Below are 56,592 nucleotides of genomic sequence, written 5' to 3' on the forward strand. Positions count from 1 at the left end.
GATGTGGAAACGACCAACATAACAAAAATATCAGAAGCTATGTACGCCAACGCAATGATCACTGCAGGTGTGGAAGATGCAGAAGTGTATGTAACAGCACCTATGGATGTATCGGGAACCGGAGCCCTTACTGGTATTTTAAAAGCATACGAAGTACAGAATGATGTAACCATTCCGGAAGAGCAAAAGCAGGTAGCCAATGAAGAAGTAGTTAAAACAGCGGAGCTTGGTGAAAGCATCGGCACTGAAGAAGCAACGGAGTTAATCACGAGAGTTAAACAGGAGATCAGCGAACAGAATATCGAAAGCTCTGAAGATATCCGTGTTCTGATTCAAAATATTGCGGTGGACATGAATATCGAATTAACCCAGGAGCAGACAGATGGTCTGGTATCTCTATTCGACCGGATGAAAGACTTGAATGTTGACTGGAATCAGGTACAGGATGAAATCAGTAAAGTTCAGGATAATATCGGCGGATTTGTAAATAGTGAAGAAACGCAGTCTTTCTTTGCAGGTTTTCTGGAATTTATTAATGGCATTATTGATTCCCTGTTTGGTGGTTCCGAGGAACCGGAATCCAACAGCTGAATAAACTAAATATAGTAGTAAACATGTGGGAGAGTCTTTTAAGAGACTCTCTCTTTTCAATGAAAAGAGCAGTCTATTTTAAAAATATTTCCAATATAAAAAAGAGATAAATTGAATCTGAAACCTAACAACGGTAAAATCGTAGTATATAGACAACCAGATGAAAACGAAGGAGCTGAATGGAATGGAATGGCTCGATCAGGCAAGCGTCGGTTTTATCGTCGTCTTTCTCGCGACATTGTTTCTTATAGGTGAACTGCTCGTAAAAAAAAGGGTTTATTCGGTATTTTGGGACTGGCCTTTATTACATTATATTTTGCTCATCATATTGAAGGGGCAGCCAGCATATGGATTTTAGCTTTGTATGCCGGCGGGTTGATGCTCATTATTTTCGATGGCAAAGTGACAGGGGATGGCACGTTCGGAGTAATTGGCATCATTCTGATGAGTTTGAGTGTAGCAGTTCCTACTCCGGGTATTTTGTACGGAGTGCTGGCGGTATTCGGATTTCTGCTCGGTATTGTCGGGGCGCTTGTGTTTTTAAAAGTCTTTCCAAGAAGAGGACTTTGGGACAAGCTTACGCTTAAGGATAAGCTCAGCAGCGATTCGGGTTACAACTCCATGAACGAGTCCTACAAGGAACTGATCGGTAAAAAAGGAAAGGCCCTTACTGCTTTCAGGCCGACAGGGACAATTGAAGTAGAAGGAGAGCGTTACAGTGCCACCAGCGGCGGCCAGTGGATAGAAGCCGGAGTCGACATCGAAGTGGTGTCTGCCGACGGTACAAGAATTTTAATTAAAAAGATGGAGCAGGCTTCACAGACTTCTTCTTAAAAAAAAGCAGCAGAACGGCATCTAAGCCGGACTGCTGCTTTTTTTCGGGCGGGGGAGAGAGCGGAAGGCGCGGTAAAGCATAAAAAATGCTATAACCCAGTAAATCGTGAACACTGCCGGTATTTGAAATGGAAACAGATCCAAGAGCGCAATAATCATAGTCGGCAGCGTGACCGCAAAAGCACTCATGGTCCAGATAAATCGATAACTTAACGGAATAGGTGAAGTTTTTCGAATCATCAGCCCAAACACGGAAAGCGCAAATATACCAATAAATTTAAGTGTTGTATTTAATAAGTATAATCCAACAACAGCCACAGGGATCAAAATATAAAATACATCCTGCAGGGAGGCGGCCAAATTAGACAGCTCCTGCTTTGTAAAAGAAATACTGCCTGCCTGGCTGTAGGAATAGACCTGGCTGTTATCGCCCGAACCAATTACTACTTCTTCCTGAAGAAGCGCCGACTGGCCGGACGAAGCTATTTCTTCAGCTGTGACTTCGCCGCTAGGGTCAAATATCAGCTCCCGGCCGCCTTCGCCGATAGTCTGCGGACCTTCTGCTTCGCTTATAAGCTCTCCATTTTCAATACTGAAATCGGGAACATCTTCCTGCAGAAGGGTATCAAGTTCATCCGATACATGTGAAAGTGACTGGGACAAAGCGATACCAGCTGGTATACTGGCAAGGGCCATCAGGAAGAAAATATAAAGAATTGTCTTGGTTATTTTTTGAAAACGAAATCGTGCAATGTGAAGGGGGGAATATAAACTTTTAATAAATAGTTGAATCATGGACATCTGCCGCCTCCTTTGTAGTCTGCGAGGCTTATTCTAAAGCAAATGGAAACAAGCCACAATATGGCCTGGATAAACGGCAGAAATAAATGAAAAAATAAAATGTAATATAATCTTTACAAAAGCTCAATCTTTACTCAATATTAAACAAGTACGCTGATTAAGGTTTGCCTTAGGGGAATTTTTAAAACGAAGGGATGAGGGTGTTGGATCTTCAAACGATTTTATTTACTTTTTTCGGGGGATTAGGTGTTTTCCTATTTGGTATTAAATATTTAGGGGACGGCCTGCAGAAAATCGCAGGGGATAAATTAAGGGATATTCTCGATAAATTTACGAGTAACCCGGTGATGGGGGTTTTAGCCGGAATAGTTGTTACCATACTTATACAGACGAGTACCGGAACAACAGTTTTGACGATCGGATTAGTAAACGCCGGTTTCATGACGCTTTCCCAGGCCATTGGTGTTATTATGGGTGCCAACATTGGTACGACCGTTACAGCCTTTATTATCGGTATCAAAATTGAAGACTATGCACTGCCTATTATATTTATAGGAACTGTATTAATTTTCTTCTTTAAAAATAAAAAAATAAACAACATCGGCCAGGCTATTTTCGGCTTCGGGGCATTATTTTTTGGTCTTTCTCTTATGGGAGACGGCGTCGAGCCGCTTGAAGGTCTGCCGGCTTTCCGTGACTTGACTATCAGCGTAAGTGAAAACCCAATTTTGGGTGTGTTAATTGGAACCGTATTTACCGTATTAGTACAAAGCTCGTCTGCCTCCATTGGACTGCTTCAGGAGCTTTACGATCAGGGAGCTATAGAGCTTGCGGCAGCACTGCCTGTGCTGTTTGGTGATAATATCGGAACAACCATTACCGCAGTATTGGCTTCCCTGGGTGCATCCCTTGCAGCAAAGCGTGCAGCACTGACGCACGTTATATTTAACGTAATCGGGGCAACGATTGTTATTATATTAATTGTGCCTTATACAGCAATGATAGGAAGCATTCAGGAAGCTCTGAACTTAAATGCACCGATGACGATTGCTTTTGCACACGGTATTTTTAACGTGTCGAATACGATCATTCAGCTTCCTTTTGTTGCCGTACTTGCAATTATCGTAACAAAGCTGATTCCGGGACAAGACACAGAAATTGAATACAAAGCACAGCATTTGGATCCTTCCTTTATTCAGCGTTCGCCCGGTGTAGCACTGGGTCAGGCAAAAGCAGAAACGCTACGGATGGCGGAATTTGCCGAAAAGGGATTAATTGAATCCCATAAGTATTTAAAAACAAATCATAAGCGTCATGCAGAGCTTACCGTGCAGTTTGAAGAAGCAATTAACAATTTGGACCGCAAAATTACGGATTATCTGATTTTGATTTCCCAGCGGTCGCTTTCCGATGAAAATTCCAAACTCCACTCCATGCTTATGGATACGGTAAGGGATATTGAACGGGTCGGAGATCACATGGAAAACGTAATGGAACTTGTGGATTATCAAATGACGAACAAAGTATCCATGTCAGAGGATGCCTATACTGATATGGAAGAAATGTTTGATTTAACTATTAAAACATTGCACAATGCGGTCAGCGCATTGGAAAATGATAACCAGGAAGAAGCTCAGGAAGCTGCCAGAGAGGTAGTTAAGCAGGAAGAGCAAATCGATAAAATGGAGCGTAAACTCCGTAAAAAGCATATTTTACGTGTGAACGAAGGACGCTGCTCCGGCTCAGCTGGTATTGTCTTTGTAGATATTATCAGCAATCTGGAACGAATCGGTGATCACAGCGTGAATATTGCAGAAGCTGTTTTACAGGAACGCGAGTAATACGTATAATTTAAATAGCTGACTTCGTCCACTGCCTTTTTATTAACAAAAAGGGCAGTGGACGTTTTTAAAAGGAGGAAAAAATGGATTATATCTTTTATACACTGGCATTTATTGCCTACGCGCTTGCTTTGGCAGCTTTAATTTACCCGATTGTGCCGGGAGGCATATTCTATATTGCAGCTATTATATTAATTGCTGCGGCGCAGGGGTTTGGCACCTTATCAGCCTGGTTCTGGATAAGCCAGATTATTATTGCCGCGCTGTTGTTTATCATTGATTATGCCGTACAGTATTATGGAATAGAACGAACAGGAGGATCCAAAGCGGCAACATGGGGAAGCGTTATCGGCTTAATTGTCGGTCCTTTTATTATTCCGATTATCGGTGTTTTAATCGGGGCTATTGCCGGAGCAATTATTGGTGAAATGATATCCGGCGAAAAGTCATGGCAGAAGCTGGGACGGGTAGGAGCCGGTTCTCTGGCGGGGTTTCTCGTAAGTGTTGTACTAAAAGGCGTGCTTCTTGCAGGAAATGGCATTTACCTTTTATACCTTATTTTTTCCTGATCGTTTGATTGAAAATAAGCATTGACGTTCCAATATTATCGTGATATTATGATAAATGTCGCTGTTAGAAGACATTCTTACATAATAACAGGATATTCCACAGTAGCTCAGTGGTAGAGCAATCGGCTGTTAACCGATGGGTCGCAGGTTCGAATCCTGCCTGTGGAGCCATATGGCGGTGTAGCTCAGCTGGCTAGAGCGTACGGTTCATACCCGTGAGGTCGGGGGTTCGATTCCCTCCGCCGCTACCATATTTAAAAAAAGAATACTTACATGGCGGTTGTGGCGAAGTGGTTAACGCACCGGATTGTGGTTCCGGCATTCGTGGGTTCGATTCCCATCAGCCGCCCCATGTGAAGGACCCTTAGCTCAGTTGGTTAGAGCAGACGGCTCATAACCGTCCGGTCGTAGGTTCGAGTCCTACAGGGTCCACCATTATGAATGTTCAAAAGCACACAGCCGTGTGCTTTTTTTGTGTTTTCTTTAGTTTAAAAATTTTTGGTGCTGGGTATAGTAGTTAATGTGTACAATAGAAATAAATGGCAGCAGATCATTATGATTGTAATATTGTGACTGATTTGTTACATTTATTTATGTTATATATAGCTTAACGGCTATATCATTCTAGTTTCATGACACGTTTACATTCCAAGGAGGAGATTTAATTGGCAAATTATGAACTACCAAAATTACCTTACGCAGAAAACGCACTAGAGCCTCATGTAGACGCAACAACGATGCAGATTCACCACGATAAGCACCACAACACGTACGTTACTAAGCTTAATGCAGCATTGGAAGGTCACGACGATCTTGCAGGTAAAGATGTAGAAGACCTTATTAGAGACCTTAATGCTATTCCTGAAGATATCCGCACAGCAGTTAGAAATAACGGCGGCGGCCACGCTAACCACACGTTCTTCTGGCAGATCCTCAGCCCGGACGGCGGCGGAAAGCCAAGCGGAGAGCTTGCGAGCGCGATTGAAAGTAAGTTCGGAAGCTTCGAGAAATTCCAGGAAGAATTTGCAGCAGCTGCAACCGGTCGATTCGGATCCGGCTGGGCATGGCTTGTAGTATCCGGCGGAGAGCTTGAAATCATGAGCACTGCTAACCAGGATTCACCAATCATGGAAGGCAAAACTCCAATCCTGGGACTGGATGTATGGGAGCATGCATACTATCTTAAATACCAGAACCGTCGTCCTGAATATATTGACGCATTCTGGAACATTATTAATTGGAACGAAGTAGAAAAGCGTTATTCTGAAGCAAAATAAGTAATAATGTACACCAGGCTGAAGTAATAAAGCTTTGCTGAATAAAAAGGGTACCGGCTATCGAACCAAGATAACCGGTATCTTTTTTTGTTTTTCAGTCTCCATTATAGAAAGATGAACCGCCTGCTTTCTTTTTATCGTACATAGAGTATGGTAAAATCAGGGTACGTGCCAGGACGGCAGTAAGTCTGAATAACAGCAGCTTGTATGAAAGAAAGAGGGATTGCAGTGGCGTCAAGAAAAAACAGAAAAAGTCATCTTCCTAAAAGACTAAATGTGCTCTTTTTTGCAGTGTTTATACTTTTTTCCGCACTAATACTAAGATTGGGGTTTATACAAATTGTCCAGGGGGATACGTATGAGCGTGACCTCGAAGAGGCGAGCGAGCCGGTAACGAGAATCGATGCTCCGCGAGGCGTTATGTACGATAGAAATGGTGAAATTGCCGTAGATAATCAGCTTATTCTTTCTCTTACATATACCAATTCCTCAAGCGTTTCCGATGAAGAAAGACTGGATATTGCTGAAAAGCTGAGCGGATATCTGGAAATGGACACAGAAGGAATTACGGATAGAGATTTAAAAGACTACTGGCTTCTTACAAGAGAAGAAGAAGCAGAGTCTCTTCTTTCTGAAGAAGAAATGGCGTCAGCATCAGAAGACGGTGTAGATCCATATGATCTGCAGCTTGAAAAGATTACCGATGAACAGCTGAGCGATATTCAGGGCACGGAGCTTGAAGTCGTAGCCGTTTGGCGGGAAATGATCTCAGGCTATAATGATTCACCGCAGCGGGTGAAAGAGAATTTAACAGAGAAAGAAGCGCATGAAATAAGCGTACGTCTTGAGGAACTGCCGGGAGTTGATTTACTAAGAGATTCAAACAGACAGTATGTGTTTGATGAATCTTTCCCGGGCTTCTTTGGTTCTGTAGGCTCTATTCCACGCGAAACAATCGATGAATACCTGGCGCTTGGCTATGACCGCTCTGATTTAGTAGGTACGAGCTTTCTAGAAGAGGAATACGAGAGTGCACTCCGCGGTGTCAAAGGAGAATTGCTTGATTCAGAAGAAGCGGCTGGTAATGGGGCGGAAACGACCGGAAGCCGTGGGAACGATCTGGTTCTTTCAGTAGATATGGCCCTGCAGCAGGATCTGGAAACCATTGTAGATGAACAGGTGGGCGGCCAGTCCGGCAACTTTGTAAATGATGAAGATGCCTATGCGGTTATGATTGAACCGAGCACAGGGGAAATTCTTGCGGCATCCGGCTATCAGAACCAGGTGGGTACAGTCAGCAGCTCATTTGAAATGGGTTCAACTGTTAAAATGGCAACCGTGATGGCGGGTCTGCAGGAAGGTGTCGTAACGGCAGATACGTACATTAACGATACGCCGATCAGTCTTCCGGGGAGTTCTGATATCAGTTCAGCTTCCGACAGCATTGGGAGTGTTAACTACCTAGGTGCCCTGGAAAGATCCTCCAATATTTATATGTCGGAAATTGCGATGCGGCTGGCCGATTATGAGCGCGGAGGTACATTTGATACAGGAGAAGTGCAGGAAGCCTACGATACTTTGCGTTATTACTACAATCAATTCGGCCTTGGCACAGAAACAGGCATTGACCTTCCGTCGGAATCAGCCGGAATTTCGGGTGGATACGGAAATCCGGGAAATCTTCTTTACTTGAGCTTCGGCCAGTTTGATACGTATACGCCGATGCAGCTGGCGCAGTATGTAGCAACGATTGCTAATGACGGGTATCGGATTGAGCCTCATTTTGTTAAAGAAGTGCGCCAATCCAACCCCGACAAAAGCAATATGGGCTCGATTTCCCAGCAGATCCAGCCTTCCATTATGAACAAATTAAGCGTTGATGATGAATATATAGATATGGCTCAGGAAGGAATGCTTGAAGTTGTGGAAGGTTCAAATGGAACGGCACGAAGCTACTTCGGTGACGCTCCTTATGATCCAGCCGGAAAAACGGGGACAGCCCAGGTAACGGTTAGAAGCGAAAGCTCAGGCGAACTGGTAACCAATGCCGTAAATCAGGCATTTGTCGGGTATGCTCCTTATGATAATCCTGAGGTTGCTATAGCGGTTATCGTGCCCTATACCTATCTCGAAGAAAACGGCGGCCGGAACGGGGTAGCGAATACGATCGCACGCCAGGCTATGGATGCTTACTTTGAACTTAAGGAAGAACGGCCGGAAGTTGATGCAGAAAATGAAGAAGTAATTGAACAGCAGGAAGAAGAAACAGGAGAAGAAACAGAAGAATAAAGTCTCTGTTTTTCTCCAGCTTCCCTGACTGAAAAGCTGAAAAGAAAAAACACTTGATAGACGAGAAGGTATTTGCTATCATTGTTAAGTATGATTGAAGATAAAGAAAGGGGAGGGATATTGTTATGAGAGTACAAGTTACCCTGGCCTGCACGGAAACAGGAGATCGTAATTACATGACTTCTAAAAACAAGCGCACAAACCCAGAGCGTATTGAAATGAAAAAATACAGCCCGCGTTTAAGAAAGCATACGATCCACCGCGAAACAAAATAAGCAGAAGGAGATTATCTCCTCTGCTTATTTTTTTTGGAAAAAATAAGCAATTTTTGGATGGATTAGCGATATAATAATAGTTTAAGCAGTTACGTCAAGGAGGGCACAATGAGCGATAAAAGAAAACTCAGAGAGCAGATCTATCAGCGTTCTAAATCATTAACACCGGTACTGCACGAAACAATGCAGAGCGACGTATATGAGCATTTATTTGCTTCCGATATGTGGAAGAAGGCGGAGCGGGTGGCGGTTACGTTATCAACAGGCAGGGAAATTGATACGATGCCTCTGATTGAAAAAGCATGGGATGAGCAGAAGCAGATTGCGGTGCCGAAGGTTGATCCTATGCAGCGCTCGCTTCATTTTTATAGTATTGATTCGCTGCATGAATTAGAAGAAGGATTTGCAGGAATTATGGAACCGCAGACACATAACAAGCAGGAATGGGATAAAAACAAATTTGATATGGTTATCGTGCCGGGAATGGTATTTGATAGAGAGGGTTATCGAATTGGATTCGGAGGCGGTTATTATGATCGTTTTCTGGAAGACTGTCGCGCCTGCACCTGTTCTCTTGCATTCAGCTATCAGCTTATTGAACGCGCGTTCCGAGAGAGGCGCATGATATACCTGTACAGGCTGTCGTTACTGAAGAGGGAGTTATTTATATATGATCCCGGTTTACATTTTAATTTTCGGGGCAGCTGCAGCTGCCTATAAAGCCGCCGCCTTAACATTGGGAGGCGCTCTTGCAGCGGCTTTACTAGGCAGTGTTATCTGGTTTGGCTTAGGCTGGCAGGGATTTTCCCTGCTGCTGCTTTTTTTGTGACTTCTTCGATGTTTTCGCTTCTTCCGGATAATAAGAAAGCGGAAGAAATTAATGCGGGCGGAGGAGCAAGAAGGGCTTCACAGGTTTTGGCAAATGGAGGGGCAGCGGCTGTTAGTGCCCTGTTCTATTCCGTTACCGGGAGCGAGTTTTGGATTGCAGCCTTTGCTGGAGCACTTGCAGCAGCAGCTTCAGATACCTGGGCCTCTGAATGGGGCAGCCGTGCAAAGAGCCGCGCATATCTTCTTCCCCGAGGGCGAAGGGTACCTGCTGGAACTTCAGGCGCTGTTACAGTGGCGGGGACAGGAGCCTCATTTTTAGGAGCCGCTTTAATAGGAGGGGGCAGCGGCGTTTTTATTTTCATCCTATCTCCCTTCTATTTTTACCGCGGCTTTAATTATTACAGCGGCAGGATTTGCCGGCAATGTAATGGACACCGCAGCAGGAGCTTTTTTTCAGGTAACTTATCGCTGCCGGCGGTGTGGACTGATAACCGAAAAGCAATCACACTGCGGTGCTGACACTATACAGGCAGGAGGCTGGAAATGGGCGGACAATGAAGCGGTTAATATGATCTGCACATTAACCGGGGGAGGAATTTGTCTTGCTGTCATGTGGCTTGTACGCTGAATGACAAAAGTCGAAAATAGGGGAAACCCCTGCTATAATAAAGAAGCAAAGAGGGGGAAACTATGAGGTGGCAAAGCATTTTTTTCGATTTGGATAACACGTTATACAGCCATGAGCTGGCTTTTGAAAAATCAATTATTTACACGTTTCAACAAAGATACCGCACGGATAAAAAACTGCAGCATATAGATGAAAAAGAATGGTTTTCTACGTTTAAACATTACTGCGATGAACTATGGAAAGAGATGGAGAAGGATATATTAACGTATTCACAGTATCGTATGAAAAGATTTATCGAAACGATGAATCACTATAATGTTGAAATGAATGAAAAAGAAAGCGGAGCTTTTTCACGATCAGTACGAAAGAGAAGTATCTAAATTCGTAGAACCTTATACCGGTATGAAAGAGCTGTTTGAAGAACTACATCAAACTGGGATTTATCTGGGGATTATTACGAATGGAAAATAAAACAACACAGCTGGATAAATGGAAAGCGCTTCACGTGGAAAAGTATATACCGAAAGAGCGGGTGTATATTTCAGAAGAAATGGGCGTGGAAAAACCGGACCGGGAAATATTCACCACTGTACTAGTAAAACAGGAAGCATTCCCTCCCGCACCCTTTATGTCGGAGATTCCTGGGCGCTCGATGTTCAGGCATCATGGATGCCGGTATATGGAAAGTATTTACTTGAACACAAGAAAAGAACCGAGGCAGGAAGGGAGATCCCCGCTTGCTGAATATGAGCATTTTGAGGATGCGGCCCGTTTGATTAGTAACCGGATAAAACCAGGAGGATAACTATCATGAATATTGCCCTGCAAACCCACCTATACTGGAAATTTATTCATCGGTTAGTCGTCCATGAACGCTTCAGGGTTTTTGAAAGAAGTAAAGATAAAAAACAAATATGGCTGGAGAAAGAAACAGAAAAAGGAACGGTAATGCTTCGCATTGCCCGGGTTGAGTATGACTGGTTCAACCTGCTGGAAAAAGACCAGCTGGAAGCGGAAAAAGCAGCACCGGCAATAAAAAAAGCACTGGGAACAAGAAAGGTCCATTTTTATAACGTATATATAACTTCCTATCCCCCCGTGGATATGGATGCTCCATTCAAAGCAGTACTGCAGTCCAAAGTTTTCGAACAGTCCTTTCTGTTGTCAAACGACGGTCAGAGAGGAATAGCAGATTCGCCTGAGGGCGTGCTGGAAGCTGTATTAAATAAAAAAGCGGACTGGATTGAAGAACCGTCTCCCTGGAATGACGGGGAACCGGAAGAAGAGCTTAAAGCCCGGACACGTATATATAGAGAAGAAGTGGAAAAGCAGCAGGAGGAAATTGATAACAAAGAGCGGAGCCTTTTCTTTTATGGAAAGCCGCTGCTGACTTATGCGCTGCTTGCTTCTGTTTTTGTTATGTTTTTTCTGCTGGAGCAGGCCGGCGGGAGTATGAATATGGCCGTATTAATTGATTACGGGGCAAAATATAATCCAGCTATTATGGACGGAGAATGGTGGAGACTTCTGACAGCTGCTTTTCTTCATATTGGTTTTTTTCATCTTTTTATGAACTCGCTGGCGTTATTTTATCTCGGAGGAGCCGTAGAAAGAATTTTTGGAACGACCCGTTTTTTGTTTATATACGCTGCAGCAGCTGTAGTAGGTTCATTGGCCAGCTTTTCTTTTAACGAACAGGTGTCAGCCGGTGCGTCAGGTGCTATTTTCGGATGTTTTGGGGCACTGCTGTATTTCGGCTGGATGCACAAGAAATTGTTTTTTCGGACGATGGGATTTAATGTGCTTGTTATCCTGGCTATTAACCTTGTTTTTGGATTTGTGGTGCCGGCTATTGATAACGGAGCCCATATTGGCGGGCTGGTCGGCGGATTTCTGGCAGCCGGGGCAGTCCACCTTCCAAAAAGCGGACGCAGAAAAACACAGCTTCCCCTGTTAATAGGAACAATAGCTTTAACGTGCGGTCTCTACTGGTTTGGAATGAATAACGAAAACAAAGCAGGTTCGGCTGCGATGGATCAGCAGATGGCAAGAGACCTCGCTGAAGAGGGGGAATATGAAGAAGCAAGAAATCTTCTCCTGAATACTTTAGAAAACAGCGAAACAGAAGATGCGCAGACTTTATTTTTGCTTGGATATACAGAATCGTATTTAGAAAATTACGAAGAAGCGGGCAGGTACTTTGAGCAGACTATCGAAATGGAACCTGAATTTGCGGAAGCGTATTATAATCTTGCATTAACTTATATAGAGCTTGCCATGCCGGACGAAGCGGAAGAGGCTCTTAGTGAAGCAAAGAGAACTGCCGGGGACCGCCCATCGGGAGAGGAACTGGATTTTGGCCTGGTTGAAGAAAGGCTGGAGGAGATTTCCTGAGAAAGAAGGGATCAAGCTTGTTCAACGAGAATATGAAAACAATAGCAGATGTACGAAAATGGCTCGTTCACAGAGGAACTGTCATTTATACTAGAGACCGTATGATAGATCTTGATATGATGGACCAGGAGTTTACCGAATTTTATCAGCAGGGCATGATTGATAAATTACTTTACCTGCAGGCAAAACGAATTATTTCGGGCGAAAAACAAATAGAACAGCAGAAAAGGGGCACAAAGGAATGAAAGAAACATATCTGATAGGCATCGATGTTGGCGGAACGACCGTAAAAATGGCTGTATTTACAATCGAAGGACAGATGGTGGACAAATGGTCCATTCCGACAAATAAAGCGGAGGCAGGCAGTCATATTGTACAGGATATAGCCGTATCGGCAGACGAGCATCTGAAAAAAGCAGGGATCGATAAAAAAGACTGTATAGCAGCGGGTATCGGAGTGCCCGGTTTTATTGATATGGAGCATGGAATTATTGATTTAGCCGTAAATGTCGGCTGGAAAAAATATCCTATCGCAGACAAACTATCGGAAGCATTAGGCGTTCCGGCCGTAGTAGACAATGATGCCAATCTGGCAGCAGCTGGAGAATACTGGCAGGGAGCTGGCAGCGGAGCAGATGATGTCATTTTTCTAACGCTTGGAACAGGTGTAGGCGGAGGCATCATTATTAATGGTGAAATTATACATGGAACCAAGGGAATGGCTGGGGAAATAGGCCATGTAACCGTTATTTCCGAAGGCGGGGCACCGTGCAACTGCGGCAAGACCGGCTGTCTTGAGACGATTTCTTCTGCTACAGGAATGGTGCGCCTGGCAAAAAATGCTGCCGGAAAAAATCCTGATTCTGCTCTTACAGCATATCTGGATCAAGGGAAAGAACTTACAACGAAAGAGCTGTTTGAGTTTGCGGCCGCCGGCGACGCCACCGCCCAGGCTTCTATTCATGAATCGCTGCATTATCTTGGACTTGCTGCTGCAAATATCGGAAATGTACTAAATCCTGAAAAATTCATTATAGGCGGCGGTGTTTCCGCAGCTGGAGACAGCCTGCTGCAGGCGCTGCGTTCTCACTTTGATACGTATGCCCTTGAGAGAGTCAGGGACAGCGTGGAGTTTTCGACGGCTTCACTTGGAAATGATGCAGGAGTGATTGGAGCAGCCTGGCTGGCGAAAAAAACGTTCAGTGGCAGGTGAAGGCATTATTTCAAAAAGAGATGAGGGAATACATATGAAGCAGCAGATTACCATGCTCGGTGTTCCAATGGATTTGGGACAGAGCCGTCGGGGCGTGGATATGGGGCCGAGCGCTATACGATATGCTGGAATTGTCGAAAGGCTTAGAAAAAGCGGGTACGAGATCGAAGATGCTGGTAATATAGAAGTATCTAAAAGTACCGGGGTAAAAACGCCGGAAGAAGAAAATCTTACCAATTTTACTGAAGTACGGGATACGAGCGAAAAATTAGCCGGACGTGTCTCCGATATATTATCAAATGCACACTTTCCATTAATTTTAGGGGGCGATCACAGTATTGCCATCGGCAGTATAGCAGGCGCTTCTGCTCATTTCGAAAAAATGGGGGTCATTTGGTACGATGCCCATGGAGATTTGAACACTGCAGAAACTTCCCCTTCCGGAAATATTCACGGCATGCCGCTTGCGGTGTCTCTTGGCAGGGGCCATGAAAGTCTGGTGAATACGTATAAGGCCGGCGCAAAAATACAGCCGGATCAGGTTGTTATTATCGGGGCAAGGGATCTGGACGCCGGTGAAAAAAGTTATATTTCTGAAACTGGAATGCTTGTCTTTACGATGCATGAAGTGGATCGTCTGGGACTGGCAGAGGTGATGAATAGAACGATTCAGCACTTAAAGCACTGTGACGGGTGCACCTCAGCCTGGATCTGGACGGCCTTGATCCGCATGATGCCCCGGGAGTCGGGACACCGGTTCCAGGGGGTATGAGTTACCGGGAGAGTCATTTAGCGATGGAAATTCTGGCAGAAGCTGATATCATTACAAGTGCAGAGTTTGTTGAGGTAAACCCGATCCTGGACGAAAGAAACAAAACGGCCGAAGCAGCTGTAGCGCTCATGGGATCATTATTTGGAGAAAACTTAAATAAAGGGAGTAAAAAAATGACTGAATTCAGGACGGAAAGAGATTTTTTAGGTGAGAAGCAGGTACCGGCAGAAGCATATTACGGCATCCAAACGATTCTGCTAAAGAAAATTTTCCTATTACCGGCTATCCGCCGCACCCGGAACTAATCAAAGCATTTGGATATGTAAAAAAAGCAGCCGCTCTTGCAAACACCGAAGTCGGTGTCCTGCGTGAGAACATATCTGAAGCAATTGTACAGGCGGCGGACGAAGTAATAGAGGGAAGATTCAATGACCATTTATTGTAGACGCCATTCAGGGCGGAGCCGGCACGTCATTTAACATGAATGCCAATGAAGTTATTGCAAATCGTGCTATCGAAATTCTGGGCGGGGAAAAGGGCAGTACCTTATGGTGAGTCCCAACACGCATGTGAACATGGCCCAGTCTACCAATGATGCTTTTCCTACAGCTATTCACATTGCCTCCCTGCATTTATCCAAAGGCCTGGAGGAATCGTTGGCTGAGTTAATTTCAGCGCTGGAAACGAAAGAAAAAGAATTTGATGACGTAATAAAAATGGGCCGGACACATCTTCAGGATGCTGTTCCTATTAGACTTGGCCAGGAATTTGGCGCCTATAAAAGAGTGCTTGGCCGTGACCTGGGACGGATTAAGCGGGCGGTAGAACACCTGTATGAAATAAATCTGGGAGCTACCGCAGTAGGTACTGGCCTTAATGCAAAACCTGAATATATTGTCAGAGCGGCAAAGCATCTCGTAAACCTTACCGATATGCCGTTCGTGAGTGCAGAAAATCTCGTTGATGCGACTCAGAATACGGATGCTTATACAGAGCTTTCCGCTGCGCTGAAAGTGCATGCGATAAATTTATCCAAAATCGCCAACGACCTTCGATTGATGAGTTCCGGCCCTAGAACCGGTTTTAATGAAATTAACCTGCCGTCGCGGCAGCCGGGTTCTTCCATTATGCCGGGGAAAGTGAATCCGGTCATGTGCGAAGTCATTAATCAGATTTCCTTCCAGGTTATCGTAACGACCACACGATCAGCCTTGCCTCAGAGGCAGGCCAGCTGGAATTGAACGTGATGGAACCTGTGCTTGTTTTTAACCTTCTTCAGTCATTATCGATTCTGCAGAATGGACTGGAAGTATTTAAAGAATATGCTATTGATGGAATTACAGCAAACGTCGAGCACAAAGACCTGGTAGAGAGAAGTGTAGGAATTATTACAGCCATTAATCCTCATGGGGGCTATGAAGCTGCATCAAGAATTGCCAAAGAAGCTATTGAAACCGGTCGGAGTGTCCGCGAAATCTGTCTGGAAAGAGGCTTTCCGCAGAAGAGCTCGATGAAATACTCAATGCCAAAGAAATGACAAATCCGGGCATTGCCGGAGCTAAATTTATGTACCAGGATTAAGAGTGAGGCTCCAGTTTTGGCGGAGCCTTTTCTTATTTCTGCAGGAAGGAGCCGGTTATGTTTAGAAAGCAATAAGCTGGTCGTTATACTCCCGCTTATTCTTACGGTATTTATGTTTGCAAGCGGGATGTATTATCTTAATCAGACAGAAACGATCACCAATGAAGAACTAAGTGAAAGCATCAGCTGGACGCCGCAGCTGACAGAAGAAGACAGCAGCTCTGTACTGGAGGCAGAATGGGCGTGGCAGTCATCGCCGGATGACGGTATTACAGGAACCGATTACATAGGCGTTACTTTTCTGGATCAGAATGGGGAGCCGCTGGCAGAAAACGAATTTAAAGAAGCGGCTGTTTCGCTGCAGCATAACGGGGAAGTAATTTGGGAAGAGCCGGGAGAAATAAAAGAAAGTGGTGTATTGTTTACATTTCCCAATCGGGCAGATGATCATGAAACATACGGGAATGACGGCAGTATCGAGGTTATTTTGACTGGGACAGAAGCTGAGGAAGCTGTTATTACTTATCTGCATACCTGGAAAGAGCACGAAGAAATGACTACGGATGACCTTCGTTTTTTTGATCCTTCATTTAGGGAATCAGATAACATGGACAACTCTTACTGGGTGACGGAACAATTTGTACAAGTGGAGGAAGCATCATAATGAAGGGTCTTTCTTTTCAAAAAGGGGTAATGTTTTTTGGAAAGCACTATATCAGCATCTGTATTTGCCATTCCGATCTTCAGCGCGTTTATGTGCTGGATAATACGAAAATAAATCTGGGTAAAATAACCTGGATCTTACTCCGTTCCCTGCCCGCTGGATATCAAGCGGGTTTATTTTTACTGATGCTGATGCTCGCTGTAAGAGCAGCCGGAGGAATAAGCCTCGGTGCCTGGGAGACAGCTGGTCTTCCTTTTTATACAGTTCTGCTTATCTTTTTTGGCTCTCATTTTATGTTCCCCGGCGAATGGAGAAAATTCCACGGGGCGGAGCATAAGGTTTTTTCGTATAAAGGTTTAAAAACAGTCCAAAACGTTAATAAAATAAAAAAGGCTTATATAACAAATCGTTACTGCTCCACGAATATAGTCGTTCTCTATTTTGCCGGATTTATAATTTTTACGGGACTTCTATGGATTCCGGCAGGACTTTCTTCAGCAGCGGCGGTAAGTGCCTGGCTTAATGCTGTACTGGCTTTCGCAGGCGGAGTCTGGCTGCGGGGTAACAGCAGAAATCCAGCGCGAAGATGGGTTCTTCGAATATCGTACTGGACTCAGAAGCATATCGCATGTGCGGAGCCATCAGAAAAACATCTCACAGCCGCCGTGCAGGCGTATCAATTACTACAGAAAAAAGAGAGGGGATACTATGGCAATTATTGATATTACTATTGTGCCGATTGGAAAAGATACAGGAATGAGCGAAGAAGTGGCGGAGATTGAAAAAGTGTTAAATAAATATACAGATAAAATTGACGTCCAGCTCACCCCGATGAGCACATTAATTGAAGGAGATATCAAAGATCTGCTGTCCGTCATAGAAGAAATTCATGAAGTTCCTTTTACGCGGGGAGCCCAGCGGGTATCTACGAATATCCGAATAGATGACCGTCGTGATAAAGAAGGAAAGCAAATGAAAAGAAAAATAGAATCTGTCCAAAACAAAATGTAAAAAAATAACGGCTGTTCTGCATAATTCTGCAGAGCGGCCGTTATTTTATAAATCAAAATTTTAATAGGTATAAAGAATTATATAAAAGTAAAAAATTTGAATTTATTTCATTCGAAAGCTTTTCAAATTTTAACAGATAGAGTACACTAAGATTATTCTAATGGAAAGCAGGTGACTCATTGATTGCAGGATATTGAAAAACAGAGCAGGCTGCTGATAAACAAAGCACTGGCGCTGCATGCTTCAGATATTCACTTTCACCCGAAACATAAAGAAACGGCAGTTCTTTTCCGGGTAAAAGGCAAGCTGCATTTCAGCCACGCTATATCAACCAATCAGTCTGACAGATTAACCGCTCATTTCAAGTTTAGAGCAGGCATGGACATAGGCGAACAGAGGCGTCCCCAAAACGGCTCGATATTTATCCGCCACACTTCTCCGGCCGTTCATCTACGTTTTTCTACGATTCCTTCCCAGTTTAAAGAAAGCCTTTCTATTCGTATTCTTCCCCAGAATGCCGGTCAAACGATGAAATCTTTATCTTTTGACGCAAGTATTAGACAGCAGTTTACCTCCCTTATGAACAAACCCAACGGTATGATTGTATTAACAGGCTCTACAGGGTCAGGAAAGACGACGACTCTTTACACATTAATGAATGAAGTAAAGAAACAAGTGCGTGTTATCAGCATTGAGGATCCGGTGGAAATCAAAAATGATGCTTACATACAAATGAGCGTCAATACAAAAGCAGGACTGACCTATGCAGAATTATTAAAAGCTTCTCTGCGTCAGGATCCGGATGTTATTATGGTAGGCGAAATCCGCGATGCGGAAACTGCACGTCTCGCTGTTCGGGCGGCTTTGACAGGCCACTTGGTGTTAACGACGATGCATGCTAAATCACCGGTGAGTGCGCTGCAGCGGTTTTACGATTTCGGGTGCACCGATCTCGATTTAAAAGAAACACTCCTTGCGGTCTCCACGCAGAAGCTGGTACTTCGTTACTGCAGCTGGTGCGCTCCATCCCCATGTTCTCCTCATTGTTCCCATCACCAGCATTCTTCCAGATTTCCTATTTATGATATGTTATCCGGCTCCAGCCTGAAAGCGGCTCTTGATCATCCCATTCGAGCATCCCGACAGCGCAGTCCGTCATACCGTCATCAGTTAACGAAAGCTGCGGCTGTTCAACTGCTTCCGTCTCATTACTTCGTAAACGAGGAGGAACGCAGTGAAGGATAAGTGGAAAAAGAAAGAAAAAGCAGTGTTTCTGGAAAAATGCGGAGAACTGCTGACAAACGGTTATACCCTCGATCAGGCTCTTCATCTGCTCACATGGGAGCAGCCTCTTCACATTAAAGAAAATGTCGATTGGATGATAAACGAGTTAAAAAGAGGCAGTTCTTTTCATGACCTTCTGGGTCCACTCCACTTTCCGGCTGATGTCACCGCATTTGTTTATTTTTCAGAACAGTCAGGGACGCTCAGCCGGGGGTTGGAAGACGCCGGCAGGCACTATGCAAGAAGACTTGACGTTTTGCATGAACTAAAGAAAATGTCGATGTATCCTCTGCTTTTAATTTGGATTCTTTTTATGATTGGATTTGTAATGCTTCAGTATTTATTCCCTCAGTTTGAACAGCTTTTCACCTCGCTGCATGTAGAGCTTCCTTTTTTTACAAATGCCGTATTTATAGGTGTGCGCTCCGCTCCTTATTTTCTCATTCCTCCACTTGCAGGAGGCATTCTTCTAATGTTTTGGTGGGCGGTCTTCTACAGGCGTATGTCCCCGACAAAAAAAATGGAGATTCTTCTGCGGATACCCTTTCTTTCCTCTTATATAAAATTATTTCTTACCCAGTATTTTTCATTTCAAATGAGCAGCCTGCTGAAAGGAGGACTGTCTATACATAATGCCTGCCTCGTATTTGAAAAACAGGATCATTTTTTATTTTTTCAGGAACAGGGCCATGCATTAAAAGAACGTTTGAGGGAAGGCCAGCCTTTAGCCGACGCGCTGGAGGCCCTGAAAGTTTTTCAGGAAGAGATGAAATTCGTTATCTCCCACGGCCAGGCTTCCGGAAAGCTGGGAAATCATTTATCGTTTTACAGCGAAAGGCTTCTGCAGATTCTCGAGGAGCGGGTAAAAAAAGCTGTGATGATTTTTCAGCCTGTATTATTTTCGATTGTCGGCTTTATCGTTCTCAGCTTATTTCTTGCTGTGTTTTTACCAATGTTTGAACTAATGAATGCTATTTAAAGGAGAGATCAGTACATGCCGGTTATAACAGAAAAAGTACCCTTTGCAGAAGAAGAATTTATTCAGCTGCAGGAAAAAGTAACAAAGCTCGAGCAGATTCAGGAAGAAAATATTCAGGCCCTGTTGAAAATTATCATTCAAAGGAGAAGTGGAGTATGAAAAAAAGGTATGAGAAAGAAGCTGGCTTTACGATGGTGGAAATGCTGATTGTGCTGCTGATTATTACCGTTCTTTTATTAATTGCTATTCCAAATGTAGTCACAAACAACGGAGTAGCACAAAACAAAGGATGCGATGCTACGATTAAGCTTCTTGAATCCCAGGCAGCGGCGTACGCAGTCGAATTTAATAAAGCACCTGCTTCGCTGAGTGAACTTCAGGAGGCGGAATATGTCGATAGAATCACATGCCCGGATGAATCCACTCTTGTGTTGGAAAACGGGAAGGTACGCAAGGGGTCTTAATGGCAGCCGTTTTAAATGAGAAGGGGCATACGATGGTAGAAATGCTCATTGTTCTAGGTATGCTGGTCATATTTACCGCCTGGCCGATTCATAGTCTTTATACGTTTTATCAAGAAAAAGAAATCCAGCGGTTTTTGTACACCCTTGAAGAAGATTTGTTATTCGCCCAGCAGTATGCATATTCTCATGAAGAGGTGACCCATTTTCTATTTGATTCAAACTCTCAGTCCTATCACATTAAGCCGTTTCATTCCCCGGCGGCCGCATCGAAACAAATGCCTCCCGGTGTGTATATAGAAAGTGCAAGTTTAAAAGAGTCGGACATTGTCTTTACGGCAGCCGGAAATATCCGCCGGCCTGGAACGTTAACGATTGATACGCCGAACAGGCGGTACAAACTCGTTTTTCTCCTCGGCAGCGGGAGGTTTTATATTGAACCAATCTAATAAAGGTTTTACGCTTCTCGAATCTACGGGTGCCCTTGCTTTAATTCTTCTTGCCGGCTTATTTGTCCTTCCTTTATATATTACTGCGGCTGTAGAAATTCGTTCCGTGCAGGAAGAACAAAAAGCACTGGCTGTGCTGGAAGAAGAGGCATGGCTCGTTAATACAGCAGAGGTTACAAAACAGCCCTACCAGACCCAAAGTCCAAAAGGCATATACACATTACGAACTTATGAAGAACAGGGCGGCACGACGGTCTGTGTAGAATGGGAGGCGCAAAATAAACGAAACACGGAAAAATGTCTGCATGTATACGGATAAAGACTCAGGGTTTACCCTTATTGAAACAGTACTTTCCCTCTCCATAACGCTTATTGTTATCGTTTTAATTATTCCACTAATAGGCGTATTCTCAAGTGATGTAGTAAAAGGAAGGCAGGATATACCTGTGTTTTTCCAACAACTTAAAACGGATTTTGACTACGCGCATCAATTAGAAGTAGGAAACGGCAGGCTGGTGATAAAAGAGTCTGTCGATACGCGTCTCTATGAACAACGGGGCGACCGGATTGTAAGGAGGAAAAATAACGAAGGGTTTGAAATTGTTCTTCAGAATGTGGAAAACTTTCACGTAGAACCAAGAGAGTATGGGGCATATATTACCGTAACAGAGAAAAATGGACGCACATGGGAAACAGCAGCAGGATTCCGGCTGTCAATTATAGGGAGGGATGACGGTTGGATCAAAAGGGTGGAATGATGCCGATAGCAGCTGCTGTATGTGCTCTCTGTGCGGGACTGGTGCTGCTCATGGTTGGGAGCTATGCAGTTCACAAAACAAAACGCTGCTCTGCATGAACAAAGCATCCAACTGGAATGGATGCTTCAAAATGCAGAAAAGAAATGGTATCAGGAAGGAAAACAGCCGGGAGAACAAGAGTATGTGTTTCCAACGGGAGAGGCGGTCGTGGTCTCAACCATTACCGGACCCGGGACGTCCCGCGTGATGATTTCAGCAGAGCTCGAGGGCGGAGAACGGAGAAGTCATTCCTTTTCTTATGAATCCGCACAGGAAAGCTTTGAAAGCATTTACAAATAGAAGTTTTCTGCTATATACTATATACAACTACTCTTATTTACAGGGCATACATACTAGCGCTAAAGATAAGAAAAGGGGGTATGTTGAATGGATCGCATGTTTCGGGTGATTTCTTTTTGGACGACTGTATTTGCAGTGCTTTTCTTTGTAGGGGACATGTTTCAAATGGCTCTGCTCTTTTTCGCTCAGACCGCCGTTTTTCTTGGATTAGGTTTTATGAATTTATCTGAAAGAATGTATGTTTATATTTTCGGCATTTACTTAACTGTCTTTTTTGTAGGGTTTACCTATTACACGACTTTTATGATGGAAACTGGTTTTCATTAAAAAGCAGATAAACTCTTTTCAAGCAGAAAGGCTCTCCTTTGGAGAGCCTTTTTGCATGGCGTACATTATTTTTAAGAAAATCCATGAAGAAAAGGATTGGATGTCATTTCATTTCCGATGGTCGTCACATTTCCGTGGCCGCAGGCAACTGCGGTATCTTCAGGAAGAGGCATAAGGAAATCATTAATGCTTTTGATCAGTGTTTCGTAATCTCCTCCGGGCAGATCTGTTCTGCCAATCCCATTTTCAAAGAGCACGTCTCCTGAAAATACCGTTTCGGTCTCTTTATGATAAAAAGAGACGCTGCCGGGGGAATGGCCGGGAGTATGAAATAGGCTGAAGTGAAAAGAACCTGCTTGAAGTTCGGATTCTTTAGTAATAAACACATCGGCAGGCTCCGCTTTTATGGTGGCCCCGCCAAGAAAACGGGAGGATCCATTTTTTTCGGGATCCGTAAGCCAGTCATTTTCTGTTTCGTGCAGATACACCGGGATGTTCCATTTTTGACGAACATCTTCAACCGCACCAATATGGTCAAAGTGGGCGTGGGTTAATAAAACAGCCTGTGGGCGGAGATCGTTTTCAATCAGCCAGGTATTTAAGATATCCCCGTGGCCGCCGGGATCAAAAATAACAGCCTCTTTATTTTCATTAAATAAAACATAACAATTCGTCTGTAGAGGGCCTAACGGTATTTGTTTCCAATCCATAGCAGGAATGGCTCCTTTCGTTTCGCAGTCTATTAGTTATTGTACGCCAAAAAAAATATAGGTGCAAAATAAGAAAACAAACGGTATAATTAAAGCAATATCATAATTATTTGAAAAATGTAAATAGACTACTGTACATATTAAAGGGGGTAGGCTGCATGGCTATAGGTATAACACTTTTAATAGTGGCAATCCTGTGTGCTCTCGCTGTAGTAAGGGAAATAAAGCGCCGTAATTTTTTCGCTGTCGGTTTTGCAGGAGTTGCTTTTCTAGTTTTTGGATGGTTTTCCGTTATGACGATAATAAGCGGAGCACCGAGTATATAAAGTGAATAATGACGGATGACGATAAAGGGAGAGCCCGCATATAAAGAAGCGGCGCCGAAGGAGCAAACTGCAGCAGCGGTGAATCTCTCAGGCAAACAGACTTTTATCCGACGAATCTCTGGAGAGCGCCCGTTCAAACGGGCCACCCACGAAGACAGTCTCACATAGAGATGAAACTTTCTGGTTTTAGGACAGAGAAACCCCATGTCAGGGGTTTCTCTGTCTTTTTGTTTTATAAACGAAGGAGGATGCATATGCCATTACGAACACCGCTTTACCCACTTTATGAAAAGTACGGCGCAAAGATAACGGATTTTGGCGGCTGGGAGCTGCCGGTCCGCTTCAGCAGCATTAAAGAAGAGCATGAAGCTGTAAGAACGAAGGCGGGACTGTTCGATGTGTCTCATATGGGAGAAGCAATCGTAGAGGGGCAGGGAGCAGCAGCTTTTCTACAGAAGATGCTTACAAATAATCCGGAAGCGTTGGAAAATGGCAAAGCGATGTACACTTTTTTATGCAATGAAGACGGAGGTACAGTAGATGATCTTCTGGTTTATCAGCTGAATGAGGAAAAGTATTTTCTTGTCCTAAATGCAGCCAATACATCAAAAGACATAAACTGGCTTACCACCTATGCCGGCCCGGATGTTCAAATCAAAGATATATCATCAGAAACGGCTCTTCTTGCTCTGCAGGGACCAAAGGCAGCAGAAATACTGCAGACTTTAACAAAAGCAGATTTAGATGAAATCAGACCGTTCCGCTTTCTCGAAAAGGCGGATATCGCCGGATACCGGGTGCTCGCCAGCCGTACCGGCTATACCGGAGAAGATGGATTTGAGCTTTACTGCCGGTCCGAAGATGCTGAGGGGCTATGGGAAACGCTGATGAGCGCGGGCAGTACCCACGGCCTTGTGCCGGCTGGTCTCGGTGCCAGAGACACGCTTCGATTTGAAGCAAAGCTTCCCTTGTACGGGCAGGAATTATCTGACACTATTTCTCCGCTGGAAGCGGGAATGGGTTTTGCAGTAAAGCTGAAGGATTCCCGTGAATTCATAGGAAAAACAGCACTGCAAAAGCAGAAAGATAACGGAATTCCGCGAAAACTGGCCGGTATTGAAATGATTGATAAAGGCATTCCCCGTACCGGATACATTGTATTTTCCACTGATAATAAAGAGGTAGGATTTGTGACTTCCGGGACACAGTCGCCGACTCTTGGCAAAAATGTCGGTCTCGTTTTAATGGAAACCGAAGCTGCGGAGATAGGCAGTGAAGTTATTGTAGATGTTAGAGGCAAGAATAAAAAAGCAAAAGTCGTACCGGTCCCGTTTTATAAAAAAGGATAAGAAAGAGGAGGAATAGGAATGGATTTTCGCTATCTGCCTATGACAGAAACCGATAAACAGGAAATGCTCAAAACCATAGGGGTTTCCACTACAGAAGAACTCTTTGCTGATATTCCTGAAAAGATACGCTATAAAGGGGAAATGAAACTGCGTGCCCCATTAAATGAAACGGCATTAATGAAAGAGCTCCAGCAGTTGAGCGATAAAAACGCTGATCTTCAGTCGTACCCTTCCTTTTTAGGAGCGGGGGTTTATGATCACTACATTCCTTCCATTGTTGATCATGTGATCCGGCGTTCAGAATTTTACACAGCCTACACGCCTTACCAGCCGGAAATTTCCCAGGGGGAACTGCAGGCAATTTTTGAATTTCAAACGATGGTATGTGAATTGACAGGGATGGATATTGCCAACTCGTCTATGTATGACGGCCATACCGCGCTGGCCGAAGCGGCACTGGTTGCAGGAAGCCAGCACAAAAGCCCATCGCGGAAAATTTTAGTATCGGAAGGCGTTCATCCGGAATCGCTGCATGTAATAGAAACGTATGCCTCCGGACCTGGGATCGTGGTAGAGACTATTCCGCTTACGGATGGAAAAACAGATATGGATGCACTGGAAAAACAGATTGATGAACATACGGCCGGGGTTATCCTGCAGTATCCTAACTTCTATGGTTCCATTGAAGATCTGCAGGCCGCCGAAAAACTGATCCATCAGTATAAATCACTATTTGTCGTATCCAGTAATCCTCTGGCACTAGGCGTACTGAAATCACCCGGCTCATTTGGTGCAGACATCGTGACCGGCGATGCACAGCCATTTGGGATTCCGACGCAGTTCGGGGGCCCACACTGCGGTTATTTTACAACGACGAAAAAATTAATGAGAAAAGTACCGGGCAGGCTCGTCGGCCAGACGGAGGACGAGGATGGCATCCGTGGATTTGTATTGACGCTTCAGACGAGAGAACAGCATATACGCCGTGATAAAGCGACGTCCAACATCTGTTCCAACCAGGCACTCAATGCCCTGGCTGCATCTGTAGCCATGACGGCGCTCGGCAGGCAGGGAGTCAAAGAGATGGCCGCCCAAAACGTTAAAAAAACACATTATATGAAACAACAGCTGCAGCAGGCAGGAATACAAATAACAGCAGAGCAGCCCGTTTTTAATGAATTTGTTATTCAACTCCCGGACTCGACCGATAAAATAAACCGTGCCCTATTCGAACGCGGCATCATTGGCGGATACGACCTGGAACAGACGAAAGCAGGCAAAAAAGGACAGATGCTGCTTTGTGTAACAGATAAACGCAGCAAAGCAGAGATTGATCTCTTTGTGGAAGAACTGAAGGGGGTGCTGGCATGAATAAAGAACAAAAGCTGATTTTTGAGTACAGCAAAGCTGGTCGTACAGGTTATTCGCTGCCGGAACTGGAAGTACCTGATGTGGATATGGATACCATTCTGCCTGCAGAAATGCAGCGGACAGACAGCCCGGAACTTCCGGAAGTATCAGAGCTGCAGATTATGAGGCACTATACAGCACTATCGACTAGAAATCACGGAGTGGATTCCGGCTTTTATCCGCTTGGTTCATGTACGATGAAATATAACCCTAAAATGAACGAAGACTCCGCCAGGCTGAAAGGATTTGCCCATCTTCATCCGTATCAGCCGGACTATCAGGTGCAGGGCGCGATGCAGCTGATGTATGAGCTGCAGGAAGAGCTCAAAGAGATAGCAGGAATGGATGAAGTGACGCTTCAGCCGGCCGCAGGAGCGCAGGGGGAATGGACCGGCCTGATGATGATTAGAGCGTTCCACGAAGCTAATGGAGACCTTAAACGAACCAAGGTTATTGTTCCGGATTCGGCACACGGCACAAATCCAGCGTCCGCTACGGTAGCCGGGTTTGATTCAGTGACGGTAAAAACCGATGAACGTGGTCTGGTGGATCTTGAGCATTTAAAAGAAGTCGTTGGGGAAGACACGGCAGCTCTAATGCTTACAAACCCAAATACACTTGGCTTGTTTGAAGAGGATATCCAGGAAATGGCGGCGATTATTCATCAGGCTGGAGGCAAGCTGTATTATGATGGGGCGAACTCCAATGCTATATTAGGAATAGCGCGCCCGGGCGATATGGGATTTGATGTGGTTCACCTGAATCTGCATAAAACATTTACCGGCCCGCACGGAGGCGGTGGTCCGGGAAGCGGACCTGTAGGTGTAAAAAAGGATTTAATCGCTTATCTTCCGAAACCGCTGCTTGTAAAAGAAAATGAAGCCTACAAATGGGACTATGACCGTCCGGAATCTATTGGACGTGTAAAACCTTTTTACGGAAACTTTGGCATTAACGTACGTGCGCATACGTATATCCGCACGATGGGGGCTGAAGGTCTGCGTAAAGTGTCTGAATATGCAGTTCTGAATGCAAACTACCTGATGAGGCTTCTCGAGCCTTATTATGATCTGCCGTACAATAAACACTGCAAGCATGAATTTGTTCTTTCCGGAAAAAGACAGAAACAGCTCGGGGTCAGAACGTTGGATATTGCGAAGCGGCTGCTTGATTTCGGCTATCATCCTCCTACCATTTATTTTCCTACCAATGTAGAGGAGTGTATGATGTTTGAACCGACAGAAACCGAGGCAAAAGAAACGCTGGATGAATTTGCAGACGCGATGATAACGATTGCCAAAGAGGCGGAAGAAAATCCGGAAACGGTTCAGGAAGCCCCTCATACAACCGTAATCAAAAGACTCGATGAGACGCTGGCTGCAAGAAAACCCGTGCTACGGCATGAATTTTCTAAAAAAGAAGAAGCTTATCAATCATAGAACAAAAAAGCTGTCTCCGCGGGGAGACAGCTTTTTATTTTCTAATTTTGCCGGTCCATTTTTTGAAGCCGGTTTTTAATTGATAAATGTCCTCATTGCCGGTTTTCTTTTGGATAACACGAGCCGCCTGCTTGCTGCGGGACCCGGACTGACAGTATAAATAGACCGCCTGATCCTTCCGGATTTCCGTAATGCGCTGTTTTAACTGGGAAAGCGGAATGTTTCTGGCGCCGAGTATATGGCCGCCGTCATATTCACGGGGTTCTCTTACGTCAATCAGCTGTGCTTTTCTGTACCCCTGTTTGAATTCTTCTTCTGTCAATTCTGTTAGAAACTTAGGCTTTACAAGCCTTCTGTATAGTAGAAATGACAACAAAACGATGATAATACCCCATAGGATCCAAGCCATATTTGTTCCTCTCCTTTAAAAAAAGCTCACAAGGAATATTATAATAATTTTTGCTTCAAGAAGCAAAACAAATCTATTATACAAAGCAAATTGCCGGGAAAAATCTTAACTTCTTTAGAAATAGAAAAAGCTTTGGTACACTGAAAGATGAAAAGAAAGGTGTGCTGAAATGGAAAAAGAAAAATGGTACTTTATAGACTCAGGGAAACAATCTCCTGCGTATAATATGGCAATGGATGAAATGCTCCTGCGCTGGCACAGCGAAGGAAAAATTCCGCCGGTGGTACGCTTTACGGCTGGAATCCGTCTACTCTCTCAATCGGCTATTTTCAAAAGGTACATAAAGATATCGATTTAGATGCAGTAGATAAACATAAACTCGGTTTTGTCCGCCGGCCGACCGGGGGAAGGGCAGTGCTGCATGATCAGGAATTGACGTACAGCGTCATTGTATCGGAGGAACACCCGCTTATGCCCGCTACTGTAACAGAAGCGTATCGTGTAATATCCGAGGGGCTGCTTCAGGGATTTTTGAATCTGGGACTGGACGCTTATTTTTCAGTACCTAAAAGCAAAGAAGAAGAACAGGGATTGAAAAATCCCCAGTCTGCGGTCTGCTTTGATGCCCCGAGCTGGTATGAGCTGGTAGTGGAAGGACGTAAAATTGCAGGCAGCGCCCAAACGAGGCAGAAGGGCGTCATACTCCAGCACGGATCGATCATTATCGACCTTGATGAAGACATGCTGTTCGATGTATTTACGTACTCCAATGACCGGGTACGGGAAAGAATGCAGCGTGCCTTCCGCAAAAAAGCCGTAGCTATTAATGCATTAAAAACGACACCTGTAACACATGAGCAGGTAGTGCAGGCGTTTCATAAAGGTTTCGCTGACGGACTGAATGTAGACTGGGTGGACTATAAGCTCACCGAGGAACAGGAAAACGAAATACAGGCACTGGCAGCAGAACGTTACGAATCAGATGAATGGAATTACCGCAGGTAAAAAAAACCCGCCTTTCAGCGGGTTTTTTTGTTTATTATTTTAAGTGGGATGATTTCTGGTGTGGTCTGACAGCTTCGGAAAACGCTTCCTGGAGCTGTCTGGTAACCGGACCGATGGAATAGTCTGCTTGAAAAGAGCCCTCAATACGGACCACCGGCGTAATTTCCATTGTTGTACTGGAAATAAACATTTCATCTGCATGGGATGCTTCTTCTACAGAAAAGGTTTTTTCAAGAAAAGGAACATGGTGCTTTTCCGCAAGCTCTTGAATAAACAGCCGGGTAATACCATTTAATATAAGCTCATTGGCAGGATGGGTAATCACAGCACCATCTTTAACAATAAAAATATTGGTCGAAGACCCTTCCGTTACAGTTGTTCCCCGATGCTGAAGGGCTTCATCGCATGCATTGTCTTCAGCTTTGCGTTTAGCCATTACATTTCCCAGCAGATTAATGGTTTTTATATCGCAGCGGAGCCATCTAATATCTTCGAGCGCGTAAAGAGCAATCCCGATTTTCTGCTTTTCAAAAGGAATAGGGGCTTCTTTTGCAAAAGCAGTTACTACAGGGTCGAGCCCGCGTTCATATAAATGATTGCGCTCCTGCTCCCCACGCGTAATTTGAATATAAATGTAGCCGTTGGAAACATTATTTTTCTCTGATAGTGAATTTATCATATCTTCGAATTGAAGCAGGTCGAATGGAATAGGAATATCAATTTCCTCTGTGCTGCGTACGAATCGTTTATAGTGCTCCTCGAGCTGAAGCAGATGCCGTTATAAAGGCGCACTACTTCATATACACCGTCGCCGAAATAATATCCGCGGTCTTCAAACGAAACTTCAGCGTTACTGCGTTCTATAAGATTGCCTTTTCTCCATACATAGTTCATTATATTACCTCCGGCTTTTTTTCTAAGATACCATGAAAAAGAATAAAAACCTACATACAAATTTCGTTCTTCTGTGCAAGAAATGAATTTAATGAAATAACGGGTTTTTTAACGGCGTATGACAGTTTAGGAGCGGATAGCTTCTTATTTTGTCCTTTTATGAAATTGACAAATTTATAAAAGAGGTTTGAAAACTATATATAGTGTCAATATATAAATTATAAATACTATATATTGATTTAACCGAAGATCGTATGGTATCATTCAGAAAGAGCTTTAAATCAGCTGCATGCCAAACTAATCTGGTGTTTATTTCTTGTTCTACAGAAAAAACAGCCTGGTCTGCCGGTTCGATTCCGAAAAATTGAGAAGTGAAACAGGAGGAATTTACATGAGTACAGCAACAAAACAAATGCCTAAAGTAAATACGGTTCAACTAAATGAAGATATATCCCTTTTCCCGCAGGTCCACCCCGTAACAGAAGACATGCAGATGACAAAATCAGGTGTTTCCCGTCTGGTCATGCTTGACCGTTATACGTTTAAAGATACGGAAAAAAAGACACTGAAAGAAAATGATTTTGTTATTTTAACTGTAAAAGAAGATCCAAAATTCCCTGCCAGAGGATTTGGGTTTGTCACCGTTATTGACCGGGAAAATAATACAGCAGAAGTAAGAGTAGATGATGAATTCCTCCCGCTTCTTAACGAAAAGGAAGCTGAAACAGGAACGGTTGTCCGTTCTCTCGATGTGATCGAAAACCTCTGGAAATATATTATGAGCAGATTGCCAAACGCAATGCTACAGGGCTTGCCAGTGTAGAAACAACAGAAGAAAGGCGCCGTCAGTCTTTCGAGGAATTTTACGAAGAATTAGTGAATATGAACTTTATTCCTGCAGGACGCGTGCTGTACGGAGCCGGAGCAGAAACAGATGTTACGTATTTTAACTGTTACGTTATGCCTTATATTGCAGATTCCAGAGAAGGAATCTCCGAGCACCGCAAACAGGTAATGGAAATTATGAGCCGCGGCGGCGGTGTCGAACGAACGGTTCTACTCTGAGACCTAGAAATACGCTTGCAAAAGGAGTAAACGGTAAATCTTCCGGTTCTGTCTCCTGGCTTGACGATATCGCAAAGCTTACCCACCTGGTAGAGCAGGGTGGTTCAAGAAGAGGCGCCCAGATGATTATGCTAGCAGACTGGCACCCCGATATTCTTGAATTTATTGTATCCAAAATGCAGAATCCGCGCATTCTGCGCTTTCTGCTTGAAAATACAGAAGATGATCAGATAAAGAAACTTATCGAGGAAAAACTAAAGTTTACTCCGCTGTCTCCAACCGAAGAAGCTATGTATCAGGGAATTCTTAACTACCAGTCCATCCCGGGCCAAGGTGGATTTGACAGTAAAGTCCTTCAGGAAGCAGAAGATAAACTTAATGCCGGTGGTACGTATACTGTTAATTCACCGGAGTTTTTAACCGGTGCAAACATTTCCGTCTGTATTACAGATGATTTTATGAAAGCTGTAGAAAATGATGCAGACTATTCGCTGCGCTTTCCGGATGTAGAAAAGTACTCCAAGGAAGAAATGGCAGAATACAACAAAGACTGGCAGGAAAGCGGAGATGTCCGGGAGTGGGAACAAAAAGGGCATGCTGTTCGTACGTACCGCACCATCAAAGCACGTGAACTGTGGAAGCTGATCAACGTATGTGCCACTTATTCAGCAGAGCCCGGCATCTTCTTCATAGACAATGCAAACGAGCAGACAAACGCACAGAGCTATGGACAGAAAGTAGTAGCAACCAACCCATGCGGAGAGCAGCCGCTGGCTCCTTACTCCGTTTGTAATCTGGCTGCGGTAAACTTAGCCGAAATGGCTGATAAAGATGAAAAAGTAGTAGATTTTGATAAGCTGCGCAAAACCGTGGCAACCGGTGTAAGAATGCAGGACAACGTTATTGATGCTACTCCATACTTCCTGGAGGATAATACAAAGCAGGCAAAAGGAGAGCGCCGGGTTGGCCTGGGCGTTATGGGAATGCATGACCTGCTTATCTATACGGAAACAACGTATGGCTCAGAAGAGGGCAATGTCCTGATTGATCAAATATTTGAAACGATTGCAACGACTGCGTATCGTACAAGTATTGAAATTGCTAAAGAAAAAGGAAGCTTCCCTTATCTTGAGGCATCTTCGGAAGAAGAAACAAACCGTCTCCGCAGAGCTTTCACGGAAACCGGTTATATGAAGAAAATGCCGCAGGACATTTTAGATGGAGTGAAGGAATATGGTATCCGTAATTCTCATCTTCTTACGGTAGCACCAACCGGCAGTACTGGAACAATGGTAGGTGTCAGTACCGGCCTGGAACCGTACTTCTCATTTAAATACTATCGCAGCGGCCGTCTTGGCAAATTCATTGAAGTGAATGCGGCGATTGTACAGGAATATTTGGACAGAAACCCAGGAGCAGATAAAGATAACCTTCCGGAATTCTTTATTTCTGCAATGGAACTGCTTCCTGAAAACCATGCAGATGTGCAGTGTGTTATCCAAAAATGGGTAGACAGCTCATTATCTAAAACGGTTAATGCTCCTAAAGGCTATACCGTCGAGCAGGTACAGGGTGTATATGAGCGTCTCTATAAAGGCGGTGCCAAAGGCGGGACAGTTTATGTAGATGGAAGCCGCGATGCACAGGTGCTAACTTTAAAAGCAGAAGACAATACCTTTGAAGCAAAAGAAGAATCCGAAGCATCTCCCGAAAAGAAAGTAGTACTGGTAGATACGATTAAAGACGTCCGCTCCACTACTGTTAATTTCGGTAATGAAATTGGAGATACGTGCCCGGTCTGCCGGGAAGGCTCTATTGAAGATATTGGCGGCTGCAACACATGCACAAACTGCAGTGCTCAATTAAAGTGTGGATTATAAAATAAGAAAAAAAGAAGCCGGTGAAGAAACCCGGCTTCTTTTTTTAGTTTACAGTTTGCGGAAGGGAAAAATAATTTCTATTGAGATCAATATAGTGAATTAAATTGTGAACTTTCTTTTATTCATGTACAATAAAGAAGCGCAACAATTTGTCATAAACTATGAAGTATATGGAGGATCCTATATGCCTACTCCTAGCATGGAAGATTATTTAGAGCGGATTTACCAGCTTATAGAATCCAAAGGATATGCCAGAGTATCAGATATTGCAGAAACGCTGGAGGTTCATCCTTCTTCTGTTACAAAAATGGTTCAGAAACTGGATAAGCAGGAATACTTAGTCTATGAAAAATACAGAGGATTGATCTTAACGGCAAAAGGAAAAAAATTGGAAAGCGTCTAGTTTACAGACATGAACTGCTCGAAAACTTTATGCGGATTATTGGTGTGGAGCATGAGCATATTTATACGGACGTAGAAGGAATTGAACATCATCTAAGCTGGGATGCTATAGATCGTATAGGAGATATTGTTCAGTATTTCGAAGAGGACCCGAAAAGAGTAGAAAATCTCCGTGAGGTACAAAGTAAAAACGAGCAGGAAAAGCTGGAAGATTAGCTTTTTCTGCTCGATAGAATGCCGCCTTCTCTTTTAGAGAAGGTCATTTTTATGAAAAGAACCGGGGCAAATAGGGTAATCCAAAGGCCAAGAATTATGCCTGATAAAAAGACAGCGGCCGATGAAACGGCAAGTTCAAATACTAAAAGAAGAAGAACAGCTCCGGCCAGTCCGACCAGAGAGGCCTTTATTTTTGGAAAAAAGGACGACGGATACGCCATTCGGTTCTTAATGGTCTCAATGTCAAAACCTGCACTAAAGCCCAGCAGCAGACCGGCATAAAAGGCTGCCTGCGGTTCCAGTAGAAACAGGCAGATGCCCAGAAGAACAGCAACACCCAGCAGAAGAAAATCAGGAGCCCCGCCTATCCAATCAAGCGACCGATATAATGTAAAAATCAAAAAGAAACCAATCAGGCCGGCGTAAAAAATGTCAGCAATTGTATAAGAAGGATCCAAAAAAGCCAAAAACCCTGCTAAAGCAATAATAACGGCTGCGAATATAGTATAACGGCGGTCTGATATTTCAGGGATTAGAAATCCCCAAAAGACTATGGCGCTTTGAAAGGCGATAGGCATACCGGAAAATTGCTGATCAAGCAGAACCGGTGTACCAAAAGGATAAATAGAAAAATTAGAATATTTACGTAAATGGAAAAAGCCATAATAAACAAAAGTCTGAAACCGAGCTGTTTATGGAAGCACCAATAAATAACGGGTATAATGATGAAATATATAAATGGATGAAAAAAAACATTCAATAAGGATAAGGGCAGGCCGGACAGAAAACTGATCATCAGAATTGGCATCATGCAGGAAATTCCTCCTTCTGTCTTTCAAAAAGAGAAGATCGATAAACAATTATGTATAAAAAGAGCCGGGCTTTAAAAGAGAGAGCCCGGTTCTTTTTGCGGTTTTTTTTGCCTTCAATAACAGTCAAATGTGTATCGCTTCTTTTGCGGGCAATAGCTTTTGTAGAACGTTTCTTTACAGGTTTTGCCTGAGAGCCTGCTGCTTTATAATGACTTTTAGCAGGAGCTGCAGATCCTCCACGACGGGCATTGGCTGCCTTTGATCTCGGAGGAGTATGAGACTGGTATTGTCTTTGGGTCATCTTTTTCATAATAACTTTCGTAAAAAGAAAATACAGGCCTACTGCGATAGCGAGACCGATGGCTAAAGATATCAAAAAAGATATTGGGTTTGTTAGAAGCTGGTTACCAAGACCAAAGGCGGCAAGTCCGAACAACAGCAGCAGGAAAGGCCGGCGAAGCAAGCTCGACATATGATCACCTCCATTAAGAGTAACCTGGAAAGCCAGGTTTTCAAAACACTACTTTGTTATTATTCATTATACAGCATTATGGTCAATTGGCTCGGCTGAGTGCTTTTCTTCGGCAAGAAGTTTTTCAAAAGATAGGATCGCTACTTCCACCTGGTCATTTTTAGGAGGCTTTGTTGTAAGCAGCTGAAGACCTAATCCCGGAAGTCCAAGCCACTTTAGTACAGGAATGTTCCGTACTTTATTCGTTCCCTGTAGGACTTCATAAGATACGCCCAGAACGACTGGTATAAGGGCCAGCCGGTGAACAATACGTTCAGCCAGCGAGTCAAACGGCACCATTAAATAAATAAGCACCCCGACAATAACGGTGAATAAAATAAAACTACTGCCGCAGCGATAATGGAGCCTGGAGTGGCGCTGGACATTTTGAACAGTGAGCGGGACTCCTGCTTCATACGTGTTAATTACTTTATGCTCCGCTCCGTGATACTGGAAAAGCCTTTTAACCATTGGAGTCAAGGAGATAAGATAAATATAGAGGAAAAGCAGAATAAGTTTAAAAAATCCTTCCAGAAGGTTTTGGGCAACGTGGCCGGGAAACATAGGGGTAAATCCTCCTGCTGCAACGGCTGGAAGAACGGTGAAAATAAAATTTCCAAATAAGAACGAAGTGACTCCCACTACTGCAGTTCCCAATATCATTCCCCACTTAGAGGAAGAAGCTTTTTCCACCGGAGGTGTTTCATCATCTTCTGGGTTAACGTCATAGCGGTCAGAAGCGTAATTTAAATGCTTCATCCCTACTGAACTTGCTTCAATTAATCCTGCAATACCGCGGATGATAAATATTTTTTTTAAAGAACGCAGGATAGGAATACTTTTTTTCTTTACTTCGTAATATTCAATTTCCCCGTTATTGCGGCGGATAGCGCTGACAGTCGTTGTTTTGCCGGCAAACATGACGCCTTCTACAACAGCCTGGCCTCCGTATGCCATTTTTTTTGATTCAGTCATAGTATCATCCCATCCATGCCAGAAATATGACATTGGTGTGTTATCTTCAATTTTACACCATTTTACGGGCATTCACTACAATAATATCAATTCTATACGTAATCGAAGTCATACAGTTATCTTCCCTTTTCTGAAGATTTTACACTCGAAATTTAAATACCGGAACAAGCATCCCGAAGCGCCCGTCTTTTCTCAATATATGATAAAATAAAGCCGTGATAAATAATGGATGACTGTAGGAGGCAAATATGCAGAAACTGATTCAACAAATAAGAGCACAGCTGGAGAACAAAGAAATAGAAGCCATATTTATAGAAAGTCCGACAAACCGCAGGTATTTATCAGGATTTACCGGAACCGCCGGAGCTTTATTCATTACGAAAGAACAAGCCTATTTTATTACAGATTTCCGTTACATAGAGCAGGCAGCCGAGGAGTGTCCGGAATTTGAAATAGTGAAGCATGAAAAAGGCATTATTTCGGAAACTGCACGCCTCACAGAGCTTTTATCACTAAAGGCTGTTGGATTCGAGGAAGAATATGTAACGTATCAGCAGTACACCCAGATGAAAAAACAAATTCACGCGGAGCTGGTTCCCACGTCGTCGATTGTTGAACATGTACGCCTCTATAAGACACCCGAAGAGATAGCTGTTTTAAAAGAAGCGGCTGCAATTGCAGATAGAGCGTTTGATCACATCACAACATTTATTAAACCCGGAATGAAAGAAACAGAAGTAAGCAATGAACTCGAATTTTTCATGAGAAGAGAAGGAGCGGTTTCTTCCTCCTTTGATATAATTGTTGCATCCGGCTGGAGAAGCGCGCTGCCCCACGGTGTCGCCAGCAGTAAAATTATTGAAGGCGGAGAGCTGGTTACGCTTGATTATGGGGCTTATTACAAAGGCTACTGCTCTGACATTACGCGTACCATTGCTGTAGGAGAGCCGACCAGCGAATTAAAAAAGATTTACCAGACTGTACTGGAAGCGCAGCTGCTGGCTGTTGAACAAATTAAACCCGGCATGACCGGCATAGAAGCAGACCAGATTGCACGAGCCCACATTGAGCAGGCCGGGTACGGAAAATACTTTGGCCACGGTCTCGGTCATGGACTCGGCATGGAGGTACATGAAGGACCGAGGCTTTCTCCAAAAGGCAGCCAAGTGCTCGAGCCTGGAATGGTAGTAACGGTCGAGCCGGGTATTTATGTTCCAAAAGCAGGCGGCACAAGAATTGAAGACGATATTGTGATTACGGAAGAAGGTAATGAGGTGCTGACCTACGCGCCAAAGGAATTAGTAATAGTAGGAGAATGATTAGTGTGATATAGTAAGTACCGAATTGATAAAAAATGGAGGCACGGCAATGATTTCAGTAAACGATTTTAAAACAGGACTTACCATTGAAGTAGATAATGATATTTGGACGGTAGTAGACTTTCAGCATGTAAAACCTGGAAAGGGAGCAGCTTTCGTACGTTCCAAATTAAGAAGTCTCCGGTCAGGAAATATTCAGGAAAAAACATTCCGCGCCGGTGAAAAGGTAGGACGCGCCCATATTGAACGCCGCCGCATGCAGTATTTATATGCCAACGGGGACATGCACACGTTCATGGATAACGAATCGTATGAACAGCTTGAGCTTGCGAGCGATCAGCTGAAAAACGAATTAAATTATTTAAAGGACAACATGGAAGTACAGGTTAACACGTATGGTACAGAAACACTTGGTGTGGAAGTGCCAAATACAGTGGAGCTGGAAGTTACTGCTACAGAGCCCGGTGTTAAAGGAGATACTTCCTCCGGCGGTACAAAGCCGGCTACCCTTGAAACAGGATTAACAGTTCAGGTTCCATTTTTTGTAAATCAAGGCGACCGCCTGGTGATTGATACTAGAAGCGGTAACTACGTTTCTAGAGCGTAGAAAAAAGACCTAAAAGTGGAAGACACTTTACGGCCTTTTTTCTTTGCAGAAATATAGTGAAAGTATTTCATCACCCTCTACAGGAAGGAAAGGAGAAGGGCATATGAACGAGCAGTCCCCGGTAAAAAAGCGCTGGAGCATTACGGCAAAAGAAGCACTGATTGGAACAGCGATTGTGATCCTTCATTTCTGTTTATGGTTTGGCTTTGCTTATGGTCTTGGTTCTGGTCCTCCGGAAGAGTACCAATATATAGCCGGCCTGCCGGCCTGGTTCTTTTTTAGCTGTGTGATCGTTCCCATTTTTATTATTATTTTGGTGGCCTTGGCCGTTCGATTCTTTTTTACTGATATATCTTTGGAAGAAGAGGAAGAAAAGAAATGAATACAGCTGTAATAGTTCCTTTACTTTTGTTTTTAGCCGTCGTATTTATGGTCGGTTTTTTGTCAGCGAAACGAATTTCAAAAAAAAGTGATTTTCTGCAGGAATACTTTTTGGGCAGCCGGGAGATGGGCGGACTGATCCTGGCCATGACGATGGTTGCTACATACGGCAGTGCCAGCAGCTTTGTCGGGGGTCCGGGTGCAGCTTATACGCAGGGGCTGGGCTGGGTTCTTCTCGCGATGGCTCAGGTAGTGACGGGTTACTTTACGTTAATGATTCTCGGAAAACGATTTGCTATTAAGTCTCGTCAATATAAAGCAATAACGCTGGTTGATTATTTAAAAAGCCGCTATGAAAGCAAAGCGGTTGTTATACTGAGTGCAGCAAGTATCGTATTGTTCCTTTTTTCGGCTATGGCAGCCCAGTGGATAGGCGGTGCAAGGCTGGTGGAGACTATCACCGGGCTTTCGTATACTACCGCTTTATTTATTTTTGCCGTGACCATTTTGATATATGTGACCATTGGCGGGTTTAGAGCCGTCGTAGTGACAGATACGATTCAGGGTATTATTATGTTTTTTGGAACACTGATTATTTTAGCAGGAACGATCATTGCCGGGGGCGGGCTGCCGGCAATTATGGCTGATCTCACGGCTGAAAACCCGGCTCTCGTTTCTCCATTTGGAGCGGAAGGGGAGCTGACGCCGCTTTATGTATCTTCTTTCTGGATTCTTGTCGGGGTTGGGGTTGTCGGGCTTCCTCAGGTAGCTGTAAGAGCAATGTCTTATAAAAATTCTGTTTCCATGCATCGGGCGCTTATTATTGGAACGTTTGTCGTAGCTTTTATGATGTTTGGAATTCACCTTACCGGAGTCCTGGCCAGACCGATTCTGCCGGGAATAGACGCACCGGATACTGTTATGCCGCTGATCGTGCTCGAAGTCCTGCCCGCCTGGCTGGCAGGGATTGTGCTGGCTGCGCCTCTGGCTGCTATTATGTCAACAGTTGACTCGCTTCTGCTGCTGGTCAGCTCTACGGTGGTAAAGGATGTATATTTAAATTATATACAGCCGGAGGCGGACAACCGGCGGATTAAAAAAGTCACGTACTCTGTAACGATTCTGCTTGGTGCAGCTGTTTTTATACTCGCCCTTAATCCTCCGGATCTTTTAATTTGGCTGAATTTATTTGCATTCGGCGGACTGGAAGCAGCGTTCATCTGGCCGATTGTTCTTGGCCTGTACTGGGAAAAAGGAAATAAACACGGCGCTCTTGCTTCCATTATCAGCGGTGTTGGTTCCTATGTGCTTATTTATCAGTTTACGCCCGATGTTTTAGGGGTGCATTCGGTTACTATTCCCGTTATTTTGTCTTTATTCTGCTATATCGGCGTGAGCCTGCTGACGCATAAAAAGATACCGGCCGTTGTGTAAAAGAGCGGAGATGGGTAGATGAAAAAAACATACCTGCGTGGTATAATCAACACGTGAAAAAACGTACTGTTTACAATATAAATAAGAAGTGAGGAATTATAATGGATTGGAACGACTTAACAGAAGGTGCAAAAGCAGTATTAGAACAGACGAGGAATATGAAGAATGACCAAATTCAAATTGTGGAATTTGAAGTCGGCTTCAGTCATGAATACGGCGAAGGCAGCGGATCATACACTGTTTCCATCCAGGAAGAAGATTATGACAACCTGAAGAAATTTGTCAGAGAAAATGAATATGAAGAAAAGTATCACATGGCCAGAAATAAAAATCTGGTAAAGATTATTCTTCTTGAAAATGATAAAATCCCTGATAATCTATCTGAATTTCCCGTGTTCAGACAGTATAAAGAGGAATTTGTAAGAAAGCAGGAAGAACAGGCTGAAAAAGAAGCGCTTGAAGCTCAGGAGAAAGAGCGGGCGGAAGCAGAGAAGCCGGAATAAAATAGATCTATTTTTAAAGGAGGCCCTGCAGTGAGTGACGCAAAAGTACTCGATATTAAAGAAGAGTGGAATGAACTCGGACGGATTGAAATAGCTCCGGATGTAATAGAAGTAATAACCGCGCTTGCTGTATCCGAGGTCAGCGGAGTTCACTCATTAAGAGGGAATTTCGCATTGGACGTAGCAGAGAAACTAGGCAGGAAAAATGTAAGCAAAGGGGTCAAGGTGGATCTTGGCGAAATGGGTGTGAAAATTGACGTGTCGGTTACGATGCAGTACGGAGTGGTGGTGCCTCAAGTAGCTAAAGAGCTTCAAAAAGCAATTTATCAGGCTTTGAGAACAATGACTTCCGTAGCGATCGATTCGATTAACATTCATGTAGCTGCTATTCAGCTTGATCATGCAGAAACTAAAGAAGCAGATAAACAAAATTAAGTAAAGTTAGGCTGTTATAACAGCTCACCCTGTTATAGCAGTTTTTTATTCTCTTAGGATGAACAAAAGAAAAAAGCAGGGTGAGCGGACGCTTTTGCAGACAAAGCCTGGTACGGACCAGGTTTTATTTATCGTAAAAACAGCAGGCTCGCAGTTTAAAGCCTGTGATAAGCAGGAAGAGGGAATGGGTAATGAATCGAAGGCTAGCACGATTAAGAGCGGTACAGGTGTTATATCAGGTGGATTTGACAGGAGTAGAATGGCAGCGTGCTTTGGAAAATACATTAGAAGAAGATGAAACAGCGGATGAGTTTCTGACTACTGTTATTGAAGGTACGCTGGAAGAAAAAGAAGGCATCGATGCTCAGCTGACGGAACATCTTGATAACTGGACCATCACAAGAGTCGGCAATATCGACCGGAATATTCTGCGGGAATCTGTGTATGAAATGCTGTTTGTTGAAGATATTCCCCTGCATGTAAGTGTTAACGAAGCGATTGAGCTTGGAAAAGCTTTCGGGGGAAAAGAGTCAGGAAGCTTTATTAACGGCGTTTTGTCAAACGTGTTAAAAGAATGCGAACTAAAAAAGGAGGAGGAGTCATGACAGCTGAACTTATCAGCGGTAAGGAAGTAGCCGCTTCTACAAGAAGCTACATTAAAGAACAGGTAGCCGAATGGAAAGAAAAAGGAGTAGAGCCGGGACTTGCTGTAATTATAGTCGGAGAAAACCCAGCCTCCATGTCCTATGTAAAAGGAAAAGACAAGGCATCAAAAGAAGCGGGAATCCATTCGGTTCTTCATGAACTACCTGATACTATTTCAGAGAACGACCTTTTGAACGTAATAGAGCAATATAATCAGGATACAGCGATCCACGGCATCCTCGTTCAGCTTCCGCTTCCAAAGCAGATCGATGAAAAGAAGGTCATTGAAGCCATTCATCCGGACAAAGATGTAGATGGCTTTCATCCCATCAGTATTGGACGGATGATGACCGGCCAGGAAGCGTTCCTTCCCTGCACGCCGTACGGTATCATTAAAATGCTTGAGTACAAAGGCATTCCTATCGAGGGGAAACACGCAGTCGTAATAGGAAGAAGCAACATTGTCGGAAAGCCAATGGGACAGATGCTGTTGAATAAAAATGCTACTGTCACATACTGCCACTCCAGAACGGTAGATCTGAAAAGCTATACCAGACAGGCAGATATTGTCATCGCAGCGATTGGTATTCCGGAATTTGTAACCGAAGATTTCATAAAAGACGGGGCAGTCGTAATCGATGTCGGAATGAATCGAAAAGAGAACGGCAAATTATGCGGAGACGTTCTGTTTGATGACGTAAAAGAAAAAGCTTCCTATATCACACCCGTTCCCGGTGGAGTCGGACCAATGACTATTACGATGCTTTTATACAATACGCTTGAATCAGCGATTCGTGAATACAACAGGCAGGCACGGTAAAGATGACTGCTATGGAGGACCGCTGGATATCTATTTCTCAGCTGACATCCCGCATTAAGCAGACTATTGAACAGAACGTTGATCTGCAGGCAGTCTGGCTGAGAGGTGAAATATCCAACTTCAAAAAACACAGCCGGGGCCATATGTATTTCACTATAAAAGATGAACGGTCAAAAATATCAGCCGTTATGTTTGCCGGAAATAACAAATCGCTTGCTTTTGAGCCTGAAAATGGAATGAAAGTATTAATCAGGGGACGTGTTTCTGTCTATGAGCCTTTCGGCCAGTACCAGCTTTATGTTAATGATATGGAACCAGATGGTATCGGCCAGCTGTTCATTAAATACGAACAGCTGAAAAACAAACTGGAACTGGAAGGGCTTTTTCGTGAAGATACGAAAAAGCAGCTTCCCGCCTATCCTAAAAAAATAGCCGTGATCACTTCTCCAACAGGTGCTGCGATACGGGATGTGATTTCAACAATAAAGCGGAGATACCCTCCAGCCGGTATCACTCTCTATCCGGTGCTGGTTCAGGGAAGAGATGCAGCGCCGTCGATTGTACGTGCGTTGAAACAGGCGGAGACAGATCCGGAAGTAGACGTAATTATAGCAGGAAGAGGGGGAGGATCGATTGAAGAACTCTGGGCTTTTAATGAAGAAATCGTAGCCCGGGCCATTCACGCGGCCTCCATTCCAATTATTTCTGCAGTAGGGCACGAAACAGACTTTACCATTGCAGATTTTGCGGCTGATGTGAGAGCAGCTACCCCAACAGCAGCGGCAGAGATAGCCGTGCCTTCATTAATTGACGTTGTTCAGCAGATTGCTTCCTTTGAACAGCGTCTGCATCTGGCTATGGATAATCATAGAAAACACGGTGCTGAACGCCTGAAAAGGCTTCAAGGGGCATATGCCTTTCGTTACCCGATGCAGCTTCTTCAGCAGAAAGAACAAGAACTTGACAGGCTGATGGACAGACTGGAGAAAAGACGCCTTCTCCTGCTGGAAGGCAGTTTATCGTCGTTTCAGGTACTAAAAAAAAGACTGGAGCTCCAGCATCCGCAGAGAAAGCTGGAATCCAGCCGGAAAGACTATTACCAGACCGCAGAACGTCTTGAAAAAGTAAAAAACAGGTATCTGCAGAATAAACAAAATGATTTCTATCATGTTCTCCAAAAACTGAACCTGCTTAATCCCCTGCAGATTTTAGAAAGAGGCTACCAGGTTTCATTTGATGAAAAAGGTGAGCTGATTTCCTCTGTGAAGCAGGCGGTTCCGGGCAGCAGGCTGGATGTGCAGATGAAAGACGGCACCGTTCAGACAAAAGTAATAGAAACAGTTTCCAAGCGTAAGTGGGATTTTGAAAAAAAGGAAGGTGAAAATGATGAGTGAAAATAAAGAACTTTCTTTTGAAGAAGCTCTTAAAGAGCTGGAATCTACGGTAAACAAGCTGGAAGAAGGAGATGTGCCGCTTGAAAAAGCCCTTCACATGTATCAGGAGGGAATGCAGCTTTCCTCCCTCTGTCACGACAAGCTTAAAAAAGTAGAAAAGCAGATGGACGTTATTATAGAAGAAAACGGAGAAATCAAACCATTAACAGTAGATGGAGAGGATGCAGGTGAATAAGCAGCTTGAATCATTCATATCTGCAAACAAGGCTCGTATTGATGAGGTTCTGCCGCAGACGGTGCAGAATTTGTCCATGCCTGCAGCTCTAAAGGAATCCATGCTTTATTCCATCGAAGCAGGCGGAAAGAGAGTGCGTCCGCTTTTACTGCTTGCGGCTTTTCAATCCTACCAGGATAGCAGGGACAATGTAGTACAGGCAGCCTGTGCTGTAGAACTAATTCATACATATTCCCTGATTCACGATGATCTTCCGGCAATGGATGATGATGATTACCGGCGTGGAAAATTGACCAACCATAAAGTTTATGGAGAAGCACATGCTATTCTGGCAGGAGATGCTATGCTGACAAGAGCATTTGAACTGCTGGCTGAACTCCCGGACACGTCAGATCATAGTAAAGTTATGCTCATTCTTGAACTGTCCAGAGCGGCAGGAGCAGAAGGTATGGTAGGCGGACAGGTAGCAGACATGGAGGGGGAAAAATCCACTCTCAACCTTCAGGAGCTTGAGTCGATACATCATCGCAAGACAGGCGATCTGCTCGGCTTTTCTATTATAGCCGGCGGCATTCTGGCAGGGGCGCCTGAAGAAGATCTTTCCAAACTTCGTGCTTTCGGCAGGGAACTCGGTCTTGTCTTTCAAATTAAAGATGATATTCTCGACGTCGAAGGCGATTCAATAGAAATGGGTAAGCCGGCAGGAAGCGATGAAAATAAAGATAAAAGCACGTATCCAAAACTTTTGTCTCTTGAAGGAGCAAAAGAGAAGCTGAGCTGGCATGCTGAAAAAGCAAAAGAATATGCCGGCCAGCTGAACGGAAAGAGCGAAATTCTTACTGAATTCGTAGAGTATATTCAGCATCGTACAAAATAGGTCTGGAGCTTTGTACAATAATTTTTATTCATGATATACTATTTCTACATCAAAATCGGATGGCGCAGTATTCTAGTCGATTCTCCATTTTCGAGGCGGGCCTAAAAATCCGCTGAAGGGCACATCGATGAAGTTCTTCGCTTTGGCTCGAGGCGCCCAGCCTTGGGTCATTGCTGGGAGTAAAGGTGCTAAGGGCGATCCACAACGGCATGTGGGCGTGAACCCTTTCACCGCGGAGGCCTTTTCCAAGCAGTCATATAATAGATTATATGACCTTGGTAAAGGTAAGACCTGACGAGAGGCAAGGGAAGCCAATCTCGCAGCGTAGCCTGCCTTGAGTGGAGCAGCGGGAATGATGTTCTTTTGAAAGCAAGGTTTGTCGGCCAACGACCTGCTTTTTAACATCTGAAACCTGCTCTGCAAAAGAGGCTAAGAAAGTGGCACGGAATTGCTGAGGAAAACTCCTAGACTGTTTGAAAAACATTCAGGGTGGATTGCAGTGTGGTCTGAGTGGCAATCCAGTCTGATGTCCGGAGACGGCATCAAGCCGGCTTTAAAGGGAAACCGCCGGAACGGCGACGTTCGGGCAGCCTGGTTGGGAAAACCTACTGGACCTAAGCCATAATGTTTACGCCCTGAATGGCCTCCGATTTTGTTACATAAGGTTTACGAATTAAAATAAAGTGAATATACTGTCTAGGTGATATAAATAATACTATGAAAACTGTATGGAAAAAATCGATAAACTGGAGTCTTTTTATTGCCGTTATCACATTGGTGTTAGCGGCTATTTTTTCAATTGTATCCACTGCCGTGCTTTCGGGGTAGGATGGGCCATCGGTATGCTGATTGTATTATTTATTGTACTTATCGGTGTTGTATTTGATATGGTCGGTGTGGCGGCAACCGCTGCGGAAGAAAAGCCTTTTCATGCGATGGCTGCCAAGAAGGTGCCCGGCGCCTACCAAAGTATGGTTATAACGAGAAATGCAGATAAAGTGGCTAACTTCTGCGCTGATGTGATAGGTGATATCTCAGGTGTTGTCAGTGGTGCTGCAACATCAGCAGTCGTTATTCAACTTGCTGTAGTTCTCGGATCCCAGGACGGAAGCACCCTGCAGGCTGTATTAAATGTCGTATTTACGGCTATTGTTGCTGCGCTTACTGTAGGAGGCAAAGCTCTTGGAAAAACGTTTGCGATTCAATTTTCAACAAATATTATTTTTCAGGTTGGTAAATTTTTCTATGTCATGGAAACAAAGTTCAAGCTCAGGATTTTCAGTAAAAAGCAAAAGAAAAAGAAAGCTTAATTGATGGAAAGTGAGGGTTCAGCAATGAATCTTGAAACGATCAAGAACCCAGAATTTGTAAAAGACTGTACTCAGCAGGAACTAAAAGAACTTGCTATTGATATCAGGGAATTTCTTGTCCGTAAGCTGTCCGTAACAGGAGGACACCTCGGACCTAACCTTGGAGTAGTTGAATTAACCCTTATCCTGCATTCGCTGTATGATTCCCCTAAAGATAAACTTATCTGGGATGTCGGTCACCAGTCCTACGTGCACAAGATCTTAACGGGACGGGCCGGTGATTTTGATTCATTGAGAAAATATAAAGGTCTCTGTGGTTTTCCTAAACGCAACGAAAGCGATCATGACGTATGGGAAACAGGACATAGCTCCACTTCCTTATCCGCCGCTATGGGAATGGCTCTTTCCAGCCAGATCAAGGGCAATGACAGCAAAGTAGCAGCTGTAATCGGAGACGGAGCTCTCACCGGCGGCATGGCTTTGGAAGCGCTAAATCATATCGGCCATGAGCAGACGGATCTGACAATCATTCTAAATGATAATGAAATGTCCATTGCACCCAATGTAGGAGCTCTGCACGGTATATTGGGACGTATGAGAAAAGCAAATACTTATCAGAAAACAAAAGACGATGTAGAAGATATTCTAAAAAGAATTCCTGCTTTCGGCGGAAAGATTGCGGCTACTGCCGAACGTCTGAAGGATAGTCTTAAATTTATGGTAACAACAGGAATGTTTTTTGAAGAAATGGGATTCACCTATTTAGGGCCGGTAGATGGACATGATCTTGATGATCTGCGCTCCAATATAGCCTTTGCCAAACAGACAAAAGGCCCTGTAATCGTTCATACGATTACGAAAAAAGGAAAAGGCTACGCCCCGGCGGAAAATGATGCAAAAGGCACGTGGCATGGTCTCGGACCGTATAAAATTGATTCCGGAGAAGTCGTTAAAAAGCCTGGACCGCCGGCTTACAGCGGTGTCTTCAGTTCCACGCTTCAGAAAATGGCTGCTGCAGACCCCGATATTGTAGCAATTACGGCAGCAATGCCGGGCGGAACAAAGCTGGATTCATTCGCGGAGAAATTTCCTGATAGAATGTTTGATGTGGGGATTGCTGAGCAGCACGCTACTACTATGGCAGCAGGCATGGCAACTCAGGGAATGAAGCCGGTATTTGCCGTATACTCAACGTTCCTTCAAAGAGGATATGACCAGCTTGTCCACGATGTGTGCCGTCAAAATCTTCATGTTGTCTTTGCGATTGATAGAGCGGGACTTGTAGGAGCTGACGGGGAAACACACCAGGGGGTTTTTGATATTGCCTACCTCCGTCACCTGCCTAATATGACTATATTAATGCCTAAAGACGAGAATGAGCTTCAGCATATGCTGTATACGGCTGTCTATCATGACGGTCCTATCGCTGTCCGCTATCCACGCGGCAACGGGTACGGTATTGAAATGGACAATGAATTAAAGAAGATCGATATTGGAAAATGGGAAGTCGTAAGAGACGGCAAAGAATTAACGATATTATCCTTTGGAACGATGCTTCCTATCGCGGAAGAAGCCGCAGCGATTCTTGCGGAAGAAAACATTGATGTGCGTATCGTCAATGCACGTTCTGCCAAGCCGCTGGATGCCGATATTCTACAGGAGCTGTACGAAGAAAAAGGAGCGGTTCTTACGTTGGAAGAAGCTGCGCTCCAGGGCAGCTTTGGCAGTGCAGTGCTTGAGCATTATCATGATTTAAACCAGCATGATATGGTCATTAACCGTATGGGCATTCCGGACCGCTATATTGAACACGGCAGCGTACCGGAGCTGTATGAGGAAATCGGTCTCACTCCGGAGAACGTAGCGGGAACACTTAGAGACATGGTGCCGGCAAAGCGGCAGAGGGCCTGAACATGAAAAAAGAACGAATTGACGTACTTTTAGTCAACAAAGGCTTTTTTGAAACGAGAGAAAAAGCTAAAAGATCAATAATGGCAGGACTCGTTTTTGTGAAAGACGAACGGGTGGATAAACCAGGTGCCAGAGTTGACGTGGAGGCTCCTTTACGAGTTAAAGGAGACACCATGCCATATGTAAGCCGGGGAGGACTTAAGCTTGAAAAAGCCATTAAGTCCTTTCATCTTGATTTTAAAGAAAAAAAAAGTCCTTGATATCGGTGCTTCAACGGGCGGATTTACGGACTGTGCAATTCAGCATGGAGCTGATTTTGTATATTCCTGTGATGTCGGCTATAACCAGCTGGCCTGGAGCCTGCGCAATCATGAAAAAGTAGAAGTAATGGAACGGATGAATTTTCGTTATGCGGTAAAAGAAGATTTTAAAAAAGGCACGCCGGATATTGCTGTCGCAGATGTGTCTTTTATTTCTTTGAAGTGGATTGTTCCGCCTTTGTATTCCATTCTCGGAGAGAACGGAGAAGCTATGCTTCTGGTTAAACCCCAGTTTGAAGCCGGACGCACAAAAGTGGGGAAAAAAGGCATCGTCCGTGATCCTGCCGTTCATCTTGAAGTACTCGAGAATACAACATCGATGGCAGCTGCAGCGGCTTTACCTGCAGGAATGTCAGCTATTCTCCTATTACAGGAGGAGAAGGAAATATTGAATTTCTTCTTTATCTTCAAAAGGGAAGTCATCCGGAAAATGAATTGTCAAAAGATGCATTACCTCAAATAGTGGATGAAGCCCATGCCAGCTTCCCTTCCTGAGTTATTCTCCGGCATGTATGCATGAATAAAACATCATATTGTATAAATATAAATTTTTAGGTATGATAGATGTAATGTATACTGCCCAGGGAGGAACGACAATGAATAAAGGACAAAGGCATATAAAAATTAGAGAGTTAATTACGAACGTAGATATTGAAACACAGGATGAACTGGTCGAAAGATTAAAGAATGCCGGGTATAATATTACACAGGCAACTATCTCCAGAGACATTAAAGAACTTCATTTAGTAAAAGTGCCTATGATGGACGGACGTTATAAATACAGCCTTCCGGCTGATCAGCGTTTTAATCCGCTTCAAAAGCTGAAAAGAGCTCTTATCGACTGCTTTGTAGGGATTGATCAATCAGAGAATTTAATTGTAATGAAAACGCTGCCCGGAAATGCTAACGCTGTTGGAGCTCTCATTGACAACCTGGACTGGGAAGAAATTATGGGAACCATCTGCGGAGATGACACTATTTTAATTATCTGCAAAGAGCGTAAACATACTACTTTTATTTCCAATCGTTTTTTAGATATGCTTTAAATTCTATAGGTGCTGACTGAGGTGCGTACGAAATGCTGGAAGAATTATCCATTAAGAATTTTGCCATTATTGAGTCACTAACTGTTCCATTTTCGGAAGGGCTTACTGTACTGACAGGAGAGACCGGGGCCGGGAAATCAATTATTATTGATGCAATAGGACTGCTTATTGGCGGCCGCGGTTCCGTAGAATATGTAAGACATGGAGAGAAACGTGCTGAAATTGAAGGCTTGTTCTATGTCAGCAGTGACCATCCTGCTAAAGACAAGCTGATTGAGGCAGGAATTGAATTAGAAGAAGGTATGCTCGTTTTAAGGCGGGATATCACCGACCAGGGGAAGAGTATATGCCGAATAAACGGTAAACTTGTTACGCTGGCTATTCTTCGTGAAATGGGACAAAGCCTGGTCGATATTCACGGCCAGCATGAGCATCAGGAATTGATGCAGACCGAAAAACATTTATTTATGCTGGACAGTTACGCAGGAAGTGATCTGCGGGAAGCGCGGCAGGATTATAAAGAAAGGTATAAAACGTTTGTTTCCTGGAAGAAAAAATGGAGCCAGCTGAAAGAAAGTGATCAGGATACCGCAAACAGGCTCGATTTCATTAAATATCAATTAAATGAAATTGAACAGGCAGAACTCCGCCCGGGAGAAGACGAGGAGCTTGAAAAAGAAAGCTACGTTCTTGCCAACAGTGAGAAACTTTACCGCTCTCTTCATGAAGCATATGAAAGCCTGTATGGAGAAGGACGCTCATTGGACTGGGCCGGTATGGCAGTATCCAATATTGAAGATGCAGCTTCCATCGATGAATCTCTTCAAAAGTTACTTGAATCTGTCAATTCGGCTTATTTTGCCCTCGAAGAAGCCACTTATTCGTTAAGGGAGCACGCCGACTCACTTGCTTTTGATCCGGAACGCCTGAACGATATTGAAAAAAGGCTTGATGAGATCCGCCAGCTCAAACGCAAGTACGGCAGCTCAGTTGATGAAGTGCTTGAATATGCGGCTAAGATTGAAGAAGAAATAGAATCATTGGATAATAAAGATGAGCGTCTAGAAATGTATGAAAAGAAAATGCATCAGTCTTTTCTGGATCTGTCAGCCGATGCCCAGACCCTGACGGATATACGGGTGCAGGCAGGACTGGCGCTCGCTGAAGAAGTGCAAAGAGAGCTGCAGTCCCTGTTTATGAAAAGCGCCCAGTTGAAAGTCGAAATGACGGAATTATCACGGGGACAGGAATACCAGGATAAGCATAAATCAGTATTCTTTAATGAAAACGGCAGGGATAAAGTGGAATTTCTGCTTTCAACTAATTCCGGAGAACCGCTGAAGCCTTTGGCAAAGGTTGCTTCCGGCGGAGAAATATCCAGAATTATGCTCGCAATGAAACTATTTTATCTTTGGTTTTCAAAGTGTAACTTCTCTTATTTTTGATGAAGTAGATACCGGAGTGAGTGGACGAGTAGCCCAGGCGATAGCGGAGAAAATTTACCGCGTCTCAAGAGGCTCGCAGGTTCTCTGTATTTCCCATCTGCCGCAGGTGGCAGCTATGGCTGATAACCATTTGTATATCGAAAAGAAAGAAAACGACAATAGAGTGATCACAACCGTCACGCCGCTGCCGGAACAGGAAAAAATAGATGAAATTGCCCGGATGATCTCAGGTGTGGAAGTAACAGAGCTCACAAAAGAGAATGCAAATGAAATCCTGTCAATGGCTGAAAAAATGAAAGTTTTAAACAAATAGAGGTCAGAAGACATACCGGCCTGGAGACGGTAGCTGGAAAGGATAATAGACTATGAGCAGGATCAGAGTAGGGCTTGCAGATGACAACAGAGAATTAATCGAGCTGCTGAAAGAATATGTAGACCATCAGGCAGATATGGAAGTAGCAGGCTGGGCTTACAACGGCCAGGAGTGCATCAATATGGTGGTTGAAAAATCAATCGATGTGCTTGTACTGGATATCATTATGCCGCATATCGATGGACTTGCTGTTCTGCAGAAGATAAAAGACCTCCGGCGCACTCAGCCTCCTAAAATCATAATGCTGACGGCATTTGGGCAGGAAGATATTACTAAAAAATCAGTAGAACTTGGCGCCTCCTACTATATTTTGAAGCCTTTTGATATGGAGTCTCTCGTTTCACATATTAGAGGAGTACACGAGCCATCAGCTGCCGCCGCTGTGTCTACAGCAGAAGAAGTAACGTACAGTCCTTTAATTGAAGAACAGGCAGGAGTCTTTTTAAAAGAAATGGGCATTCCACTTCATATCAGAGGGTATATGTATTTAAAAGATGCCATTGTTTTAGTGAAAAAAGATCCGGATTATTTAAAGGCGATCACAAAATCGCTCTATCCGCAGATCGCCCTACTGCATAATACTACGGCCAGCAGGGTGGAGCGCTCCATCCGGCATGCTATTGAAGTGTGCTGGGCAAAAGAGGAGAAAGAAAAATTGGATGCCGTGTTTGCCGGCCGGAAAGATGCTGCCGCCAAACCATCCAATTCCGAATTCATAGCGGTAGCAGCCGATCAGCTGTCATCTGCAAGATAGTTGTCCTGAAAAAAAGCAGGAGTGAAAGTAGTCCCCTTTTCCGGGCTGATTACTTTACTCCTGCTTTTTGTTTTTCCGATCCCGATAGAGAACGAATCCAGCTATGAACCATACACCTCCGATCAATAAAAGAAGTCCTGTGATAAACTGAAGCCATAAAAAGGGAAAAGGAGGCTGCAGAATCTGAAAAAGCATGTCCCGCATCAGCTTGATGCCCCAGGCAGCCAAAAATCCCGGTATAACGAGTATTAATAAAGCGATAAAGCGCATACAAACCTCTCCCGGCACTTATGTATATTTTTCTGTACAATGTTATTGTAGCGTAAGAGCCGGGTTACAGACAACCTTTATCCAGGGAGGTACAGATGAATAAAAAATCAAATAAAATAATTAATGATCTGGTCATAGAAGCAGCTAATGATGGTATTATAGCAGTAGACCAGAATGGGAAAATCGTGCTGTTCAATAAGGCTGCGTCGTTAATGACCGGTATCAGCCAAAAACAGCGATGAAAGCACACGTAAAAGAAGTGCTTCCGGAAACTGGTCTTATGGACGTTATAGCCTCTAAAAAACGACAGGTGAACCAGGCTATGAAATTTTCCAACGGCATCTCTATTCTCACAACCAGATTGCCTTTGTACTATGAAGATCAATGCATAGGGGCCTTTTCTATATTTAAAGATACAACCCAGATCGAAAAAATGGCTGCTAAAATGACAGATCTGCAGCGCATGAAGGAAATGCTTGAATCTATCATTCAATCATCAGATGAAGCTATTTCCGTCGTGGACGAAAAAGGGAACGGCATGGTTATTAATCCTGCTTATTCCAGACTGACCGGGCTTCAGGAAAAAGATATAATCGGCAAACCTGCCCACACTGATATTGCAGAGGGCAGCAGTATGCACATGAAAGTACTGGAGACAGGAAAATCGTTTCGTCGGGTGCCGATGAGAGTGGGACCGTCGCATAAAGAAGTGCTGGTCAATGTCTCACCAATTATTGCCGGGGGCATGCTTAAGGGAAGCGTAGGTATTCTGCAGGATGTATCGGAACTAAGAGAGCTTACAAAAGAGCTCGAACGTACCAGACAGCGGCTGCGTACGCTCGAAGCTAAATATACGTTTGAAGATATCGTCGGAAAGTCAGAAGCCCTGCGCGTTTCTATTGAACAGGCAAAACTGAGTGCCGATCTTCCCGTAACCATATTGCTAAGAGGAGATTCCGGAACGGGAAAGGAGCTGTTTGCCCATGCTATACATAATGCAAGTGCAAGAAAATATGATAAATTTGTGCGGGTCAACTGTGCTGCTATACCGGAAACCTTAATCGAGAGTGAACTGTTCGGCTATGAAAAAGGCGCCTTTTCCGGTGCAGATCCAAGAGGAAAGAAAGGGTTGTTTGAAGAAGCGGCCCAGGGCACCATTTTTCTGGACGAAATCGGAGAGCTGAGCTTTTCAGCACAATCCAAACTGCTCCGGGTGCTGCAGGAAAAAGAAGTAGTCCGGGTTGGCGGAGTGAAAAGCATAGCAGTGGAAGCAAGAGTTATTGCAGCTACAAATCAGCCGCTGGAAAAAGCAGTGAAAGAGGGAACCTTTCGAGAGGATTTATACTACAGGCTGCAGCGCATGCCTATAACTGTTCCTTCCTTATCCGAAAGAAAAGAAGATATTTACGAGTTGTCCTATTATTTTTTAGAACGCATTAACCAGGAATATGGACGTTCCGTTAAAACGATCTCGCCGCCGGCGGTTTCCTATCTGGAGGGATATTATTGGCCGGGTAATGTAAGAGAATTGGAAAATATACTTGGACGTGCCGTTATCACTATGGGCCCCCAGGAAAAAATAATGGAAAAGCACCACCTGCCAGTATTGGAGGCAGACAAACCGGCCCCTCTTCAGCTGTCTGCATCTAATCTGCAGACTGAGGGGCTCGAGGAGCAGGTAAATAAGATAGAAGCCGAAGCAGTCCTTCATGCATTAAAAACCTGCGGAGGCAATAAAACCCAAGCAGCCCGTCAGCTGAAAATTTCCCTGCGGACGTTATATAATAAAATGCAAAAACATAAAATTGAATGATATTGCATGCAATTTTATGCACAGTATGAAAAAATGTGCATAGTTAATTGATTAAAATGACCGTATAGAATGGTTGATAAATGGCATGAAGATTGCATTAACAGTGTTTGAATACATATAAAAGGAGAGGCTCATGAATCTAGACGATGTAATGCAGCAGGTACACGCCCATCCTCAAAAAACCATCGCGGTGGCAGCCGCTGATAATGCGAAAGTAATTGAAGGAGTGAAAGAAGCTCTGGACTGCAGGTTAGGTTCATTTCGTCTGTATGGAGACGAAGAGAAAATCCGCAGGCTTCTGCACGATGCCGGGTTAAATGAATATAATCATATCAAAGTAATACCGACCAGGGATATGGAAGAATCGGCAAGGCTTGCAGTCACGGCTGTACGAACGGGAAAAGCCGATATTTTAATGAAAGGCATGCTTCCTACAAGTGATCTTCTTAAATCCGTATTAAATAAAGAATATGGACTGAGAACAAACAAAACCCTTTCTCATGTGGCCATGTTTGAAATTCCTGAATATGAACGATTTATTTTTCTGACAGATTCTGCCATGAATATTGCCCCGGACTTAACCAAAAAGGCCGATATTATCGCAAATGCTGTTCATGCAGCCAGGTCGATGGGATTTGAGCATCCCAAAGTAGCGGCTCTGGCAGCCGTAGAGGTAGTTAATCCGGATATGCAGTCGACGCTTGATGCGGCAGTTCTTACTGCTATGAATAATAGAGGACAGATTAAACATTGCACGGTAGACGGCCCGCTTGCACTCGATAATGCCATTTCCACAGAGGCGGCGGCCTATAAAGGAATAAAAGGGGAAGTGGCGGGACGCGCGGATATTCTGCTTGTTCCGACCGTAGAAATAGGAAACACGCTTTATAAGTCACTGGTTTATTTTTCCAAGGCAAAAGTAGGCGGCATTATAGCAGGAGCAAAAGCCCCTATTGTACTCACATCAAGAGCAGATTCCAACAAAAGTAAGCTGTATTCCATTGCTATGGCCTGTCATATGATCGAATTCGAACAAAATATTGCAGCAGGGGGTCGTTAAAATGAAATTATTCGAAAAGCTCGAGCAGTATGATTACGAACAGATTGTTTACTGCCAGGATAGAACGTCCGGACTCAAAGCTATCATATCCATCCATGACACAACATTAGGACCGGCACTAGGCGGAACACGCATGTGGAATTATACGAGCGAAGAAGCGGCGCTTGAAGATGTGCTTCGTCTTTCCAAAGGAATGACCTATAAAAACGCGGCAGCGGGGTTAAATCTTGGCGGCGGAAAAGCCGTTATTATCGGGGACCCCCGGAAAGATAAAAATGAATTTATGTTCAGGGCATTCGGGCGCTATATTCAGGGACTCGCAGGCCGCTATATAACGGCAGAGGATGTTGGAACCACTGTTGAGGATATGGATATGATTTATGCCGAAACAAACTACGTGACAGGCATTTCCCCTGCATTCGGCTCCAGCGGAAATCCGTCCCCTGTTACAGCGTATGGTGTGTATGTAGGCATGAAGGCCGCGGTAAATGAAGCATTTGGAAGCGATGACCTTGCCGGGAAAACGGTGGCGGTGCAGGGAGTAGGGAACGTTTCTTATCAGCTTTGTAAATATCTGCATGAAGAAGGAGCCACTATTATCGTAACGGATATTCACAAAGATTCCGTTATGAGAGCTGTGCAGGATTTTAATGCAAAAGCGGTTGATCCAAAAGATATTTACGATACAGCCTGTGATGTTTTCAGTCCGTGTGCACTCGGGGCCGTCATTAATGATGACACGATAGACAGACTGAAAGCTAAAGTTATAGCAGGAGCTGCAAACAATCAGCTGCAGGATAACAAACACGGCGATCTGCTGCATGAAAGAGGAATCGTTTATGCTCCTGATTATGTAATCAATGCCGGCGGGGTGATTAACGTGGCAGACGAACTGTACGGATATAATCAAGAGCGCGCGTTTAAACGGGTTGAAGGCGTTTATGATAACATAAAAAAAGTAATGGAAATTTCCAAAAGAGATCATATTCCAACCTATGCAGCAGCGGATAGAATGGCCGAGGAGCGGATTGAATTCATGAAGCGGTCCACGTCCCAGTTTCTTACAAAGCAGCAGCATACATTAAGCAGGCGGGACCGGTAATGAACGAACAAAACGCGGCCGGTGATAACCTGTACACATTGATTATAAATCCGGGATCCACCTCTACTAAAATTGCGGTTTACCACGGTGAATTGGAATTGTTTAGAGAAACAATTTCTCATATACAGGAAAAGGAAATGCTCGACAAGCGGATACAAGAGCAAAAGCAGGATCGGAAAGATGCCATACTCCAAGCTCTGAAATCCCATCAGATAAACCTGTCCGACATTGGGCTGATTACAGCCCGGGGCGGCCTGATGAGACCTTTAGAGAGCGGAACCTATGAAGTTAATGATAAAATGATTTCGGATTTGTCGACAAATAAATACGGGAACATGCTTCCAATTTAGGAGCGGTAATCGGAGTGGAGCTGAGCCGGGAAAAAACGAGGCTCCGGTATATATTACAGACCCGGTGGTCGTAGATGAGCTCGAGGATCTTGCCAGGTTTACCGGCATAAAGTCGATGGAGCGGAAAAGCATTTTTCACGCCCTTAACCAAAAAGCTGCTGCTAAGAAAGCGTCCGCAGCTCTTAATAAAGAATACGAAGAACTGCAGTTGATTGTTATTCATCTGGGAGGAGGAATTTCAGTCGGTGCCCATGCTTTCGGAAAAGTGATAGATGTAAACAACGGGCTGGACGGAGAAGGACCTTTTTCACCGGAACGAGCGGGAACTCTTCCTGTAGGAGATGTAATAAAGGAAGCTTATTCAGGAAATTATACGGAAAGTCAGCTGAAAAAAAGGTACGTAGGCAACGGCGGGCTGAAAAGTTATTTTGAAACCAGCGATACGGCTGCGCTTGAGAAACGAAAGGATGCAGGCGATACAGAAATTGACACCGTACTTCGTGCCATGGTATATCAAACGGCCAAAGAAGCAGGTGCTATGGCTTCCGTTCTAAAAGGACGGGTCGATGCGTTAATCGTTACCGGAAATTGCCAACAGCAGCTGGATATGCCGGGAGCTT

At 44.1% G+C, this 56,592-nt stretch carries 59 protein-coding genes, 4 tRNA genes, 9 pseudogenes and 1 riboswitch (2 of these 73 running past the window's edge); of the genes and pseudogenes, 63 read left to right on the forward strand and 9 right to left on the reverse strand.

What is annotated here, in order from left to right:
* Together MMY81_RS03685 and MMY81_RS03690 are read left to right on the forward strand one after the other, a co-directional pair.
* On the forward strand, nt 1-591 hold the 3' portion of the coding sequence (locus MMY81_RS03685; protein ID WP_252311693.1) for a DUF1002 domain-containing protein. Its footprint begins 306 nt before the window's first position; 591 of the gene's 897 nt are visible here — the last part of the coding sequence; the start codon falls outside the window, past its left edge; the stop codon is at nt 589-591.
* Nucleotides 592-879: 288 nt separating this feature from the next.
* Nucleotides 880-1,425, forward strand: a complete 546-nt coding sequence (locus MMY81_RS03690; protein ID WP_308215209.1) for an NfeD family protein — start codon at nt 880-882, stop codon at nt 1,423-1,425.
* A gap of 21 nt (nt 1,426-1,446) precedes the next feature.
* Here the strand turns inward: MMY81_RS03690 and MMY81_RS03695 are convergent, their stop codons facing one another.
* Nucleotides 1,447-2,226, reverse strand: a complete 780-nt coding sequence (locus MMY81_RS03695) for a DUF1189 domain-containing protein (protein WP_252311694.1) — start codon at nt 2,224-2,226, stop codon at nt 1,447-1,449.
* Nucleotides 2,227-2,420: 194 nt separating this feature from the next.
* On the opposite strand from MMY81_RS03695, the gene MMY81_RS03700 reads away from it, so the two are divergent.
* The 32 genes and pseudogenes from MMY81_RS03700 (at nt 2,421) to MMY81_RS03845 (ending at nt 22,165) form a co-directional block, all read left to right on the forward strand.
* Complete coding sequence (locus MMY81_RS03700) at nt 2,421-4,067, forward strand: Na/Pi cotransporter family protein (RefSeq protein WP_252311695.1); 1,647 nt, start codon at nt 2,421-2,423, stop codon at nt 4,065-4,067.
* An 83-nt stretch (nt 4,068-4,150) separates the two neighbouring features.
* Complete coding sequence (locus MMY81_RS03705; protein WP_252311696.1) at nt 4,151-4,636, forward strand: DUF456 family protein; 486 nt, start codon at nt 4,151-4,153, stop codon at nt 4,634-4,636.
* 96 nt (nt 4,637-4,732) lie between these two features.
* A tRNA-Asn gene (locus MMY81_RS03710) sits at nt 4,733-4,807 on the forward strand.
* A gap of 3 nt (nt 4,808-4,810) precedes the next feature.
* A tRNA-Met gene (locus tag MMY81_RS03715) sits at nt 4,811-4,887 on the forward strand.
* A 25-nt stretch (nt 4,888-4,912) separates the two neighbouring features.
* Nucleotides 4,913-4,988 (forward strand) — tRNA-His (locus MMY81_RS03720).
* A gap of 6 nt (nt 4,989-4,994) precedes the next feature.
* Nucleotides 4,995-5,071 (forward strand) — tRNA-Ile (locus MMY81_RS03725).
* A gap of 230 nt (nt 5,072-5,301) precedes the next feature.
* Nucleotides 5,302-5,913, forward strand: a complete 612-nt coding sequence (locus MMY81_RS03730; protein ID WP_120193390.1) for a superoxide dismutase — start codon at nt 5,302-5,304, stop codon at nt 5,911-5,913.
* 228 nt (nt 5,914-6,141) lie between these two features.
* Complete coding sequence (locus tag MMY81_RS03735) at nt 6,142-8,202, forward strand: peptidoglycan D,D-transpeptidase FtsI family protein (protein WP_252311697.1); 2,061 nt, start codon at nt 6,142-6,144, stop codon at nt 8,200-8,202.
* A 125-nt stretch (nt 8,203-8,327) separates the two neighbouring features.
* Nucleotides 8,328-8,477, forward strand: coding sequence for a 50S ribosomal protein L33 (rpmG, locus tag MMY81_RS03740; RefSeq protein ID WP_120193388.1), 150 nt, complete (start codon nt 8,328-8,330; stop codon nt 8,475-8,477).
* Nucleotides 8,478-8,585: 108 nt separating this feature from the next.
* Nucleotides 8,586-9,197 carry a 5-formyltetrahydrofolate cyclo-ligase gene (locus MMY81_RS03745; RefSeq protein ID WP_252311698.1) on the forward strand — a complete coding sequence of 204 codons (612 nt, stop codon included), beginning with the start codon at nt 8,586-8,588 and terminating at the stop codon, nt 9,195-9,197.
* A 72-nt stretch (nt 9,198-9,269) separates the two neighbouring features.
* Nucleotides 9,270-9,647, forward strand: a pseudogene (locus tag MMY81_RS34925) (DUF92 domain-containing protein); the annotation flags it as partial.
* A gap of 34 nt (nt 9,648-9,681) precedes the next feature.
* A complete protein-coding gene (locus tag MMY81_RS03750) occupies nt 9,682-9,933 on the forward strand; it encodes a DUF92 domain-containing protein (protein WP_308215226.1) in 252 nt (83 codons plus the stop codon).
* 62 nt (nt 9,934-9,995) lie between these two features.
* Nucleotides 9,996-10,313, forward strand: coding sequence for an HAD family hydrolase (locus tag MMY81_RS03755; RefSeq protein WP_252311700.1), 318 nt, complete (start codon nt 9,996-9,998; stop codon nt 10,311-10,313).
* The gene (locus tag MMY81_RS34930) at nt 10,261-10,404 is read left to right on the forward strand and encodes an HAD family hydrolase (RefSeq protein WP_374561273.1); all 144 of its coding nucleotides are present in this window, start codon (nt 10,261-10,263) and stop codon (nt 10,402-10,404) included. Before MMY81_RS03755 ends, MMY81_RS34930 begins: the two co-directional genes overlap by 53 nt.
* Nucleotides 10,394-10,738 carry an HAD family hydrolase gene (locus tag MMY81_RS03760; RefSeq protein ID WP_252311701.1) on the forward strand — a complete coding sequence of 115 codons (345 nt, stop codon included), beginning with the start codon at nt 10,394-10,396 and terminating at the stop codon, nt 10,736-10,738. The genes MMY81_RS34930 and MMY81_RS03760 overlap by 11 nt, the downstream gene beginning before the upstream one ends.
* A gap of 5 nt (nt 10,739-10,743) precedes the next feature.
* Complete coding sequence (locus tag MMY81_RS03765) at nt 10,744-12,327, forward strand: rhomboid family intramembrane serine protease (RefSeq protein ID WP_252311702.1); 1,584 nt, start codon at nt 10,744-10,746, stop codon at nt 12,325-12,327.
* Between the two features lie 17 nt (nt 12,328-12,344).
* Nucleotides 12,345-12,572, forward strand: a complete 228-nt coding sequence (locus MMY81_RS03770) for a YqgQ family protein (RefSeq protein ID WP_252311703.1) — start codon at nt 12,345-12,347, stop codon at nt 12,570-12,572.
* Nucleotides 12,569-13,540: an ROK family glucokinase gene (locus MMY81_RS03775; RefSeq protein WP_252311704.1), complete on the forward strand. Its 972-nt coding sequence runs from the start codon at nt 12,569-12,571 to the stop codon at nt 13,538-13,540. Before MMY81_RS03770 ends, MMY81_RS03775 begins: the two co-directional genes overlap by 4 nt.
* 34 nt (nt 13,541-13,574) lie before the next feature.
* Nucleotides 13,575-14,467 (forward strand): annotated as a pseudogene (rocF, locus tag MMY81_RS03780) (arginase); the annotation flags it as partial.
* 18 nt (nt 14,468-14,485) lie between these two features.
* Nucleotides 14,486-15,893: pseudogene (gene aspA / locus MMY81_RS03785) on the forward strand (aspartate ammonia-lyase).
* Between the two features lie 16 nt (nt 15,894-15,909).
* On the forward strand, nt 15,910-16,557 hold the full coding sequence (locus tag MMY81_RS03790) for a hypothetical protein (protein WP_252311705.1): 648 nt from the start codon (nt 15,910-15,912) through the stop codon (nt 16,555-16,557).
* On the forward strand, nt 16,557-17,279 hold the full coding sequence (locus MMY81_RS03795; RefSeq protein WP_252311706.1) for a DUF1385 domain-containing protein: 723 nt from the start codon (nt 16,557-16,559) through the stop codon (nt 17,277-17,279). The genes MMY81_RS03790 and MMY81_RS03795 overlap by 1 nt, the downstream gene beginning before the upstream one ends.
* The gene (locus tag MMY81_RS03800; RefSeq protein WP_252311707.1) at nt 17,266-17,568 is read left to right on the forward strand and encodes an MTH1187 family thiamine-binding protein; all 303 of its coding nucleotides are present in this window, start codon (nt 17,266-17,268) and stop codon (nt 17,566-17,568) included. Before MMY81_RS03795 ends, MMY81_RS03800 begins: the two co-directional genes overlap by 14 nt.
* Before the next feature lie 183 nt (nt 17,569-17,751).
* A complete protein-coding gene (comGA, locus tag MMY81_RS03805) occupies nt 17,752-18,813 on the forward strand; it encodes a competence type IV pilus ATPase ComGA (RefSeq protein WP_252311708.1) in 1,062 nt (353 codons plus the stop codon).
* Entirely contained in the window at nt 18,803-19,831 is a 1,029-nt protein-coding gene (gene comGB, locus MMY81_RS03810) for a competence type IV pilus assembly protein ComGB (protein ID WP_252311709.1), read from the forward strand. Before comGA ends, comGB begins: the two co-directional genes overlap by 11 nt.
* A 15-nt stretch (nt 19,832-19,846) precedes the next feature.
* Nucleotides 19,847-19,990, forward strand: coding sequence for a hypothetical protein (locus tag MMY81_RS03815; protein WP_170146908.1), 144 nt, complete (start codon nt 19,847-19,849; stop codon nt 19,988-19,990).
* Nucleotides 19,987-20,295 (forward strand): competence type IV pilus major pilin ComGC, encoded by a 309-nt coding sequence (gene comGC, locus MMY81_RS03820; RefSeq protein WP_120193373.1) that lies wholly within the window; start codon nt 19,987-19,989, stop codon nt 20,293-20,295. Before MMY81_RS03815 ends, comGC begins: the two co-directional genes overlap by 4 nt.
* Nucleotides 20,295-20,741: a competence type IV pilus minor pilin ComGD gene (comGD, locus tag MMY81_RS03825; RefSeq protein WP_252311710.1), complete on the forward strand. Its 447-nt coding sequence runs from the start codon at nt 20,295-20,297 to the stop codon at nt 20,739-20,741. Before comGC ends, comGD begins: the two co-directional genes overlap by 1 nt.
* Nucleotides 20,728-21,060, forward strand: a complete 333-nt coding sequence (locus MMY81_RS03830) for a hypothetical protein (RefSeq protein WP_252311711.1) — start codon at nt 20,728-20,730, stop codon at nt 21,058-21,060. Before comGD ends, MMY81_RS03830 begins: the two co-directional genes overlap by 14 nt.
* Nucleotides 21,047-21,499, forward strand: a complete 453-nt coding sequence (locus tag MMY81_RS03835; RefSeq protein ID WP_252311712.1) for a competence type IV pilus minor pilin ComGF — start codon at nt 21,047-21,049, stop codon at nt 21,497-21,499. The genes MMY81_RS03830 and MMY81_RS03835 overlap by 14 nt, the downstream gene beginning before the upstream one ends.
* Nucleotides 21,500-21,562: 63 nt before the next feature.
* Nucleotides 21,563-21,838: a hypothetical protein gene (locus MMY81_RS03840; protein ID WP_252311713.1), complete on the forward strand. Its 276-nt coding sequence runs from the start codon at nt 21,563-21,565 to the stop codon at nt 21,836-21,838.
* A gap of 87 nt (nt 21,839-21,925) precedes the next feature.
* Nucleotides 21,926-22,165 carry a DUF2626 domain-containing protein gene (locus MMY81_RS03845; protein WP_120193368.1) on the forward strand — a complete coding sequence of 80 codons (240 nt, stop codon included), beginning with the start codon at nt 21,926-21,928 and terminating at the stop codon, nt 22,163-22,165.
* A gap of 71 nt (nt 22,166-22,236) precedes the next feature.
* On the opposite strand, the gene MMY81_RS03850 is transcribed toward MMY81_RS03845, so the two are convergent.
* A complete protein-coding gene (locus tag MMY81_RS03850) occupies nt 22,237-22,875 on the reverse strand; it encodes an MBL fold metallo-hydrolase (protein ID WP_252311714.1) in 639 nt (212 codons plus the stop codon).
* A 158-nt stretch (nt 22,876-23,033) separates the two neighbouring features.
* Here MMY81_RS03850 and MMY81_RS03855 point away from each other — a divergent pair, with 158 nt between their 5' ends.
* From MMY81_RS03855 to gcvPB, 4 genes are all read left to right on the forward strand, one after another.
* Nucleotides 23,034-23,201, forward strand: a complete 168-nt coding sequence (locus MMY81_RS03855; protein WP_120193366.1) for a DUF2759 domain-containing protein — start codon at nt 23,034-23,036, stop codon at nt 23,199-23,201.
* 15 nt (nt 23,202-23,216) lie between these two features.
* Nucleotides 23,217-23,314: riboswitch (glycine riboswitch) on the forward strand.
* 141 nt (nt 23,315-23,455) lie between these two features.
* Entirely contained in the window at nt 23,456-24,550 is a 1,095-nt protein-coding gene (gcvT, locus tag MMY81_RS03860; protein ID WP_252311715.1) for a glycine cleavage system aminomethyltransferase GcvT, read from the forward strand.
* Between the two features lie 18 nt (nt 24,551-24,568).
* Nucleotides 24,569-25,921: an aminomethyl-transferring glycine dehydrogenase subunit GcvPA gene (gcvPA, locus tag MMY81_RS03865; protein WP_252311716.1), complete on the forward strand. Its 1,353-nt coding sequence runs from the start codon at nt 24,569-24,571 to the stop codon at nt 25,919-25,921.
* Nucleotides 25,918-27,399, forward strand: a complete 1,482-nt coding sequence (gene gcvPB, locus MMY81_RS03870; RefSeq protein ID WP_252311717.1) for an aminomethyl-transferring glycine dehydrogenase subunit GcvPB — start codon at nt 25,918-25,920, stop codon at nt 27,397-27,399. The genes gcvPA and gcvPB overlap by 4 nt, the downstream gene beginning before the upstream one ends.
* 34 nt (nt 27,400-27,433) lie before the next feature.
* Here the strand turns inward: gcvPB and MMY81_RS03875 are convergent, their stop codons facing one another.
* A complete protein-coding gene (locus MMY81_RS03875; RefSeq protein ID WP_120193362.1) occupies nt 27,434-27,808 on the reverse strand; it encodes a rhodanese-like domain-containing protein in 375 nt (124 codons plus the stop codon).
* A gap of 169 nt (nt 27,809-27,977) precedes the next feature.
* On the opposite strand from MMY81_RS03875, the pseudogene MMY81_RS03880 reads away from it, so the two are divergent.
* Nucleotides 27,978-28,813: pseudogene (locus MMY81_RS03880) on the forward strand (lipoate--protein ligase family protein).
* Nucleotides 28,814-28,847: 34 nt separating this feature from the next.
* Here the strand turns inward: MMY81_RS03880 and dat are convergent.
* Together dat and MMY81_RS03890 are read right to left on the reverse strand one after the other, a co-directional pair.
* Complete coding sequence (gene dat / locus MMY81_RS03885; RefSeq protein WP_253075836.1) at nt 28,848-29,585, reverse strand: D-amino-acid transaminase; 738 nt, start codon at nt 29,583-29,585, stop codon at nt 28,848-28,850.
* Nucleotides 29,489-29,707, reverse strand: coding sequence for an aminotransferase class IV (locus MMY81_RS03890; protein WP_252311718.1), 219 nt, complete (start codon nt 29,705-29,707; stop codon nt 29,489-29,491). The genes dat and MMY81_RS03890 overlap by 97 nt, the downstream gene beginning before the upstream one ends.
* 391 nt (nt 29,708-30,098) lie before the next feature.
* On the opposite strand from MMY81_RS03890, the pseudogene MMY81_RS03895 reads away from it, so the two are divergent.
* Nucleotides 30,099-32,652 (forward strand): annotated as a pseudogene (locus MMY81_RS03895) (vitamin B12-dependent ribonucleotide reductase).
* A gap of 184 nt (nt 32,653-32,836) precedes the next feature.
* Nucleotides 32,837-33,270: pseudogene (mntR, locus tag MMY81_RS03900) on the forward strand (transcriptional regulator MntR).
* On the opposite strand, the gene MMY81_RS03905 reads toward mntR, so the two are convergent.
* The 3 genes from MMY81_RS03905 to MMY81_RS03915 all read right to left on the reverse strand — a co-directional run bounded on the left by MMY81_RS03905 (nt 33,267) and on the right by MMY81_RS03915 (nt 35,568).
* Nucleotides 33,267-33,848, reverse strand: a complete 582-nt coding sequence (locus MMY81_RS03905; RefSeq protein ID WP_252311719.1) for a hypothetical protein — start codon at nt 33,846-33,848, stop codon at nt 33,267-33,269. The pseudogene mntR and the gene MMY81_RS03905 overlap by 4 nt on opposite strands.
* A gap of 229 nt (nt 33,849-34,077) precedes the next feature.
* Complete coding sequence (locus tag MMY81_RS03910; RefSeq protein WP_252311720.1) at nt 34,078-34,554, reverse strand: SA1362 family protein; 477 nt, start codon at nt 34,552-34,554, stop codon at nt 34,078-34,080.
* Nucleotides 34,555-34,620: 66 nt separating this feature from the next.
* Nucleotides 34,621-35,568, reverse strand: coding sequence for a DUF1385 domain-containing protein (locus MMY81_RS03915; RefSeq protein ID WP_252311721.1), 948 nt, complete (start codon nt 35,566-35,568; stop codon nt 34,621-34,623).
* Between the two features lie 248 nt (nt 35,569-35,816).
* Here MMY81_RS03915 and MMY81_RS03920 point away from each other — a divergent pair, with 248 nt between their 5' ends.
* The 17 genes and pseudogenes from MMY81_RS03920 to spo0A all read left to right on the forward strand — a co-directional run bounded on the left by MMY81_RS03920 (nt 35,817) and on the right by spo0A (nt 51,377).
* The gene (locus MMY81_RS03920) at nt 35,817-36,887 is read left to right on the forward strand and encodes a M24 family metallopeptidase (protein ID WP_252311722.1); all 1,071 of its coding nucleotides are present in this window, start codon (nt 35,817-35,819) and stop codon (nt 36,885-36,887) included.
* 49 nt (nt 36,888-36,936) lie between these two features.
* Nucleotides 36,937-37,494 (forward strand): elongation factor P, encoded by a 558-nt coding sequence (gene efp / locus MMY81_RS03925; RefSeq protein WP_120193353.1) that lies wholly within the window; start codon nt 36,937-36,939, stop codon nt 37,492-37,494.
* A gap of 103 nt (nt 37,495-37,597) precedes the next feature.
* Complete coding sequence (locus MMY81_RS03930) at nt 37,598-37,876, forward strand: YhdT family protein (RefSeq protein WP_252311723.1); 279 nt, start codon at nt 37,598-37,600, stop codon at nt 37,874-37,876.
* On the forward strand, nt 37,873-39,309 hold the full coding sequence (gene panF, locus MMY81_RS03935; RefSeq protein WP_252311724.1) for a sodium/pantothenate symporter: 1,437 nt from the start codon (nt 37,873-37,875) through the stop codon (nt 39,307-39,309). The genes MMY81_RS03930 and panF overlap by 4 nt, the downstream gene beginning before the upstream one ends.
* Before the next feature lie 101 nt (nt 39,310-39,410).
* The gene (locus MMY81_RS03940) at nt 39,411-39,812 is read left to right on the forward strand and encodes a hypothetical protein (protein ID WP_120193350.1); all 402 of its coding nucleotides are present in this window, start codon (nt 39,411-39,413) and stop codon (nt 39,810-39,812) included.
* Nucleotides 39,813-39,842: 30 nt separating this feature from the next.
* The gene (locus MMY81_RS03945) at nt 39,843-40,247 is read left to right on the forward strand and encodes an Asp23/Gls24 family envelope stress response protein (protein ID WP_252311725.1); all 405 of its coding nucleotides are present in this window, start codon (nt 39,843-39,845) and stop codon (nt 40,245-40,247) included.
* A gap of 191 nt (nt 40,248-40,438) precedes the next feature.
* On the forward strand, nt 40,439-40,852 hold the full coding sequence (gene nusB, locus MMY81_RS03950; protein WP_120193348.1) for a transcription antitermination factor NusB: 414 nt from the start codon (nt 40,439-40,441) through the stop codon (nt 40,850-40,852).
* Complete coding sequence (gene folD / locus MMY81_RS03955) at nt 40,849-41,712, forward strand: bifunctional methylenetetrahydrofolate dehydrogenase/methenyltetrahydrofolate cyclohydrolase FolD (protein WP_252311726.1); 864 nt, start codon at nt 40,849-40,851, stop codon at nt 41,710-41,712. The genes nusB and folD overlap by 4 nt, the downstream gene beginning before the upstream one ends.
* A 2-nt stretch (nt 41,713-41,714) precedes the next feature.
* On the forward strand, nt 41,715-43,106 hold the full coding sequence (gene xseA, locus MMY81_RS03960) for an exodeoxyribonuclease VII large subunit (RefSeq protein ID WP_308215214.1): 1,392 nt from the start codon (nt 41,715-41,717) through the stop codon (nt 43,104-43,106).
* Nucleotides 43,096-43,341, forward strand: a complete 246-nt coding sequence (locus MMY81_RS03965) for an exodeoxyribonuclease VII small subunit (protein ID WP_252311727.1) — start codon at nt 43,096-43,098, stop codon at nt 43,339-43,341. The genes xseA and MMY81_RS03965 overlap by 11 nt, the downstream gene beginning before the upstream one ends.
* Entirely contained in the window at nt 43,334-44,218 is an 885-nt protein-coding gene (locus MMY81_RS03970) for a polyprenyl synthetase family protein (RefSeq protein WP_252311728.1), read from the forward strand. Before MMY81_RS03965 ends, MMY81_RS03970 begins: the two co-directional genes overlap by 8 nt.
* Nucleotides 44,219-45,060: 842 nt before the next feature.
* The gene (locus MMY81_RS03975; RefSeq protein WP_374561294.1) at nt 45,061-45,528 is read left to right on the forward strand and encodes a hypothetical protein; all 468 of its coding nucleotides are present in this window, start codon (nt 45,061-45,063) and stop codon (nt 45,526-45,528) included.
* A 24-nt stretch (nt 45,529-45,552) separates the two neighbouring features.
* Nucleotides 45,553-47,439, forward strand: a complete 1,887-nt coding sequence (gene dxs / locus MMY81_RS03980) for a 1-deoxy-D-xylulose-5-phosphate synthase (RefSeq protein WP_252311729.1) — start codon at nt 45,553-45,555, stop codon at nt 47,437-47,439.
* Nucleotides 47,436-48,254 (forward strand): annotated as a pseudogene (locus MMY81_RS03985) (TlyA family RNA methyltransferase). Before dxs ends, MMY81_RS03985 begins: the two are co-directional and overlap by 4 nt.
* Before the next feature lie 101 nt (nt 48,255-48,355).
* On the forward strand, nt 48,356-48,805 hold the full coding sequence (ahrC, locus tag MMY81_RS03990) for a transcriptional regulator AhrC/ArgR (RefSeq protein WP_120193342.1): 450 nt from the start codon (nt 48,356-48,358) through the stop codon (nt 48,803-48,805).
* Nucleotides 48,806-48,837: 32 nt separating this feature from the next.
* Nucleotides 48,838-50,563, forward strand: a pseudogene (gene recN, locus MMY81_RS03995) (DNA repair protein RecN).
* Nucleotides 50,564-50,615: 52 nt separating this feature from the next.
* Nucleotides 50,616-51,377 (forward strand): sporulation transcription factor Spo0A, encoded by a 762-nt coding sequence (gene spo0A / locus MMY81_RS04000; protein ID WP_252311730.1) that lies wholly within the window; start codon nt 50,616-50,618, stop codon nt 51,375-51,377.
* Nucleotides 51,378-51,431: 54 nt separating this feature from the next.
* Here spo0A and MMY81_RS04005 read toward each other — a convergent pair whose 3' ends face one another.
* Nucleotides 51,432-51,647 carry a DUF2627 domain-containing protein gene (locus MMY81_RS04005; RefSeq protein WP_252311731.1) on the reverse strand — a complete coding sequence of 72 codons (216 nt, stop codon included), beginning with the start codon at nt 51,645-51,647 and terminating at the stop codon, nt 51,432-51,434.
* 95 nt (nt 51,648-51,742) lie between these two features.
* On the opposite strand from MMY81_RS04005, the gene MMY81_RS04010 reads away from it, so the two are divergent.
* The 5 genes and pseudogenes from MMY81_RS04010 to buk form a co-directional block, all read left to right on the forward strand.
* Nucleotides 51,743-51,889 carry a PAS domain-containing protein gene (locus MMY81_RS04010; RefSeq protein WP_252311732.1) on the forward strand — a complete coding sequence of 49 codons (147 nt, stop codon included), beginning with the start codon at nt 51,743-51,745 and terminating at the stop codon, nt 51,887-51,889.
* Complete coding sequence (locus MMY81_RS04015) at nt 51,886-53,460, forward strand: sigma-54 interaction domain-containing protein (protein ID WP_252311733.1); 1,575 nt, start codon at nt 51,886-51,888, stop codon at nt 53,458-53,460. Before MMY81_RS04010 ends, MMY81_RS04015 begins: the two co-directional genes overlap by 4 nt.
* A gap of 133 nt (nt 53,461-53,593) precedes the next feature.
* Entirely contained in the window at nt 53,594-54,520 is a 927-nt protein-coding gene (gene yqiS / locus MMY81_RS04020; RefSeq protein WP_252311734.1) for a phosphate butyryltransferase, read from the forward strand.
* Between the two features lies 1 nt (nt 54,521).
* Entirely contained in the window at nt 54,522-55,622 is a 1,101-nt protein-coding gene (locus MMY81_RS04025) for a Leu/Phe/Val dehydrogenase (RefSeq protein WP_120193336.1), read from the forward strand.
* Nucleotides 55,622-56,592, forward strand: a pseudogene (gene buk / locus MMY81_RS34935) (butyrate kinase); it runs 120 nt beyond the window's last position. Before MMY81_RS04025 ends, buk begins: the two are co-directional and overlap by 1 nt.

The organism is Sinobaca sp. H24, assembly GCF_023845525.1.

Bases quoted from the DNA above. Each gene is read 5' to 3' on its own strand.
- MMY81_RS03695 (WP_252311694.1), bottom strand. From the start codon at position 2,226: ATGTCCATGATTCAACTATTTATTAAAAGTTTATATTCCCCCCTTCAC.
- MMY81_RS03700 (WP_252311695.1), top strand. From the start codon at position 2,421: ATGAGGGTGTTGGATCTTCAAACGATTTTATTTACTTTTTTCGGGGGA.
- MMY81_RS03705 (WP_252311696.1), top strand. From the start codon at position 4,151: ATGGATTATATCTTTTATACACTGGCATTTATTGCCTACGCGCTTGCT.
- rpmG (WP_120193388.1), top strand. From the start codon at position 8,328: ATGAGAGTACAAGTTACCCTGGCCTGCACGGAAACAGGAGATCGTAAT.
- MMY81_RS03745 (WP_252311698.1), top strand. From the start codon at position 8,586: ATGAGCGATAAAAGAAAACTCAGAGAGCAGATCTATCAGCGTTCTAAA.
- MMY81_RS03755 (WP_252311700.1), top strand. From the start codon at position 9,996: ATGAGGTGGCAAAGCATTTTTTTCGATTTGGATAACACGTTATACAGC.
- MMY81_RS34930 (WP_374561273.1), top strand. From the start codon at position 10,261: ATGAAAAAGAAAGCGGAGCTTTTTCACGATCAGTACGAAAGAGAAGTA.
- MMY81_RS03760 (WP_252311701.1), top strand. From the start codon at position 10,394: ATGGAAAATAAAACAACACAGCTGGATAAATGGAAAGCGCTTCACGTG.
- MMY81_RS03765 (WP_252311702.1), top strand. From the start codon at position 10,744: ATGAATATTGCCCTGCAAACCCACCTATACTGGAAATTTATTCATCGG.
- MMY81_RS03775 (WP_252311704.1), top strand. From the start codon at position 12,569: ATGAAAGAAACATATCTGATAGGCATCGATGTTGGCGGAACGACCGTA.
- MMY81_RS03795 (WP_252311706.1), top strand. From the start codon at position 16,557: ATGAAGGGTCTTTCTTTTCAAAAAGGGGTAATGTTTTTTGGAAAGCAC.
- MMY81_RS03800 (WP_252311707.1), top strand. From the start codon at position 17,266: ATGGCAATTATTGATATTACTATTGTGCCGATTGGAAAAGATACAGGA.
- MMY81_RS03815 (WP_170146908.1), top strand. From the start codon at position 19,847: ATGCCGGTTATAACAGAAAAAGTACCCTTTGCAGAAGAAGAATTTATT.
- comGC (WP_120193373.1), top strand. From the start codon at position 19,987: ATGAAAAAAAGGTATGAGAAAGAAGCTGGCTTTACGATGGTGGAAATG.
- comGD (WP_252311710.1), top strand. From the start codon at position 20,295: ATGGCAGCCGTTTTAAATGAGAAGGGGCATACGATGGTAGAAATGCTC.
- MMY81_RS03835 (WP_252311712.1), top strand. From the start codon at position 21,047: ATGTATACGGATAAAGACTCAGGGTTTACCCTTATTGAAACAGTACTT.
- MMY81_RS03840 (WP_252311713.1), top strand. From the start codon at position 21,563: ATGCAGTTCACAAAACAAAACGCTGCTCTGCATGAACAAAGCATCCAA.
- MMY81_RS03845 (WP_120193368.1), top strand. From the start codon at position 21,926: ATGGATCGCATGTTTCGGGTGATTTCTTTTTGGACGACTGTATTTGCA.
- MMY81_RS03850 (WP_252311714.1), bottom strand. From the start codon at position 22,875: ATGGATTGGAAACAAATACCGTTAGGCCCTCTACAGACGAATTGTTAT.
- MMY81_RS03855 (WP_120193366.1), top strand. From the start codon at position 23,034: ATGGCTATAGGTATAACACTTTTAATAGTGGCAATCCTGTGTGCTCTC.
- gcvT (WP_252311715.1), top strand. From the start codon at position 23,456: ATGCCATTACGAACACCGCTTTACCCACTTTATGAAAAGTACGGCGCA.
- gcvPA (WP_252311716.1), top strand. From the start codon at position 24,569: ATGGATTTTCGCTATCTGCCTATGACAGAAACCGATAAACAGGAAATG.
- gcvPB (WP_252311717.1), top strand. From the start codon at position 25,918: ATGAATAAAGAACAAAAGCTGATTTTTGAGTACAGCAAAGCTGGTCGT.
- MMY81_RS03875 (WP_120193362.1), bottom strand. From the start codon at position 27,808: ATGGCTTGGATCCTATGGGGTATTATCATCGTTTTGTTGTCATTTCTA.
- MMY81_RS03890 (WP_252311718.1), bottom strand. From the start codon at position 29,707: ATGAACTATGTATGGAGAAAAGGCAATCTTATAGAACGCAGTAACGCT.
- MMY81_RS03905 (WP_252311719.1), bottom strand. From the start codon at position 33,848: ATGCCTATCGCCTTTCAAAGCGCCATAGTCTTTTGGGGATTTCTAATC.
- MMY81_RS03910 (WP_252311720.1), bottom strand. From the start codon at position 34,554: ATGTCGAGCTTGCTTCGCCGGCCTTTCCTGCTGCTGTTGTTCGGACTT.
- MMY81_RS03915 (WP_252311721.1), bottom strand. From the start codon at position 35,568: ATGACTGAATCAAAAAAAATGGCATACGGAGGCCAGGCTGTTGTAGAA.
- MMY81_RS03920 (WP_252311722.1), top strand. From the start codon at position 35,817: ATGCAGAAACTGATTCAACAAATAAGAGCACAGCTGGAGAACAAAGAA.
- efp (WP_120193353.1), top strand. From the start codon at position 36,937: ATGATTTCAGTAAACGATTTTAAAACAGGACTTACCATTGAAGTAGAT.
- MMY81_RS03930 (WP_252311723.1), top strand. From the start codon at position 37,598: ATGAACGAGCAGTCCCCGGTAAAAAAGCGCTGGAGCATTACGGCAAAA.
- panF (WP_252311724.1), top strand. From the start codon at position 37,873: ATGAATACAGCTGTAATAGTTCCTTTACTTTTGTTTTTAGCCGTCGTA.
- MMY81_RS03940 (WP_120193350.1), top strand. From the start codon at position 39,411: ATGGATTGGAACGACTTAACAGAAGGTGCAAAAGCAGTATTAGAACAG.
- nusB (WP_120193348.1), top strand. From the start codon at position 40,439: ATGAATCGAAGGCTAGCACGATTAAGAGCGGTACAGGTGTTATATCAG.
- folD (WP_252311726.1), top strand. From the start codon at position 40,849: ATGACAGCTGAACTTATCAGCGGTAAGGAAGTAGCCGCTTCTACAAGA.
- xseA (WP_308215214.1), top strand. From the start codon at position 41,715: ATGACTGCTATGGAGGACCGCTGGATATCTATTTCTCAGCTGACATCC.
- MMY81_RS03965 (WP_252311727.1), top strand. From the start codon at position 43,096: ATGATGAGTGAAAATAAAGAACTTTCTTTTGAAGAAGCTCTTAAAGAG.
- MMY81_RS03975 (WP_374561294.1), top strand. From the start codon at position 45,061: ATGCTGATTGTATTATTTATTGTACTTATCGGTGTTGTATTTGATATG.
- dxs (WP_252311729.1), top strand. From the start codon at position 45,553: ATGAATCTTGAAACGATCAAGAACCCAGAATTTGTAAAAGACTGTACT.
- ahrC (WP_120193342.1), top strand. From the start codon at position 48,356: ATGAATAAAGGACAAAGGCATATAAAAATTAGAGAGTTAATTACGAAC.
- spo0A (WP_252311730.1), top strand. From the start codon at position 50,616: ATGAGCAGGATCAGAGTAGGGCTTGCAGATGACAACAGAGAATTAATC.
- MMY81_RS04005 (WP_252311731.1), bottom strand. From the start codon at position 51,647: ATGCGCTTTATCGCTTTATTAATACTCGTTATACCGGGATTTTTGGCT.
- MMY81_RS04010 (WP_252311732.1), top strand. From the start codon at position 51,743: ATGAATAAAAAATCAAATAAAATAATTAATGATCTGGTCATAGAAGCA.
- MMY81_RS04015 (WP_252311733.1), top strand. From the start codon at position 51,886: ATGAAAGCACACGTAAAAGAAGTGCTTCCGGAAACTGGTCTTATGGAC.
- yqiS (WP_252311734.1), top strand. From the start codon at position 53,594: ATGAATCTAGACGATGTAATGCAGCAGGTACACGCCCATCCTCAAAAA.
- MMY81_RS04025 (WP_120193336.1), top strand. From the start codon at position 54,522: ATGAAATTATTCGAAAAGCTCGAGCAGTATGATTACGAACAGATTGTT.